This window comes from Nocardiopsis sp. NPDC006832, from assembly GCF_040635885.1.
Taxonomy (GTDB): domain Bacteria; phylum Actinomycetota; class Actinomycetes; order Streptosporangiales; family Streptosporangiaceae; genus Nocardiopsis.
This window is the reverse complement of sequence record NZ_JBEYLC010000002.1, coordinates 1-54,857: the sequence shown is the minus strand read 5'-3', so window position 1 is coordinate 54,857 and position 54,857 is coordinate 1. Positions and strand designations below refer to the sequence as shown.

The following is a 54,857-nucleotide window of genomic DNA, read 5'->3' as shown; positions in this document are numbered from 1 at the left end:
GCCGTCACCCCGCCCGCGGGCTGCCCCATGTCCGGACAGGGCCCCTCCGAACCGGGCGAGGAGGCTCCGCGCACCCTCAGCGCCGTGCTGCCCTCCGGTCCGCTCACCGGTACCGGCGTCCTGGTCCTGGGCGCCGGCTCCATGAGTGCCCTGTCCGCCAACACCGTCGCCCGCCAGGGCGCCCGCACGGTCACCGTCGCCAACCGCACCCACGAGCGCGCCGCCCGCCTCGCCGAGTGCCTCAACGAGGCCTACGACACCGTCGACGCGCGCACCGTTCCGTTCATGGACGCCATCGACGCCCTCGCCGACGTCGACCTCGTCATCTCCTGCACCGGCGCCCAGGGATACGTCCTCACCGCCGACGAGGTGGCCGCCGCCACCAAGGGCCGCACCAGACCGTTGGTCTTCCTCGACCTGGCGCTGCCCCGGGACATCGACCCCGCCGTTCGCGAGCAGGACGGCGTCCGCGTCGTCGACATCGAGGACCTGCGTCAGGCGGCCTCGGCCGACGCGGCGGACGGGGACCCCGGTCGCTCCAGCGCCCTCGAACTCGTGCGCGGAATCGTCGACGAGGAGGTCGACCAGTTCCGGGCCGTGCGCCGCGCCGACCAGGTCGCGCCCACCGTCGTCGCCCTGCGCTCCCAAGCACGCGAGGTCGTCGAGGCCGAGCTCTCCCGCCTGAACGGCCGGCTGCCCGACGACCTCGACGACCGCACCCGCGAGGAGATCGGCCGCGCGATGCGTCGCGTCGCCGACAAACTGCTGCACCGACCCACCGTGAGGGTCAAGGAACTGGCCGCGTCCCCCGACGGGGAGTCCTACGAGACCGCGCTGCGCCGGCTGTTCGACCTCGACGCACGGACCACAGAGAAGCCTCGGGCTCCGCGAAGGACGGTCGCGCCCGGACGGCCCGACACCGCGCGGACCGCACAGGAGAACGCATGAGCGCCACACCCGCCAGGCTCGGCACCCGCCGCAGCACCATGGCGACCAGCCAGTCCCAGATCGTGGCCGACACGATCACCGAGCGAACCGGCCAGGCCATCGAGCTGGAACTCATCACCAGCTTCGGTGACGTCACCAAGGCCCACCTGACCCAGCTCGGCGGCACCGGAGTGTTCGTCAACGCGCTGCGCGACGAACTGACCGCCGGCAACATCGACTTCGCGGTGCACTCCCTCAAGGACCTGCCCACGACCCCCGCGGACGGACTCGTCCTCGCGGCCATCCCCGAACGCGACGACCCACGCGATGCCCTGTGCGCTCGCGACGGGCTCAAGTTCGACGACCTCCCCGCCGGCTCCAAGATCGGTACCGGTTCACCGCGCCGCGTCGCCCAGCTGGCCGCGCTGCGTCCGGACCTGGTCTACGTGCCCATCCGGGGCAACGCCGAGACGCGCCTGGGCAAGGTCACCTCCGGTGAACTCGACGCCGTCATCCTGGCCTACGCCGGGCTGGGCCGAGTGGGCCGTCGCGACGCCGTCACCGACGTGTTCGATCCCGAGCGGATGCTGCCGGCCCCGGGCCAGGGCGCCCTGGCCGTGGAGTGCTCCACCGAACGCGCCGAAGGCGACCTCTCCTACCTGTCCGCCGTCGACCACGCGCCCACCCGGGCCGAGGTCGTCGCCGAACGCGTCGTGCTGGCCGAGCTCGAAGCCGGTTGCGCGGCCCCGGTGGGCGCCTTCGCCGAATACGGCGAGGGCGGCCTGCGGTTGCGCGCGGCCGTGGTCGCCACCAACGGCTCCACCGCCATCCGCGGTGAGCGCACCGTGGAGATCTCCTCCCCGGACGACCTCGACACCGCGATCGCGCTCGGTCGCGACCTGGCCCGACAGATGATCGCCGAGGGCGCCGACCGCATCGTCGCGGAGGCCTTCGCCGAAAGGGACACCCCCTAGCGTCGCTTCGGTCGGGTTTCGCCCGTTACGACGGGGTGGACCTTGACCGACGCGGCACTGGAGACCATTCGGGACAGCGCCGGCCACCGGCGCGGAAGACTGTCGCGGAAGACCCGCGCGGGTCGCCTCATCCGCAACCGTCCCGGAGACCGCGCCCCGGGAGGCGGGCGACCCACATACGAGGAGCGAGTACGTGAACGCCAACGCCAACCCCCTTCCGGAGGAACCGCGTCGCAGCACGCGCGAACCGGGTCACGTGGCCCTGGTCGGCTCCGGCCCGGGAGGAGCCGAGCTACTGACGCTGCGCGGCGCCGAGCTGTTGCGCCGCGCCGACGTGGTCATCCCCCCTCGCGAGCCCGCGGGGGAGGAGCTGGCCGCCTTCCGGCGGGACCTGCTCTCCCACTGCCGCGAGGACGTGTCCGTGGTGGAGGCCGCCGAGTGCGGCGGCGACATCGACACCCTCGTGCTGACCCGCGCCCGTGAGGGGCAGCGGGTCGTGCGCCTGTACTCGGGGGACCCGTTCTTCGGCTGCCGAGGAGCCGAGCTCGTCGCCGCCTGCAAGGAGGCCGACGTCGAGGTCGAGGTCGCGCCCGGCGTCTCCTCGATCACCTCGGTGCCCACCTTCGCCGGCATCTCGCTGATGGGGGAGGGCGCTCCCGAACTGCGCGTCCTGCACGCCCGCCCGCACGGCGGCAAGGAGGTCGACTGGCAGGAGGCCGCGGCCAGTGACGCGCCACTGGTGATCCTCGGCGCGGACGCCCCCGTGGGCGAGGCGCCCGAGCACCAGGGGCCCGGCTTCGACGTACTCTGCAAGACCCTCATCGCCGGTGGCCGTCCGGCCACCACGCCGGTCGCCGTGGTCCGCGCCGGTGGGACCACCAGACAGACCACCGTGATCTCCACGCTGGCCCGGCTGGTCTCCGAACTCAAGTCCACCGACGCCAAGAACCATCACGTCACCGCGCCCGCGCTGATGATCGTCGGTGCCCCGGTCGCCCGCCACGCCGAACAGTCCTGGTACGAGACCCGACCGCTGTTCGGGTGGCGTGTCCTGGTGCCTCGAACCAAGGAACAGGCCGCGTCCCTGTCCGAACAGCTCCACAACCACGGTGCCGTGCCGGAGGAGGTGCCCACCATCTCGGTGGAGCCGCCCCGCACCCCGCAGCAGATGGAGCGGGCCGTGCGCGGCCTGGTCACCGGCCGCTACCAGTGGGTCGCCTTCACGTCCGTCAACGCGGTCAAGGCCATCCGCGAGCGACTGCAGTCCTACGGCCTGGACGCCCGCGCCTTCGCCGGAGTCAAGGTCGCCGTGGTCGGCGACGCCACCGCGCAGGCCGTTCGCGACTTCGGCATCGAGCCCGACCTGGCGCCGCCGGAGGACGTTCAGTCCAGCCGGGGCCTGGTGTCGGTGTGGCCGCCCTACGACGCCGAGATCGACCCCATCGAGCGGGTCCTGCTGCCACGTGCCGACATCGCGACCGAGGTCCTCTCCGCCGGTCTCACCGACCTGGGATGGGAGGTCGACGACGTCACGGCCTACCGCACCGTGCGGGCCGCGCCGCCGCCCCAGCCGATCCGTGAGGCCATCAAGGGCGGTGGTTTCGACGCCGTGCTCTTCACGTCCTCCTCCACGGTCCGTAACCTGGTGGGCATCGCCGGCAAGCCGCACAACACCACCGCCATCGCGGTGATCGGCCGGGAGACCGAGCAGACCGCCATCGAATTCGGCCTGCGTGTCGACGTCGTCGCACCGAAGGCTTCGGTTTCGGCCTTGGTGGAGGCACTTTCGGAGTACGGTGCCGCCAAGCGCCAAGAAGCGATCGACGCCGGAAAGCCCGTCCTCAAGCCGAGCCAGAAGCGTCGCGGTCGCCGCCGCAAGCTTTGAGCGCGCCCAGGACCACCTCACCTCTTCCGTCCCACGACCCGGGAGCTCTCCATGACCTTCGGTGACCACGACGCCTCGTTCCCCGTCGCCCGGCCGCGCCGCCTGCGCCGAGGGCAGGCGCTGCGTCGCCTGGTCTCGGAGACCCGGGTGCTGCCGGAGAACCTCGTCCTGCCCATGTTCGTCAAGGAGGGACTCACCGAACCGGTGCCGATCTCCTCGATGCCCGGGCAGGTGCAGCACACCGGGGACAGCCTGCGCAAGGCCGCGCACGAGGCCGTCGAGGCCGGGGTCGGTGGACTGATGCTGTTCGGCATCCCCGAACACAAGGACTCCGTCGGTTCGCAGGCCGACGACCCGGACGGTGTGGTGCAGGTGGCCCTGCGCGACCTGGCCGCCGAGGTCGGTGACGACATCGTCGTCATGGCCGACCTGTGCCTGTGCGAGTACACCGACCACGGTCACTGCGGCCCGCTGGAGCACGATGGGCACGTGAACAACGACCTCACCCTGGAGCGGTACGCGTCGATCGCCGCCGCCCAAGCGGAGGCGGGCGCCGCCGTGGTCGCGCCCAGCGGCATGATGGACGGCCAGGTCGCGGCGATCCGGGAGGGCCTGGACCGGGCCGGTCACGCTCAGGTGCCGATCCTGGCCTACGCCGCCAAGTACGCGTCGGTGTTCTACGGGCCCTTCCGAGAGGCCGCGGAGGGCGCCCCGCAGTTCGGAGATCGCTCCGGCTACCAGCAGGACCCCGGCAACGTCCGTGAGGCGTTGCGGGAAGTGGCCCTGGACGTGGCCGAGGGCGCCGACATGGTGATGGTCAAACCAGGCCTGGCCTACCTCGACGTGGTGGCCAAAGTGGCCGAGTCCGCTCCGGTACCCGTGTCGGCCTACCAGGTCAGTGGCGAGTACGCCATGATCGAGGCGGCGGCGGAGAAGGGCTGGCTCGACCGGGAGCGGGCGATCCTGGAGACCTTGACCTCCTACCGACGCGCGGGGGCCGAACAGATCCTCACGTACTGGGCCACCGAGGCGGCACGGCTACTGCGCTGACACGCACAAGGCTTTCGCCCCGGTCGCGGCCACCGGGCGCCGAGCCACATCGAACCGGCCGCGCCCGCACCGAAGTCGACCGGGGAGCTCAGATGGCCGATGTGTTGTACCGCCGGAAGCGTCGCCGCACCACGGACAGCATGCTGGAGTCGGCGTTGCGCTACGCCGAACTGGGCTGGCCCGTGGTCCGGGGCGCCGCCCCGGGGCAGGACCGGTCCTGTACCTGTGACCGCATGGGATGTCCCGACCCGGCCGCGCATCCGACCACCGCGGCCTGGGGCGTGGAGGCCAGCACCGACTCCGACAAGATCCGTCGTTGGTGGACCATCGACCCGAACGCGAACGTGGTGCTGCCCACCGGTCGGGTCTTCGACGTGTTGGACGTGCCCAGTGAGGCCGGTGTGATGGCCCTGGCGCGGATGGGACGCCGGGGCGTACCCGCCGGCCCGGTCGCGGCCCTGGACTCGCGCTACCTGTTCTTCGTGGCCACCCGTTCCCCGATGGACGAGGACGAATGGTGGTCGTGTCACCTGGACTGTGTCCCCGAGGCCGTGGAGGAGATGCCGGGCCTGCGCTGGCACTGCCGGGACAGCTTCGTGCTCGGCGCCCCGTCCGTGCTCGCCTCGGGAGGTCGCGTCACCTGGATCCGCGCCCCGCGCGACTCCGAGGACCCCGTGATCCTCCCCGACCCCATCGCGGTGCTGGACATCCTGGCCGACGCCAGCGAGGAGTTCTCCGCGACCTGACCCGGTTCAGCCCTCGCCGCGGCCGACCCGCAGGGCCAGGGCCGTGCGGTCGCGCAGCCCCAGTTTGCGCAGAATGCTGGTGACGTGGTTCTTGGCGGTGCCCTCGGTGATGAACAGCGCGCGGGCGATCTCCCGGTTGGTGCGGCCCTCGCCCACCAGCCGTGCCACCTCCCACTCCCGGTCGGACAGCGCCGCGGGAGCGGCCGGTTCCGGTTCGACCGGGACGGGCACGCTCAACGCGGCGACCAGGCGTTCGGCGGCCGGCCCGCCCAGGATGGTCTGGCCGGCGGCCACCCGGTGGATGGCGGCCACCAGCTCTTCGGGTGGTACGTCCTTGAGCAGGTAACCGCGCGCGCCGGCGCGCAGACAGCCCAACACGAGTTCGTCGTCGTCGAAGGTGGTGAGCACGAGCGCGGGTACCCCGGGGTGTTCCTCGCGCATCCTGGTGATCAGCTCCATGCCGTCCATGCGCGGCATCCTGGCGTCCACCAGGGCCACGTTCGGCGGTGGTGAGGCGGACAGGAGTCCCAAGGCCTCGACACCGTCCGCGGCCTCGCCGACGACCTCGATGCCCTCCTCGATCTCCAACAGCTTGCGCAGCCCCTGCCGCAGCAGGATCTGGTCGTCCACGACCAGTACGGACACCGTGTTCACAGGCCACCCCCGGCGGCCACGGTAGCGGGACGGTCGACTGTTCCGGGTTCGCAGGGCACCTCCACCCGCAGCCGGAAACCACCGCCGGTCCGGCCGCCGGCGGTCACCGAGCCCGCCACCGCCGACACCCGCTCGCGCAACCCCCGTAGGCCGAAGCCGGAACACAGGACGTCATCGCCCGCCCCGACGCCGTTGTCGGTCACCGTCACCGACACACCTTCGGGGGCGGCCTCGACCTTCACCTCGATCCGATCCGCGCCCGAGTGGCGCATCGCGTTGGTCAACCCCTCCTGGAGCGTGCGGTAGCAGACCAGTTCGGCCTCCTCAGGCAGACGCGGCCAGGAACCGGCCTCGGTGAAGTCGATGCGCACCCCGCCCCCGGAGAACGACTCCGTCATCGCGCGCATGGCGGCCGTTCCGGCGCGTCCCTCCAACCGGAGCGGGCGCAGGGCGCGCACCCAACGCCGGGTGTCGGTGAGCGCCTCACGGGCCAGTTCACGGGCCTGCTCGACCTCGGTCCATGCGTCCTCGGGGCGGGCGGTGCGGAAGCGCAGGGCGTTGGACAGCGACATGGTCAGGGCGGTGAGGTAGTGCCCGGTGCTGTCGTGCATCTCCCTGGACATACGCGCCCGTTCCTCGGCCACGGTCAGCTCCCGAACACGGTCGGCGTGGCGGCGCAGCTCCTCGTGGGCGCCGGCCAACTCGCGAAGGAGTTCCCGGGTGCGCTCGGCGCGCTGCGCGGCGACCGACAACGCCACGTAGGCCGCCCCGGACAGCATGGCGAGCATGGTCAGTCCGATGGCCAGGGCCACCCCGACCAGCAGGGGCATCCCGGGGAGGAGGACCGTCGTCATCGAGAACACGATGAGGAGCACCGCGTACCCGAGCAGTCCGGCGATGCCGAAGACGGCCACGGCGTTCATCGCGGCCACGCACACCAGGAGGAACGTGGTGTGGTTGCTGATGAACATCGTGCCCAGGCTGAGCAGGAGGAAGAGCACGGTGGCGGCCCGGCCCGCCCATGAGGTCCGCGGGCTCCAGGGCAGGAACGGCCACAGGGCGCAGGACAGGACCAGGCCCACCGCGCCGGCGACCAGGTAGCCGATGAGCAGGGGGTCCGTCGTCCGGAGCTCCTCCGCGCCGCCGGCGAGGAAGGCGACCCCGAACATGAGCATGGTGGTGAGGACCGCCATCCAAAAGAGCAGGTTCAACACTCGCGGGGGGCGGTTTCCACGCAGAGCCACCCAGGCGGAGAGATCGGGCGGAGCGTCGGACTTCTTCATTTCTTGAGAGTAACCGGGAAATGGTCGGTGGGGACCTCGGGAAGGTCATGGCATCGGCATGTTCGTCACCATGACCTCCGGCATGTTCCGAAGCCGGGAAAGACGTGACCCCGCCATGTCCGTGGGTCGATGTGGGCCCACGCCCTTCCCTTCTACCTTTTCACCTGTAGCCGAATTCAGGGACCAGGAAGGGTCGATGGGAAGATGGAAACAGAAGCCGAGGAAAGGGAGGGAAACCTCTTCCCGAGGGCGGGGGTGACGATTTCCGTACTCCTGTCCCTGCTGATGCTCGGGGTCGGCGCCGCCGTCTGGGCGGACCTTCCCGCGATGGTCCCCAGCGGGAAGGTCGACTTCTCCGGCGAACCCACGATGACCCCTCGCCCGCTCTTCGCGATGGCGATGCCGGCGGTCACCCTCCTCGTCGTGCCGACCGTGGCCTTCCTGCCCGCGCTGGGCGAACGGTTCCAACGGGTGTCGGGACAGGGGACACCGTGGTCGGCGCCCTCACTGCGGCGGTTCCTGAACCTTCTGCTCCCGCTGCTGTCCCTGGCCCTGGCGGCCCTGCACACGGTGCTGCTCCTGTGGGAAGCGGGCCACGCGACCTGGCCGTCCAACGACCACCTCATGGCGGCGGTCCTCGCCTTCTTCCTGGTGGGGCTCGGGCTCATCGTCCCGCTGCTGCGCGCGGCTCGGGGAAGCGACGATCCGGCCGCCCGTTGGTGGGAGCGGGCGCGCCGGCCGGTGAGCGCGGGCATCGTCCTGGTCGGTTCGGTGGCGGGGGCGACCGGGTTCCTCCTGGGGGAACCGGTCATGGCGGCCTACGCGACCGGTCTGATCGGTCCGGTGATCCTCGTGGGCTGTGCCGTTCCGTTCATCGGAGAACGGAACCGGAAGAACGATTCGAGGAGTGACTCATGAGTACTGACGAAATGATCGGGGTCGAGAAACTCACCCGGTCCTATGGGACGAACACGGGGATCTTCGACATCGATTTGTCCGTCCGCGAAGGGCGGGTCTTCGGGGTGGTCGGCCCGAACGGGGCCGGAAAGACCACGTTGCTGTCGATCCTCGCCGGAACCCGCGCTCCGGGGAGCGGAAGGGTGCGTTCCCACGCGGAACGGATCCTGTTCTGCCCGGACGTACCCGACTTCGAACCCTGGCTGACCGCCGCCGAGGTGGTCGAACTCAGCGCCCGAATGGTGGGGGCGCCCGCCGGGCCCGCCGAGGTGGCGAGGGCCCTGGAGCGGGTGGGGCTCACGGAGGCCGCCGACCGTCGCAACGGGAGGTTCTCCCGGGGCATGCGGCAGCGACTGGGTCTGGCCGCCGGCCTGGTCTGCCGACCGGACGTGCTCATCCTCGACGAACCGGCTTCCGGGCTCGACCCCCGGGGCCGGGCCGACATCCTCGACCTCATCACCGAACTGCGTCGGGAGTGCACCGTCATCCTCGCCAGTCATCTACTCGGAGACGTCCAGAGAGTGTGCGACGACGTCGTGGTGATCGTCGGGGGCCGTGTGGTCCACCAGGGCCCCGTCGCCGACATCGCCGACCAGGGGCGCCCCAACGCCTGGTATCTGCGGATCCGCGGGCGGGCCGACCACCTCGCCGCGCTCCTGGCCGCCGAGGACTGGGTCACCCGGGCGGACGCGGTCGAGGAGGACTGCGTGCTCCTGGAAGCCGTCGACGCGACCGCGGGCGAGTCGGGGATCCCCCGAGCCCTCGCCGAGCACGGTGTGCCACTGGTCGGCCTCCACGGATACCAGGAGGACCTGGAGTCGGTCTTCCTCTCCCTCACGAACAGGACGGACCGATGAACGGCACCCTCTACCGGCTCGAAGCCCTCCGACTGCTGCGCACGCACACCCTGCTCCTGCTGGTCCTGGCCTTCACCGCCTCCGGTGCCGTCGGACCCTTGACCGCCTACTTCATGGAGGACCTGCTCCGGCTGGCCGATCCCGAGGGCGAACTGGCGGCGTTGGACCTGGAGGTCCCGACGATGACCGCCGGCGACGCCCTGGCCTCCCACGTCGAACTGGTCGCGCCCCTGGGAGTGCTGCTCGTGGTGCTGGTGGCGGCCATGGCCCTGACGGTGGACGCCGCCCCCGGCCGTTCCGTCTTCTACCGGTCCAGGGTGTCGGGGACGGCGCGACTGATCCTGCCCCGGGTCGTCCTGCCCGCACTCGCCGCCGTCCTCGCGCACCTGGTGGGGGCACTCGTGGCCTGGGCGTTCACCGCGATGTTCTTCGACGGGCCGCCGCTGCCGGCGACCATGCTCGGTGCCCTGCTGGGCGGGGTGTACATGGTCTTCGTGGTCGCGGTGGTGGCACTGGCGTCGTCCCTGGTCCGCAACGCGCTCGCCGTGGTCGGTATCGCCGTCCTGGTGTTGGTGGTCTGCGCCGGGGCGGGGAGCCTGCCGTTCCTGGCCGAGTGGGCGCCCGGCGCCCTGCTCCAGGGGATGGTGCTTCCGGCGGTGGGCGCGCCGCTCGGCGACCTCCTCCCGGCGATCGCGACCACCGTCGTGCTCACCGTCGGGGCCCTCGCCCTCGCGCTGAACCGGAGCGGTGCCCGAGAGATCTGATTCGTGTCGGTAAGTGAACGATGGGGGCCTTCTCCGGCCCCCATCGTTCATGTCTGATTCGTCTCAGATCCGTGTCTCGTTGACGACGATGCCGTCGTGGTCGCTGTAGAGCCACTCGCCGGGGACGAACGTGACGTCGCCGAAGGTCACCGGGACGTCCTGCCGACCGGCCGCGTCCTTCACGGACTTGCGCGGGTTGGAGCCCAAGGCCTTCACGCCCAGCTCCAGACCCCCGAGGGCGACGGTGTCGCGGACCGCGCCGTTGATGACCACCCCGGCCCAGCCGTTGCGCACGGCGGACTCCGCGATCATGTCGCCCATCAGGGCGGTGCGCAGCGAGCCGTTCCCATCCACGACCAGGACGGCGCCCTCGCCGGGGGAGGCGAGGATCTGCTTGACCAGGCCGTTGTCCTCGTGGCAGCGCACGGTGCGGATCGGCCCGGAGAACACGTCGTGGCCGCCGTAGCGGCGGAACTGTGTGGAGCAGCTGCGCAGGGTGTCGCCGTGGTCGTCGATCAGGTCCGCGGTGGTGAAGTTCGTGGCCATGACAGCTCCGGTCGCTGGGAGAGACGGATGGGCCCGTCCAAATTACTCAGCGGTAGTGCCGAGGGCGTTCGTCGGGGTCGCGTGTCTCCTACATCGGACCGGACGTGCGCCTTCGTCGGATTTCGGCGTAGTACGGCCCTGCGGGGTTCCGGTTGATGACAGGATGAAGGCTTCCCGTCATTCGACCGTGGGAGTTCCGTCACCGGAACGTCGCCCAGCCTTTTCCCTGCCGCTTGAGCGACTCTTCTCCCCCGTACGACCCCAATGGAGAGAGATGGTCTCCGAGATCTTCGCCATCAGCGCCGCCTGGTCGCGAGCCGTGATCGATTTCGCCGCCGGACTCGACCCCTGGATGCAGTCCGCGGCAGAGCTGGGCACCGACCTGTTCCTCGGTGTCTTCGCGCTCTTGTTCCTCATGGCCTGGTGGAAGGCCCGATCGGTCGACTCGCGCCGAGTCGGCCTGGCGCTCTTCGCCCCGGTCGCGACCGTCATCGCCTACTTCGTCAGCGTGACGATCAAGTCGTTCTTCCAACAGATGCGGCCCTGTCAGGCCATGACGGACCTCAGCGTCATCGCCACCTGTGATCCCATCGGCGACTGGTCGTTCCCCAGCAACCACTCCGCGATCGCCGGTGCCGCCGCGGCCGCGATCATCATCGCCTGGCGCCGCTTCGCCGTCGTCGCGGCCGTCTTCGCCTTCCTGGAGGCCTTCTCCCGGGTCTTCGTCGGCGCCCACTACCCGCACGACGTCACGGTCGGCCTGCTGGTCGGCGCCATCGTCGCCACCCTGGTCTCCCTCCTGGCCGCCCGCCCGATGACCTTCCTCGTCGACCGGCTCGCGGAGATCGACGCGCTGCGCCCCCTCCTGCGCGCCAAGCCCCCGGTCCCCGGCCCCGGCCACGAGGCCATTCGGCAGGACACGCACGCCAAGGCGTAGACCCCGAACCCGTGTGCCCTGCTCCATTCCCGGAGCAGGGCACATGTTCGTCTCCCCGCGGGTCCGGAGCCCGGCACCGACGTCTACCGGCTCGTACGCGTCATCCTGCGTGATCGAGCGGGTACCCGGAGCCCAGGTGGCACGAAGTGCGGGGTGGGTCACGGTCGCGGTGGAGGGGACAGCTGAGACACTGGTGAGGTGGGTACTCAACAGACTTCCGCAGAGCTCTTCCGGCGGGCGGCCGCCGTCGTCCCCGGCGGCGTGAACTCGCCCGTCCGCGCCTTCGGCGCCGTCGGCGGCACCCCGCCCTTCTTCGTCAAGGGCGAGGGCCCCTACCTCACGGACACCGACGGTCGTCGCTACGTCGACCTCGTCTGCTCCTGGGGGCCGCTCGTCCTCGGCCACGCCGACCCCTCCGTGGTGGAGGCCCTCCACGGTCAGGTGGCGGCCGGTACCTCCTACGGCGCCCCGACGCCCGGTGAGGTCGAACTCGCCGAGCTGATCGTGGAACGCACCTCCGTCGAGAAGGTCCGCCTGGTCAACTCCGGGACCGAGGCCACCATGTCCGCGATCCGCCTCGCCCGCGGATTCACCGGGCGCGGCAAGGTCATCAAGTTCGCCGGCAACTACCACGGCCACGTCGACGCCCTTCTCGCCGCCGCCGGTTCAGGTCTCGCCACCTTCGCGCTGCCCGACTCCCCGGGTGTCACCGGTGCCAGCGCCGCGGACACCATCGTGCTGCCCTACAACGACGTCGAGGCCGTCGAACGGGCCTTCGCCGAGCACGGCGACGAGATCGCCTGCGTGATCGCCGAGGCCTGCCCGGCGAACATGGGCGTGGTCCCGCCCCGCGCCGGATTCAACGCCCGGCTCAAGGAGATCGCGCACGCCAACGGCGCCCTGCTGATCCTCGACGAGGTCCTCACCGGCTTCCGCGTCAGTACCTCCGGTTGGTACGGCCTGGAGGAGGTCGCCGGTGACCTGGTGACGTTCGGCAAGGTCATGGGCGGCGGACTGCCCGCCGCGGCCTTCGGCGGACGCGCCGACATCATGGACCGGCTCGCCCCGAACGGCCCCGTCTACCAGGCGGGCACGCTGTCCGGGAACCCGCTGGCCACGGCGGCGGGCCTCGCCACCCTGCGTGGTGCGACCTCGGCGGTCTACGAACACATCGACCGGGTGTCCACACAGGTTCAGGCCGAGGTCTCCAAGGCGCTCGGCGCCGCCGGGGTCACCCACCGGGTCCAGAACGGCGGCAACCTGTTCACGGTCTTCTTCACCGACCAGGACGTCGTCGACTTCGACACCGCTCGGGCCACCGACACCAAGGTGTTCGCGGCGTTCTTCCACGCCATGCTCGAACAGGGCGTGTACCTGCCGCCCGCCGCGTTCGAGGCCTGGTTCTTCTCGGCCGCGCACGACGAGAACGCCATCGACCAGGTGGTCTCCGCCCTGCCGAAGGCGGCCCGGGCCGCCGCCGAGGCCCAGGGCTGATCACGCCCGAACCCCGCACAGAAGGACTCCTACGATGACCACGACCACCGTCGTCCACCTGCTTCGCCACGGTGAGGTGTACAACCCCGACAAGGTCCTCTACGGACGCTTGCCCGACTACCACCTGAGCGATCGTGGGCAGCGGATGGCGGAGCTGGCCGCCGACTGGTTCGAGGGCCACGACATCGCGGCCCTGTACTCCTCGCCGCTGGATCGCACCCAGGAGACCGCGATCCCGCTGCAGAAGGCGTTCGACCTGCCGGTGACCCTGGACGATCGGCTCATCGAGGCGGCCAACAAGTTCGAGGGAATGACGTTGTCCGCGGCCTCGGCCCGCGACCCACAGGTGCTGAGGAGGCTCTACAACCCGTTCCAGCCCTCGTGGGGCGAGCCCTACCAACAGGTCGTGCAACGGATGGTCGACGTGATCAAGGTGGTCCGTCGGGCGGCCTGGGGGCGCGAGGCCGTGTGCGTCAGCCACCAGTTGCCGATCTGGATGGCACGACGGGCCTCGGAGGGCAAGCGACTGTGGCACCGGCCGGATCGGCGCGAGTGCAACCTGGCCAGCGTCACGTCGTTGACCTTCGCCGACCAGCGTCTGGCCAGCGTCAGCTACGCGGAGCCGGCGGCCGGGCTGTACGTCGATGGGCAGTCCGTTCCGGGTGCCTGACCGATTGTTCGAAGTGTGAGACCGCCTGCGGGGCGGCCGGAACGGGCCGCCCCGAGGCCGTACTTCGCGTGGTTCGTGTCCGTTGAACACGACCTACCGGATAAGCTGGGGCCACGGGTGCGGTAGATATGCGTGCTCAGTGCCGCCCTCCCCGGGGTCCGCCCCGGTCGCACCGGCCGCGCACGCGAAACGCGTGTGAGCCACCGCGAGCCCGGTTACCGCATCCGAGCCGCCAGGTGTTCCGCATCAGCGGTTCGGCATGTCCGTACTCACTCGTCAGCGAGAAGGTGATCCCATGGGTTCCGTCATCAAGAAGCGTCGTAAGCGGATGGCGAAGAAGAAGCACCGCAAGCTGCTCAAGCGCACGCGTGTCGCGCGTCGCAACAAGAAGTAGGACCTCTCAGCGGCGAACGTATCTCCGCGGGCTTGGGCGTGCCCCAGGGCTCGCCTCGGACGCGGAGACACTTCCCCCTTTGCGTGGCATTGCCCACGGCAATGGAATTTTCTGGGTGAAGCGCTGTTGTGCTTCACGGGTCGCGGTCGCCGCTTCACCCCCTGGCGGGTGAACGGTCCGCGGGCCTTTCGCACCACCGTCTCCTTCCAAGGAACGTGTCGCCATGGCTCGTGTCGTACTGGTCACCGGGGTCTCCAGCCCCCTCGCTGCCAGGGTCGCCCAGGCCCTGAGTGAGAGGCCCGGCGTGCGCCGGGTGATCGGAGCGGACTCCTCACCTCCCCCGGGTGAACTGCCGGGGATCGAGTACCGGCACGTCGACCTGCACGACGGAAGCCTGGACCGGATCGTCACCGACTCGGGCGCCGACCTGGTCCTGCACCTGGGTCTGGACACGGTGAAGGGCGCGGACCGGGAGGACGACCTCCTCGGCACCATGCGTGTCCTGGGCGCGGCCCAGCGTTCCGATTCCGTCCGCCGTCTCGTGGTGCGCTCCAGCGCCACGTGGGAGGCCGACGACGCGGCCGTGGTGGAGCGGGACACCCGCGCACTCCAACGCCGGCGCCCGGACCTGTCCGTGGCCGTGCTGAAGTTCGCGAACCTCATCGGTCCCTCCGTGGACACCCCCCTCACCCGTTACATGGACTACCGGGTCGTGCCCACCGTCATGGGCCGAGACCCGCGCGTGCAGTTCCTGCACGAGGACGACGGCGCCGAAGCGCTCACGCTCATGGCGCTGAGCGAACAGACCGGTTTCTTCGACGTCTCGGGGGCGGACACGGTCCCCCTCTCACACTGCCTGCGCCGCATCGGCGGCCAGCGCGTCCCAGTGCCGGCCCGCGGCCTGAAGGCGTTGCGCGGCGTGGCCAAGCGCGGCCGGATCGGTTACGCGAGCGCCAGCGCCGCCCGCACCGTCAACACCGGGCTGCACGCCGCCCGGCTGGACCCGACCTCGCTGTGCACAGCCCTGGACTGGTCGCCCGCCTACAGTTCCATCGAGGCCTTCGAGTCGTACGCGCACAGCCGTGGCGGCGTCGCTCGAAGCGGTGGACGCGGCGCCGGACTGCGCCCGGGGCACGTCATCGCTCTGGCCCGAGCCACCCTGGGCCGCTGACCCCACCCGTTACCCCACCCCCGCACCGACCGGGGAGCGCTCACCGGTCCCGCAGTTCCTCCGCCCATGCCCGCAGGCCCGCCGCGAAACCCGCGCGGTCGCGCTCGGGCAGGCGTTCCATCGCGCGTCGCAAGGGCGCCGCACGCGCCGCGACCAGTGCTTCCACCGACGGCCGGTAACCCGTGGCCAGACTCAGCAGGGTGCGCCGGCGATTGTCCGGATCCTCCTCGGCGACGACCAGTCCCGCCCTCCTGAGGTCACCGGCCAGTTCGCTGGCGGTCGGCATGGAGACGGCCATGCGTTCGGCCAGTTCACCGACGCCGATGGAGCGGACCACCGCCAGCTGTCCGAGGACCCCGCCATGGCGCGCGGTCAGTCCGTGTTCGGCGAAGACCGCGGCGACGTCATCGGGCATGTCCGTGCGGATCCGTCGGAAGTAGACCTCCAACTGCGGTATCACCCCGAGTTCCGCCACCAGTTTCGGATCGGGGCGTTGGAAGGGTTCTGAAGCGCGCTCCTGTGCCATGCCCATGATCATAAAGATTCGGGTGAGCAAACTGTTTGTATATCCGAAGTATTGCCTCTAGGCTGAGATGCCAGACCACGGTGTCCGCCGGAGCCCCGTGCGGCGCCGAGTGAGGAGCGAGTCATGGCAGCCGCCACGCCCGGGCACTCCGGCCCGATGTTCGACCCACCGCACCCGTACGGCTACGTGTACATCGGCGTGAGCGTGTCACCGCCCGAACGCGGGCCCATCGTGCGAGGTGACCGGAGACGGGAGGAGGCCCTGGCGGAGTTCGGCGGGCTTCTCCCCGAGGTGGAGGCCCGGCCCGAGGTCGTCGCCGTCGCTCTCTACGAAGCCGTGTTCATGCCGCCGCTGTCCGGAGCCCCCCGGTACGACGTCCTCCTTCTCATCACGACCGTCTCGCCCGAGGCCGCCGACGACCTCTTGGGCTCGGAGGCCTATCGGGCATTGGACGGAGAGCTCGTGATGGTCGCCCGCAACGTCCGCCGGATCGGCGAGACCGAGGACGGTTCCAGGTCGACCTTCCTGTTCAACCACTTCACCGCGCCCGATCCCGAACGCGCCGTCGTGGCCTGGGAGGACCTGGCCCACTGGTACGTCACCTCGATCGGGGTGGACAACAGCACCCTCCTGCGACCACAGGGAGAAGCCGCCTTCGCCATGGTCAACCAGGTTCGGTTGCCGGGAGGGCCGCTGCGCTTCCTGCTCGCGCAATTCGTTCGGCCGAGTTTCTTCCGAAGGGTGCGCGGCGGGCTGCGCTCGGAGGGGATGAGGGCGCTGCCGGTGTTCTATCGGCGCGTCTGAACATGCTGCGGCGGCCCGGACTCATGGCAGGGGGAAAAGGGGACGGGTTCGAGGGCGAGCGTCGCTCTGCGTTCCGCTCAGCGCTTCTCGGGGAGTTCCTCAGGGGGTGGGGAAGGACTTGCGGTGCCGTACCGCACGCACCGCGACCGCGCCGGCCACCGCACCCGCCACGGCCGCGGGGACGGCCACCTTCAGGGCTCGTCGGTGTCTGCGGAAGTCGTGGACCGGCCACTGGTGGGTCCGGGCGTACCGGCGCAGGTCCCCGTCCGGGTTGACCGCGTGCGGATCGCCCACCAACGACAGCAGCGGCAGGTCGTTCGAGGAGTCGCTGTAGGCCGAGCAGCCCGCCAGGTCCCACCCCTCCTTGCGGGCGAGCTCCCGCACCGCCACGGCCTTGGCCGGACCATGCAGCAGGTCGCCGTTGAGTCGTCCGGTGTAGACCCCGTCGACGCTCTCGGCCTCGGTGCCCAATGCGCCGGTCAGTCCCAGCCGGTGTCGGATGATCTCCGCCAGTTCCACCGGGGTCGCGGTGACCAGCCAGACCGGCCGCCCGGCGTCCAGGTGGCCTTGAACGAGCCGTCGGGCGCCCTCCCAGATGCGATCGGCCATGGTGTCGTCGTAGATCTCCTCGCAGAGGGCGACCAGGTCCCGCACGTCGTGTCCGGCGACGAACGCCAGGGCGGCCTCACGTGCGGCGTTGATGTGCTCGGGTTGTTCGCTGCCGGTCACCCTGAACACCGTCTGCCCCCACGCGAACCGCATGAGGTCGCGAGTGGTGAACAGGTCACGGGAGGCGAGCCCGCGGGCGAAGTGGTAGATCGAAGCGCCGCGCATCAGGGTGTTGTCCACGTCGAAGAAGGCGGCGCCGGGACCGATCGGGTTCGGGAACGTCGCGTCCAATGGCACGGTTCTCTCCTGGATCAGGTGGGGGAGGTCGCCCTCCGGCGGCCGGGGTGAGGCCCCCGCGTACTGTGAGCCTAGGGGCACGAGGCGCCCCGGTGGGGCCGCTGCACCGCCACGAGAATCCTGGTGATGAAGCTCACAGTGTAAAAGGCGGTTCCGGCCCGCACTCTGCGAGATCTCCTCAGGGGCCGACCCCTCAAAAGTGCACGTTGTGCACATCCACTCATCAGCGTGCATCATCATTGTCGAGATGGTCACGGTAGGTCTGACATTCATTAGCGCGTTGGTCGGCTGGAGCGCCACCGCCGCGCTGACCGCTTATGCCCAACGTCGGCCCGGTATCGCCGCGATCGCATGGTTGATCGCCGCGCTGGCCGTCACGGTGGGACTCAGCGCCGCGGTGATCGGGGTGCTGTTCGATTTCGGTGAGCCCACCTTCCGACTCCTGCAACTGGGTGTCAGCCTCCTCGGGCCCGTCTACATGGCGTGGGGGGCCTTCGAATACGCGGTCCGCGCGCCGAACGCCCGGTTCACCTCACGCCTGTTCCTCAGCGTCTTCACCATCGTTCCCCTGGTGGTGCTGGCCGTCGACCGCGCCAGCGGTCGCTTCGACTCCTCCTTCCCCCCGCTGGCCGAACACTACGATCTGATCCCGCGCGCGCTCGTGAACGGTGCGCAGGTCTTCGCCGTCGTCCTCCTCGTCACCGCGCTGGTCTCCGTCGCGCGGCGCGGCCTCCGCGGCCCCGGGAGGACCGATCTGATCGTTCTCGGGCTGCTCGCCCTGGCCACGCTCCTCTCCGCGGTCGTCGGCCGCTTCGGGCTGGACGCCGTGGGCCCGCTGCTGATGCTCGGCGCGGTCTCCGCGCTCTGGGGCGCCGGAGCACTGGCGGCCAAGCCCCGTCGCGACGTCTACGACGATGACGACGACTACTACGACGACGAGTACGACGACGCGGACGACGAACTCGACGAACCGCAGGAGGAGCCCGTGCGCCGTAAGCGCCGCAACGCCGACCACTACGACGACCACTTCGCAGGGGCCCCGGCGCCCACGCCGCCCAGCAGCAAGCTGCGCGGCGTCATCACGATCTACACGCTCGCCGACGGGCAGGGTGACGGCTTCGACCGGCTCGCCAACGCCGTCGTCGGCGAGGTGTCCGCGCGTGAGCCCGACACCCTTTTGTTCGCCTCGCACACGGTGCCCAGCGCGCCGTTGCAGCGCATCGTCTACGCGATCTACCGGGACGAGCTCGCGCAGGAGGAACACGAGCAGCAGTCGCACATGCTGGAGTTCGCCCGCCGACTGCCGGCGCACGTGGTCGCCACCAACGTGATCGAACTCTCGCTCTCCGACGCCTCCGCCAACGACGGCCTCGCCGCCATGCTGATGCCTCGTTGACGCGATCCGCGTGATCCCCGCTGGAACAGCGGTTTCGTCGCCGGCGCCCCTCTCCGTAACGGATGGGGGCGCCTCGCTCGTTCACCCTCCGCCCACGCCTCGAAGGCGCCCCACGCCGCCCCCGGTTCCTCTCGTTCGCGTCTCGATGGCTCGGGACCGCAACCAACCCGGACATCTCCGCGTCATATGCGAAGTGACGTACCCTTCCCTACAGGTTTTTCATGACCGGTGCCCTCCGGGTGCCGGTGGCGTGTGACCACGACCGGCCGGACGACCCAGCCGAGAGGCGCGCCGGATCGAAAGCCGGATCGAAAGAAAGTGTGCTGGGATCTCCGATGCGTAAGTTCCTTCTCGTCTTCCTGATCCTCCTCGCGGCTCTCGTGGTGGTGGCGGACATCGGGGCGCGTTCATTCGCGCAGAACACCCTCGCCGAACGTCTGGCCGATCAGATGGAGATGTCCGAGGATCCGGACGTGTCCATCGAGGGTTGGGCCTTCCTGCCGCAGGTACTGAGCGGTACCTACACCGAGGTCGACATCAACGCCGACAGCGCCACGATGAGCGATGTGACGGTCGAGCAGGTCGAGGCCACCGCCTCGAACGTCGAGGCGCCGCTGAGCGACCTCATGGACCAGCCCACCGTGATCGCGGGCCAGGTCGAGGGCTCCTTCGTGGTGCCCTACTCCTACTTCAACCCCTACCTGCCCGAGGGCATGACCATCAGCACGGAGGGCGACGAGCCCCGCATCAGCGGTGAGCTCGCCCTGCCCGAGCTGGGGCTGAGCACCTCGGTGTCCAGCGCCGGCGAGTTCACGGTCGACGGGGACGTCCTCTCCGTCACCCCTCGGGGCATCGAGGTCGGTGACCTGCCGATCGACGTCGACGAGCAGGTGGCCGGAATGCTCACCTTCAGCGCGCAGGTCCCCGAGTTGCCGCTCGGCCTGACCGTCACCGACGTGGAGGCCACTTCCAGTGGCCTGCTGATCACCGGTACCGGCTCGGACCTTCCGCTGATGGGTTCCGAGGTCGCCTGATGGCCCCCGCGGTGGAGTCGCTCGGCGCCGAGGAGATCGGCGCCGAGCTGGGCGCGAGGGCCACCCTCGTGCAGATCTCCAGTGCCTTCTGCCAGCCCTGCCGAGCCACCCGCCGCGTCCTGACGGAAGTGGCGTCGATGGTGGAGGGTGTGGCCAACGTCGAGGTCGACGCCGAGTCGCACCTGGACCTGGTGCGTCGGCTGGAGGTGCGGGGGACCCCCACCGTCTTCGTCCTGGACGCTTCCGGCCGGATCGTGCGGCGGGCACAAGGCCAGCCCCGCAAACCCGATGTGATCGCCGCGCTCGGACAGGCCGTCTCCTAGACCCGAGCCCGGGTGGTTCTCTTCCATGAATGCTCTCCGAGACGCCGTTCTCATATTCCGGAACACCCTGAAAGCCCGTCCGGCCCGGCGGAGCGGGCAATACGGCTTCCCCTGTGATCCAGGCCACCAGTGACAATCAGTGGTGCTGCCTGTAGCGTCTAAGACGTGACTTCCTTGACGAGCGCGTATCTGACGAAGCGACGGGCGGTTGATTTCTGCCGCGTCGCCGCCGCGCTCTGTCCATGTCCCTAGGGCGAACGGGCCCTCGGCCCCGCCTATTTCGTGCGATCGGCTTCCTCGGATCTCCACGCACACAGGGATGAAGTTTCATGCGAGTCGAGTTCGACGGGCGTCCGTACGCCCCCGGCACAGAGCGACACATCGACGCCCGCACCCTCGTGAGCTCGGAGCGGCAGGCCGCGACCACGTTCGCCCCCACTCCGCGTAGTGCCCTTCCCGCCTTCCACCCGGCCCCTCGCCGGGTGTAGCGGGGTACCCCGAACAGGTCCCCCCGACAGGGGACATCCCCATCAGGGGAAGGCCACGACGACACCCCGACTTCCGGCAGCAGGGCCCGGAAGCACCACGCATCCGACTCACACGCGACATCGCACAGAAACACAGGAGGTTCCCCATGAGCCGCTCCGACGTCCTCGTGGACGCCGACTGGGTGGAGGCTCACCTGGACGACGCCGACGTCGTCCTCGTCGAGGTGGACGAGGACACGTCCGCCTACGACAAGGGCCACATCCGAGGCGCTGTCAAGATCGACTGGAAGACGGACCTTCAGGACCCGGTCCGCCACGACTTCGTGGACAAGACCGGCTTCGAGAACCTGCTGTCGGCCAAGGGCATCGGCAACGACGACCAGGTCATCCTGTACGGCGGTAACAACAACTGGTTCGCCGCCTACGCGTACTGGTACTTCAAGCTCTACGGTCACGAGAACATCCGCCTGTTGGACGGTGGCCGCAAGAAGTGGGAGCTCGACTCCCGCGAGCTGGTCAAGGACGTCCCCGAGCGGGCCGCGACCGAGTACGAGGCCAAGGAACAGGACACCTCGATCCGCGCCTTCCGCGACGAGGTCGTCGAGGCCATCGGCACCAAGGCCCTGGTCGACGTCCGCTCGCCCGACGAGTTCACCGGCAAGCTGCTCGCCCCGGCACACCTCCCGCAGGAGGCGGCCCAGATCGGTGGGCACATCCCCACCGCGCGCAACATCCCGTGGGCCAAGACGGCCAACGAGGATGGCACCTTCAAGACCGCCGAGGAACTGCGCGAGCTCTACACCGAGGCCGGTGTGGACCTGGACAAGGACATCATCGCCTACTGCCGTATCGGCGAGCGCTCCTCGCACAGCTGGTTCGCGCTCCGCGAGATCGTCGGCATCCCGAACGTCAAGAACTACGACGGCTCCTGGAGCGAGTACGGCTCCCTGGTCGGCGTTCCGGTCGAGGTGGGGGAGGCCGAGCCCAAGTGAGCGACAGTTGCGGAGCCCCCGAGGGCGGTGTCGCCCTGGCCGACGTCGACGCGGGAAGCCAGGCGGTCATCCAGGGCACGGTGACACGTGACGGGCAGCCGCTGCGCGGTGCCTACGCCCGTCTGCTGAACTCCTCCGACGACTTCGTCGGAGAGGTCGCCACCGGTGACGAGGGGACCTTCCGGTTCTTCGCCACCGATGGTGCCTGGAAGGTGCGGGTGCTGGCCTCGAAGGGCTTCACCGGCGAATACCCCGTCCAGGCGGAGGTCGGCAAGGTCGTGGACGTACAGGTCCAGGCCTGACCGACGGTCGAACCACCGCAGCGCCGGTGCCGACGGAGAGATCCGTCCGGCACCGGCGCCGCGTCGTTTTCCAGGCTCAGCGCTCCCGGGGCGGTGGCGGCTCCTCATCCGGAACTTCGTACAGCTCGGCGAGCTCCCGGTTGATCGCCAGAGCCAGCCTCGCCTGGTCGAGCATCGCCTGGCGGTAGAAGGGGGAAGTGGCGGCGAAGGAGAAGGCGGCGATCCCGAACCACAGGAAGACGGAGGACCCATCCTGAACCATCGACCTGGCGATCAGGATCACAGAGTTGCCGAGAAGGAACAGGATCATGCCTGAGAAGTACCAAGGGTTCTGCCACCGGCGATTCAGGTCGGCGGCCGCACTGACGGTCAGCTGAGCCGTTTCGGGGTCGGGCGCGGGCGCACCACGGCGCAGGTACGGACGGATCCTGCGCCGTTCCGCGCCGATCGGTGCCTTGTGGGCGAGGGCGCGTTCCCTCCAGTGGGTGCGCCCCCTTCGGTGATTCCAGACATGGCCCCGTGCCACGCAGACCAGGGCGGCGACCATGAGCAGGAGTGAGAACAGAGGCAGGACGAGGGTGGGACCGGAGATGGGGGACTCCCGGGTATCCGAGGGGCGTGACCTTCGCCGGCATTATGTCGCTTCACCGGTTGCGCGGATCGTCCGGGTTCCGGCCGACGAGGGAGTCGGGTGAGCGGCCGCTCGACGCGTGGGTTTTCCACAGGTGGGGGATCGGTACTGGAAAGCGGGGGGCGGCCCTGCTTCACTGATGATCACGGCCACGCCGCTCGAAGGTCCGTGCGCGTTCCGTGTTCGAACGTCGGGCATGGCCGGCCGTGGCAAGCACGAGGGCGCCGGTACGCCGGTGCCCGAGCTTCGACCGCCCAGTGGCCGAAGCCCCCCACATGAACGATTCCCCGGCGGTCCCTCTCTGCCGCCGGCGAGGAGGTGTTCGGACGGTGCCCAAAGCACGGTCGTCGGCGAACGCGGCCCGAGGCGAGACGGGACGCACCTACCTCGGATGGCGGCACAGGATCCTCCTGCCACCACCCGGTCCCGCCCCGCGCCGTCCCGCGCCCTCGGACGCGCAGACGGTCTCCGAGGAGTGGATCGCGGGTCAGCGTGACAGCGAGGCGCAGACCAACCGTCCCCTCTACTTCGCGCTGGTCGGACTCGCCCTACCGGCGCTCCTGTTCCCGGCGCTGTGGCTGATGCGCGTCCTTCCCGGCAGTCTGGCGCTGGGCGGCGTGTTCGCCTGCGTGGCCATCGCGGCGCCCGTCGCCTTCGCGCTCGTCCAGAGCCGCCAGGTCATCTCCGAACGCCTGGAACGGGCGAAGGAACGACTGGCCGCCGAACGTACCGAGCGGGAACGGATCCTGCGCGAACGGCAACGCGAACACGCCACCCGGTACACCGAATGGCAGGCGGCCTCCCGTGCCTACGAGGCGCAACCACGCTGGTACGGCATGACCGTGCCGGCCGGCACCTCCGCGGTGGTCGTGGTGGGCGGGGGCGACACCGGGTGGTCGGCGCTGCTCACCACCGTCGGTGTCTCCCGGTTGAGGGAGGGCGGTGACCTGACGGTCGTCGACCTCACCGGGCACGGGGTCGCCCGCGAACTCGTCCGTCTCGCCCGTCGTTGCGCCGTGGAGCCGCGCAGATGGGTGCTCCCCGCCGACTTACCGCGGATGACCCTGGGAACCGACCTGGACGCCGGTCAGCGTGCCCGCGTCCTCTCCGCCGTCGCCGCGGCCACGGGGAGGGTCCAGGACGTCGACGCCGACGAGACGCTGTTGCTGCGTCTGTTGGAGGTGCTCGGCCGGAACGTGGACATCGCCCGCCTCATCGGTGGTCTGCGCGCCCTGCTGACCCCCGCCGACGACGACGCCGAGGACGACCCCGCCCTGGCCCTGCTCACCGTGGACGAACGCACCAGGGTGCGGGAACGCTGCGCGGACGACCCCGAGGTCCGTGAACGGGCCTGGGCCCTGGAAGAGCGACTCAGCCCGTTCGAAGCGGTCGGTACCCGCGCCGACGACGCCGCCTACGCCCAGGTCAAGATCATCTCCACCGACCGGGCCTCCGGGGCGGCGGCCGCGCGGGTGTACGGAACCTACGCGGTGGCGGCGCTCAGCGAGCTCCTGGAGACACGTGAACCGGGCCCGGCGGTCCCCGGGGGTAGAGCCCCACGGGTACGACCGGATCGAACCCGTACCGTGGTCGTCTGCGGCGCGGAGACACTTCCGGAGGAGGAGGTGGAGCAGGTCCTGAACGCGGCCGAGGACGGCGGTGTCGAGGTGGTCCTGATGTTCCGCGAGGCGGTGCCCGCCGCGGTCCGCCACCTGTCCGATCCGTCCTGCCTGCCCGTGGTGATGCGGCGGCCCGATCGGGACGGGAGGGTCGCGCGAGTGGTCGCCGAGGTGGTCGACGGATCCGGGAGCGACCGGGAGGACCTGGAGATCCACCGGCTCACCGAGGTGATCGGCGAGGCCGTCGGCGCTTCGGTCACCGAACTCGACGGTGACGACGAGAACGCTTCCGACGAGGAACCCCTCTTCCCCTCTCCGCACACCGAGTCCGGTGCGCTCATCCGCAACGCGGCCGCCGCGATCTCCCCGCTGGATCTGGTCAGGCATGTGAGATCCGCCACGGCCTGGGGGCGGGCCACCGCGCAGGCGGCGGAGATCGACACCCCCATCGCGTCGACGGGGGAAGAGGAGACCACGGTGCGGATCAGCGCTCTGGACGCGGAGTCGCTCCGGGAGCTGCCACCCACCGCGGCCCTCGTCCTGACCTCGGCCGGCCCGGTCCTGACCGACACCAATCCGGGTATTCTCACCCTGTCCACAGCCACCCTCGCCACCGCCGAGGACCACCGGAACCCCGGTATCGGTAGGGGCGTCGGCCGGGTCGAGGGCCCAGATGGTCCGGGTCCGAAGGCCGAGGAACCACGGCGTTCCCCGGCCGGCGGCACGAGGATCGAACCACCGGGTGACAGCGCGCGGGGCCCCGGACCCGGAAACGCATCCATGGTCGGGAACGTCCCGGAAACGCCCGAATCGGTGACCGGCGACGGTTCCGATCCGACACGGGTCCCGCCCAACCTCGGGCCGCCACCCGAGCGGTTGGACTGGCGGGTCTGAACAGCGGTGGACAATAGGCTTGGCCCGACACATCGCCCGCCGCCACAGCGCGTTCGCGCGGGTGATCTAGCGATCGTGGAGATTTGATGAGCGAGCTTTCCTTGCGCGCCCAACTGGCTTCGGTACTGGGCAGGAGCGCGGCAGGCCTGTCCAGGGCCACTGGACGCGGAGACGGCTCCGTTATCGGCGGCCGCGTCGCCCTGAAGGTCGAACCCGACCTGCTCGCCAAGCTCGCCCAGGGTCGCCGTCTCGCCCTGGTCAGCGCCACCAACGGCAAGACCACCACGACCCGTCTCATCTCGCAGGCCCTGCGTGAGTTCGGTGACGTGGCCACCAACGAACACGGCGCGAACATGCCCACCGGGCACATCACCGCGCTGGCCGCCAACAAGGCCGCCGTCAACGGCGTGCTGGAGGTCGACGAGAAGTACCTCCCGCAGGTCATCAAGGCGACCAACCCCGCCTTCGTCGTACTGATGAACCTCAGCCGTGACCAGATGGACCGCGCCTCGGAGATCAACCTCCTCGCGAAGAAGTGGCGCACCACCCTGGCGCAGAGCAACACCCACGTGATCGCCAACGCCGACGACCCCCTCGTGGCGTGGGCCGGTCTGGGCGCTCCCAACGCCACCTGGGTCTCCGCCGGCCAGCGCTGGAAGGAGGACTCCTGGTGTTGCCCCGAGTGCGGCGCCCACCTCAAGCGCGAGGTCGATCCACACTGGGAGTGCCCCGAGTGCGGCCTGGCCCGGCCTCGGACCACCTGGGCGGTGGACAACGACTCCGACACCCTCATCACCCCCGAGGGGCAGCAGATCAAGCTCCGCCTCAACCTGCCGGGTGACGCCAACCGCTCCAACGCGGCGATCGCCGCGGCCACCGCCGCCGCCTATGGCATCCACCCCGAGCGCACCGTCGAACGCCTCCGCGACATCACCTCGGTGGCGGGCCGCTACACCTCCGTGGTGACCATGGGCGTGGAGGTTCGCCTCCTGCTCGCCAAGAACCCGGCCGGATGGCTCGAATCCTTCGCCGTCCTCGACCCGCCGCGGGTTCCGGTCATCCTGGCGGTCAACGCCCAGGTCTCCGACGGTAAGGACACCTCCTGGCTGTGGGACGTGGACTACAGGGTCCTGCGCGACCGTCGGGTCTTCATCATGGGTGAGCGTCGTACCGACCTCGCCCTGCGGCTGGAGACCGACGAGGTTCCCTTCGAGGTCGCCGAGCGGGTGGACGAGGTTCTGGCCAAGCTCAAGGCAGACCGTCCCGACATCACCAAGGTCGACGTCATCGCCAACTACACCGCCTTCCAGCAGATCCGCACCGCGTACGGCCGCATCCAGTAGGAGACCCAGCCATGTCGAACAACAGCAGCGCCCTGCGGATCGTGTGGATCTACCCCGACCTGCTCAGCACCTACGGGGACCAGGGCAACGTCCTCATCCTCAAGCGTCGCGCCGAACTGCGCGGCATCCCGACCGAGGTCGTACAGGTCAACTCCAGCGACTCCGTGCCCGAGCAGGGTGACGTCTACCTGCTCGGCGGTGGCGAGGACCGGCCGCAGATCCTGGCCGCCGAGCGTCTTCGCGCCGACGGTGGTCTGGCCCGGGCCGCCGCGCGCGGCGCCTGCGTCTTCGCGGTCTGCGCCGGTTACCAGATCATCGGTGAGAGCTACGGCGACAACGACGACAATCCGCTCCCCGGCGTGGGCATCCTCGACATCCGCAGCGGCCGTGGTCAGAGCCGCGCCGTGGGCGAGATCGTCGCCGACGTCGACCCCGCCTTGGGCGTGGGTCGGATCACCGGGTTCGAGAACCACCAGGGCCGGACCGCCATCGGTCCGCAGGCCCGACCGCTGTCCACCACGGTGAAGGGCATCGGCAACGACGACCGCACCGAGGGCGCCTACCAGGGCCAGGTGCTCGGTACCTACCTGCACGGGCCGGCCTTGCCGCGCAACCCGCAACTGGCCGACCTGCTGTTGCGTTGGCGTGTGGGGCAGTTGAACCCGCTGCCCCCGGCCTGGGGCGAGCGTCTGCACGACGAACGCCTGACGGCGGCTCTTCGCTAGAGACTCGATCGGCCCGGTGGGAGTCCTTCCCATCGGGCCTTCGTGTGTCCGGAGCCGGTGGGCACCCTCGCCGGTCACCAGCGGTGGCGTTGGAACAGGGGGGAGACACGGCCCATCCCCAGCACATGGGCGAATTCGTGGTGGGTGAGACCGTTCTCCCGGTGGGAGACGGGGGCGCGCCAGTGGGGTTCCGGCCGTGTGGGCGCGCGGTCGTCGGGGCTCTCTCGGTCAGGGCCGACGAATCGTCTCAGTCTGACCCAAAGGTCCACCGGTCGGTCGATTCCGCTCATCCACGTCCCCCGATTCGTTCGTGCCGCGCAGGCCTTCAGGGGAAGATAACGAGTGGGTCGGGCTCCGCGGGTGGTAACCGATGAAGAACCACCGATAACCCTCCGTGGCGAGGGTCGGATTTCGGTCGAGGGTGGGCAAACGGGGCACAATTTCGGAATGTCCGTGCTGTGGTATGTGTCACACGGGTATGAGTGCCACCGATCCGCCCCCAGGTTCCGTCGGCCGCTTCGGACGGTCCGCACGTGTCCTCGCGATCCCCGTCGCCGTGCTCGTGGCGGCCGGTGGGTGCACGGCGGCGTTGGCCGCCATGGGCGGGCTGCCGACCCCCGATGTGCGGATCGTGGTGGGAGAGGAGGATCGCGACCCGGCGGGAAGCGGGTCGGAACAGGGCGCGCGGTCCGATCCGGAGACCTCGCCCGCGCCCTCCGCGGAACCGACCGAGGAACCGAGACAGCCGGAGGCGTCCGGTCCCGGGCAGCAGGCGGACCCTTCCGAATCCGTGCCGCTGTCCTCCTTCAACGGATCCTCGACGTCGGTCGGTCCGTTCCGGGTGGAGGTCGAGGTGGCCTACACCGACAGCACCATCACCGACGGGATGGGCACGAACGCCACCGCCCCCTCGGGCATGACGTACTACATCTACCGGCTCAACGTCACCAACGAGGGTTCCTCACCGGCGATCTTCGACAGCAACGGCACCCGGGGCCACACCACGGACGGGGAGACCTTCGCCAACGATCCCGATGCCGAGTGGACCGTGGCCCATGACTACTTCTGGGACGAGATCAACCCCGGCACCACGGTCACCACGCACCTGATGTTCCTGGCGCCCGAGGGCACCGATTTCGACCACGTTCTGGTCTCCGGGCAGAGCGACCTACGACCTTCCTGAAGCCCTACCGAGGTCGGCGACGCAGATCGATCTGGGCGTTGGCCCCGGTGTCCGGGTCCACGATGACCTCCTGGCCGGCGGCGATACCGTCCACCGCCAGAACGGCGTCGATCGGCGCCGTCCGCTTGACCAGCCCCAGCGCGATCGGCCCCAACTCGTGGTGGCGGGCGGAACTGCCCACGCGGCCGATCCGACGCCCCTCCAACTCGATGTCGGCGCCCACCACGGGGAGCCGCTCCCTGGTGCCGTCCAGGTGCAGCAGCACCAGGCGGCGCGGGGGACGACCCAGGTTGTGCACCCGGGCCACCGTCTCCTGCCCGGGGTAGCAGCCCTTCTCCAGATGCACGGCGGAACCGATCCAGTCCATCTCGTGCGGAATGGCGCGCTCGTCGGAGTCCAGACCGGCCCGAGCCCGGTGCGAGGCGATCCTGTGCGCCTCATAGGCCCACATGCCGGCCGGTCGGGTTCCCGCCTCCGTCAGCTTCCTCGCGGTGGTCACGAGCTCCTCGGAGGGCACGAACAGGTCGATCTCGTGCTCGGTGGCCCGGGTGACCGGACCCTCCACCACGGCCAGTGCCTTGTCCCGGTCCGGGCCGAGCAACGTCAACACCGAGAGCGAGTCCGAGAGGTCCTCGACCTCCACCCGCAGCATGAACACCATCGAGTCCAGGAACCGGGCCGTCTCGGCGGCGTCACCCGGCTCGGTGTGCATCCAGGTGGACTCACCGTCGTCCACCATCGACAGGTGGTGCTTCAGCCGGCCACGCGCGTCCATGATCAGCGCCTCGGTGCCGACACCCGGGGCCAGGTCCCGGGTCAGCTGGCTGGTGAGGTCGTTGAGCCAGCCAAGACGGTCGGGTCCGCTCACCCGCACCACACCCCGGTTGCTCCGGTCGACCCAGGCGCTGGAACGTTCGATCGCGCGGCCCTCGTGCGAGGGGTCGCCGTAGTGCGCGGCGACGTCGGTGTCGGGGGTCTCGGCGCTCACGGCACCGGGTGTGGTCAGCAACGGCGAAGTCATACCGCCGAGGGTATCCGCCCCGTCCAAGAGGACACAGGGGCGCGATCGACCTGGGGATACAGATCACAGAAAATCACTTGCCCGCCACCGTCCACGAGACGTAGTTTGGCGGCACGCAGGAAAGGAGGTGGTCCAGAACATGATTGACCCTAGGACCGGCGAGGTGGCCGTCCGCTAGGACGACGCCGAGCATTCGCTCGACGTACGTCGTAGGCGAATCCCAGACGGACACCCGAACCCCGGGCTGTCGGACCTAGTCCGATCCGACCCTCTCGTAGGAGCCGGCCCGGGGTTCGTCCATGTCCAGACCCCGAACGGGCCTACTTGCCGTCGTTCGGCTCGATCTCGGCCACGCGCTTGAGTTGGGCGGACATGTACGACTGAAGCCCCAGGTCGCGGGCGGCCAGATCCCACGCGTAACCCAGGGTCTGGCTTCCGTCGTTGAACAGCCCGTACAGGCGGTGCGACCCCTGTACCTCCAGACCGGTGATGGTGCGCACGATCCCGGCGCTTCGCATCTCCACCCGGTTGGCGAACACGTTGCCCTCGTAGGACTCCAGGTAGCCCTCGTTGTGGGCGATCATCACCTCGAGGTGGACGATGTTGTTCTCGTCCTGCGCCGCGTACTGGGCGGTGTCCCCCTTGGAGAGCGCACGCCAGTACCCGGATTCCTCGGTGACCAGCTCGCCGGTGGTCCCGTCCGAGTTCATCCGCCAGACCTTGGCGCTGTAGGCCATGTAGGGCAGCCCCGCGCGCGGGGTGAACTCGACCTCCTGGCCGAACTGGAACTTCTCCTCTTCCACATATCCGGCGACGCCGACGCCCTCCCAACGTCCGAACAGGAAGGACAGTTTCGCCAGATCAGGGTGTACCGCAGCGTCCATAACCCCCGAGAGTAGCGCGCGGCGGAGGTGCCGGTGACCGCTCGCGCGAAGGCATCCGTCACCGCCACCCTCGGGTCCCGGACCGGACATGCCCAATTGGCCCGGCTTTCTCGGAGAACTGGTAAAGATGGTTGACGGACGCGGTGGGTCCTCGGGGCTCGGATCCGCACCGCGGTCCCCCGACCTCCGACACGATTTCCGAACACGATTCCAAAGGGGCTGCCTGTGTTGCTGGTGATCGGTTCGGCGTTGCTCGTCGTCGCGGTGGTCCTCCTGCCACTCGCCTTCGTCGCCCTGCGTCGCTGGCGGCGTCAGCGTGGTCTCGCGCTGCTCCTTCCCGCCGCGGTCGCCGAGCACGAAGGCAAGCGCGTGACCCTCACCGGCGTGGCCGCGCCGGGCCCCGCCGGTGCCATCGAATCCGGGCTGGCGGGTGTCGAGTGCGTCTGGCACGGTCACGAGGTCCTGCGGCACTACCGGCCGTTGGCCCGCGGTCAAGTCGACGGGCAGGTCGGCGAGCGCGCCTGCGACTCCATCGCCGACTACGGCTCCGACGACCTCTTCGGTCTGGTGGGGGAGGGGCGCCCGGGGGACGCGCAGCGCATCTTCGTCGACCCGGCGGACACCGAACCGCAGGAGGCCGAACTCTGCCTCAAACGCCAGGTCGGCCGCCCCCAGCCCGGTGTGGCCGCCACCGCGGACGACCTCCTGCCCAGGGTTCGAGGTCGCATCTCCGGTGTCTTCCGGGGCGAGACCATCGAGTTCGAGTACCGCGAGTGGATCATCCGTACGGGTGCTTCGGTACGCGTCACCGGACGCGTCCACACGCGTGATGGCCGCGTCGTATTGGCCGGCTCGGACGAGGACCCGCTCACCATCGAACACGGTGTGGTCGAACGGGCAACGCGGGTCTCTCCGCGTCGGACCGAGGCCCTGGGCCTGTCCGTCGGGTTCCTGTTCTCCGCCATCGTGGGAACCGTGCTCCTCCTGATCGGCCTCTCGGTAGGCTGACGGACATGTCTCGTTCTTTGGTGATCAAGGTCACGGCCGGCGCGGATGCTCCGGAACGGTGCAATCAGGCGTTCACGGTCGCGACCGCGGCGGTGACCGCCGGCGTCGAGGTCTCCCTCTGGCTGACCGGGGAGTCCGCGTGGTTCGCGGTCCCCGGACGCGCCGAGACCTTCGAACTCGAACACGCCGCTCCGTTGCGGGACCTGCTGGCCGCGGTGCTGGCGGCCGGCCGGGTGACTGTGTGCACCCAGTGCGCGGCCCGACGCGACCTCACCCAGGACGACCTGATCGACGGCGTGCGCATCGCGGGCGCGCAGAGCTTCGTCGAGGAGACCCTCCAGGACGGGGTCCAGGCGCTGGTCTACTGATCCGCCCCGGAAAAACGAAGGTGCCCGTACCACCGTTGGAGGTACGGGCACCGATGTCGTCGTGGGGCGTTACTTCTTGCCCTGGTTGGCGACGGCCTCGATGGCGGCCTTGGCGGCCTCCGGGTCGAGGTAGGTGCCGCCCGGGTTCGTGGGCTTGAAGTTCTCGTCCAGCTCGTAGACGAGCGGGATGCCGGTGGGGATGTTCAGCCCCGCGATGTCGGCGTCGCCGACCCCGTCCAGGTGCTTGACCAGCGCGCGCAGCGAGTTGCCGTGCGCGGCGACCAGGACGGTCTTGCCCGCGGCCAGCTCCGGGACGATGTTGTCGTACCAGTACGGCAGGGCGCGGTCGAGTACGTCCTTGAGGCACTCGGTACGCGGCAGCAGCTCCGGCGGCAGGAGTTCGTAGCGGACGTCGTCGGACTGCGAGTAGGGGTCGTCGTCGGCGATGGGCGGTGGGGGAGTGTCGTAGGAACGACGCCAGATCATGAACTGCTCTTCGCCGTACTCCTCACGGGTCTGAGCCTTGTCCTTGCCCTGAAGCGCGCCGTAGTGACGCTCGTTGAGGCGCCAGGAGCGCTCGACCGGCAGCCAGTGCAGGTCGGCGGTCTCCAGCGCGAGGTCGGCGGTGCGGATGGCGCGCTTGAGCAGCGAGGTGTGCAGCACGTCCGGGGTCACCCCGGCGGACTTGAGCAGCTCGCCGCCACGGCGGGCCTCGTCCTCGCCCTTTGCGGACAGGTCCACGTCCACCCAGCCGGTGAACAGGCCCTTCGCGTTCCAGACACTTTCACCGTGTCGCAGCAGTACCAGAGTTCCCATGGGGGCAAGCCTAGTCACTCGAAGTCCCGGCCGGTTCGGCCAGGTGGGCGAAGGCGCGCAGATTCCGGGTGTCGTGGCCGCGTTCGAGGCGCCACTTCCACTCCTTGCGGATCGCCGAGGCGAATCCCAGCTCCAGCGCCGTGTTGAAGTTCTCGTCCGAGTAGGTGAGCACGCACCCCAACAGCCGGTCGACCTCGTCGACGGTGACGCCGCCCAGGGGGAGCCGGCCACGGATGTACACGTCGCCGACCTCGTCCGAGGTGAACGCCATCCCGTACATGTCGGAGCCGCGCCGGGTCAGCCACTGGTAGAACCCGGCGTGGTTCTCGTCCGGTCGCCGACAGAAGAACGAGGTCAGGGTGAGGCTGTGCGGGCCGGCCTCCAACCACACCAGGGTCTTGAGCTTGGCCGTGCCCGGGATGGTGACCAGGAACGAACCCTCACGTGGGCGTTCGACCTCCAGCTCGGCCTCGCGCACCGCCTGTTCGATCGCCTTGATCGCGTTCTCGCGCGCCGTCGTCTCCGCCACGTGCCTTCCCTTCTCCTCCACGGCCGTCCCCGTCATCGGCATGCCGCCTCGGCCAGCGGGAGCGCGCGCGGGGTCAGGGCCGACCGGTACGCGTCCAACAGGTCGTCCACGGTCCGCGACCAGCTCAGGGTGGCCGCGTGTTCCGGTGCGGCCTCCGCCAGCTTGGCATGCCAGGCCGGTTCGCGAATCAACCGGTGCAGCTCGGTGGCGTAGTGGCGCGGGTCGTGCCCGTCCACCAGGACGCCCGACACCCGGTCGGAGACGGCCGTGGTCAGGCCACCGACGCGGGCCGCCACGACCGGGGTGCCACAGGCCTGTGACTCCACGGCCACCAACCCGAAGGACTCCGAGTAGGAGGGCACCACCGTCACGGTCGCGGCCCGGTAGAAGTCGGCCAGGCGTCGACGGTCCTGGGGCGGTTCCAATCGCACCACGTCGGCCACTCCGAGTGACCGGGCCAGGTCGGTGAGCATGCGGGGCTCGTGCATCCCCCCGCCGGACAGGCCGCCGACCACGCCCACCACGAGGCGATCGCGCAGGGAGGGGTCCTGTTCCAGGAGTTCGGCGGCGGCGCGGATGAGTACGTCCGGGGCCTTCAGCCGTTGCACCCGGCCGACGAAGAGCAGCAGGTGGGCGTCCCGGGGCAGGCCGATCCGTTCCAGGGCCTCGGCGCGAGGTCCGGGCGAGAAGGTGTCCAGATCCACACCGGGCGGGATCGTATGGAGCTGTTCGGGTCGGGCGCCGTAGAAGTCCGAGAGCTGGAGGGCCTCGTCTGCGGTGTTGGCGATGAGCCGGTCGGCCTGGCGGACCAACTGGTCCTCGCCGCGTACCCGGTCCTCCGGTTCGGGGGAGTCGCCTTCGGCGAGGGCGGCGTTCTTCACCCGGGCCATGGTGTGCATCGACTGCACCATCGGCACGCCCCAACGGCGCGCGGCCACGACCCCGGCCTTGCCGGACAGCCAGTAGTGGCCGTGCACGAGGTCGTAGTGGCCCGGTTCGGCCTGTGCCTCGGCCCGCATCATTCCGAAGATGAACGGACACAGGTGTTCGGCGAGGGTGTTCTTGTCCAGGCGCCCGTAGGGGCCAGCGTGCACGTGCCGCACGTTCACCCCGGGAGCGAGTTCGACCACGGGCGGCAGCGACGGCCTGGTGGCCCTGGTGAACACGTCCACCTCCACGCCGCGCTCCGCCATCCGGCGTGCCACCTCGACCACGTAGACGTTGAGCCCTCCGGCGTCACCGGTACCGGGCTGGTCGAGCGGGGAGGTGTGCAGGCTCACCGTCGCGATCCTCAAGGGGACCGCCGCCTGATCACCCAACGGAACGAGTCCGGACACCGGTGGTCCCTCCAGGTCGCGTGTGCGGGCAGTAGTCGTCAACAGCGACGAAGGTACACACTGTTCCCGACCGGCCTGTCCCAGGGGGCGGGGGTTGACCCGGGTGGGGGTCAGGGGGTAGAGGCCCAGCCGGCGACGAGGAAGTCCGCGACATCGGGGAACGTGCGTTTCCAGGTGCGCAGATCGTGGCCGCCGCGGGGACGCAGGGTGGTGACCGTCATACCGTGCTCGGTGAGCAGATCGGAGAAGCGTTCGGCCTCTCCCTGGATCCGCCCCTCCTGGAGAGGAGTGTGGTCCTCACGCCCCTCGACCAGCATGAAGCGCAGGTCGCGCACCTCCTCGGGTTCGAGGAGACGATCAGGGGAGTGCGGATCGGTGTCCGTACCGAGGACGCCGTGCGGGTCGTCGACCCGGAAGTACCCGGCCCAGCTCACCACCTGTGAGTACAGGGCGGGGTTGCGCAGGGCGAGGGCGGCCGCGCCGTAACCGCCCATGGAGAAGCCGCCGATAGCCCTCAAGGAGCGTGGACGAGGATGCTCCCCCTCCACCGCGGTCACGGTCGGGCCGGTGACGAAGCTCTCCAAGGCGAAGCTCCCGTCGTGGGCGTCGGCCCATTCGGTGGTGGACCCGTCCTCGACCTGACCGTGCGGGGCGGCGATCACGAACTCGACCCCGCTGCGGCACATCTGGCGGTCCATCAGTTCGCCAACGCCCGCGTCCATCAGGGTCCGGTGACCGGATGAGGATCCGTGGAGAAGGTAGAGCACGGGAAGGTCGGCGCTGTCCGGTCCGGGGGGTCTGCGGATCCACACGGAACGGCCTTCGTCACCGGTGGCGGCTGTGTCGGGGAGGGTGACCACCTCGTCGCGCCCGGGCTCGTCGCAGACCGCGACGTCGCCCGGACGGGGCAGCGCCGCCGGGGTGGAGTCGGCGTCGGGCGGGACACGCATCTGACCGGTGGCGAGTTCGGGTTCGGTCTCGGACAGGTGGTGTCCGATCCGCTCGACCAGCCGTTCCGGCGGGGCGGTGGCCAGGGACGCGGCGACCACGGCCACGGCACAGGAGGCGAGGAGCACGGTGGCGCGTCGGGAGAAGGAGACGAACACGTCGCAACCTCAAGGGTCGGGGGCAACCGGTGACCGCACGCGAAGCGGTCAGGGAATGTCACCCATTGTAGTCTTCTTGAAGCTCTCCGTGTGCGCGGGTCTTCGGGTGTCGCCGTGGAGGTCCGCGGCCCCGGACGCCGATCGGCTTTCGTCGACGCCTCAGACGGACACGGGGTGCCGCAGCCGAAGCGACTCCGGGTACGGGCGAAGGTAGGTCTGTTCGCTCGCCCACGTGACGTCCTCCGCCGTGCAGTGGTGTCGCAGCAGGGCCACGGGCAGGCTCAGTGGAGCGTTGCCCCGCCGATAGTCCTCGATCCCGGCCAACAGATCGTGCCTGCGCGTGTCGTCCAGCAACGGACTGATCATCCCGAAGACGTGCTGGAGGGCGTTGGCGTGCTTGCCACGACTCGTCCTGACGGCCAACGCCCGATGGAACGCCTCGGCGTAGGTCGCCGCCGTCTGCTCGCGGTCGTGCGCGCCGGCCTTCGCCACGACCCGCCCGGTCTCGCGGTACCCGTCCGGGGAGTGCGCCATCAACTGGAGTTTGTGCCGCGTATGGAACGCCACCAGGTCGCGTACGGCCCACTCGCCCTCGATGAGGGCGCGCAGCCGCGCGTGCGCGAACACCCGTTCCACGAAGTGCTCACGAAGGACGGCGTCGGACAGGCGCCCCTGCTCCTCCACCGGCAGTGCCGGCAGCAGCGTGGTGAGCCGCTCGGCGAAGGCGCCGCGGCCGGTGCCGCGCAGCCGGTTCCCGGCACCGTCGAAGACCGGTAGGGAGAACAGGCCACAACTCGGCGACTTGTTCTTGAGGACGTAGCCGTCGAGTCGGGCCAGTCGATCGAGGTGTCGATTCGCGACGTTCGAGAGATCGTCGGAATGGTCGGTTCCGGTCGCACTGGAGATCACTCGCGCCGATCCCTCTGAGTCCTGTAGGCGCAGGGTCGGGCGAGGGACCCCCAACCCGATCTCCGCTTCCGGGCAGACCGGGAGCCAATCCACGTGCCGGCTCAGTTCGTCGGTGAGGAAACGGTTTCGCGAGTGGCCGCCGTTATAACGCACAGAGGCGCCGAGCAGGCAGCTGGACACTCCGACGACGGGGCGAACGAACGTATCCATTCCGGGGCCCTACCCGGTGGAGCCTGCCGTAACCACCGACGATCTCTTTGAGTAGTGTGTCGAACACCTTAAGTGAAGGAGGTCTCTTGGTCGCTCCCGTGCTCGTGCTCTTCACCCAGGATCTTCGCCTGAACGACCACCCCGCGCTGACCACGGCCCTGGGAACCGGCGGAGCGGTGGTCCCGCTCTTCGTTCTCGACCACGCCCTACTGCGACGCGCGGCCCGCAACCGGCTCGCCCACCTCGCCGAGGCCCTCGCCGACCTGCGTTCGGGACTGCGCGCCGTGGGCGCGGACCTCGTGGTCCGCCGAGGCGACACGGTCACGGAGACACTCGCCCTCGCCCGGGAGACCGGCGCCGGGACCGTCCATCTGAGCGCGGGCGTGAGCCGCGTGGCGGACCGGCGGCTCACCCGGCTCCGCGAGTCCGGGTTGGTCGCGCGTACCCACGCCGGGCTCACAGTGGTGCCACCGGGAGACATCACCCCGACCGCGGGTGACCACTACAAGGTGTTCACCCCCTACTGGAGGGTCTGGGAGGGCACCCGATGGCGGGAGACCCTGCCCGCCCCCGAACGGGTCCCCCCGCTCGAAGGACTCGACCCCGGACGCCTGCTCGCGCCCGACGACCTTTCACGCGAAGGTGTGGGAGCCCTCTCCCCTGAACGGCAGGCGGGCGGATGGACCCGGGCGCGTGAACGACTCCGTGCCTGGCTCGACTCGGGTCTCGCCGACTACGGTGACCGGAACGACGACCTTGCCGGTGCGGCGACCTCTCATCTGTCCGCCGACCTGCGCTTCGGTTGCCTGTCCCCGCTGGAGGTCGCCCGCGCCGCACGCGATCTTCCAGGGGGTTCCGAGTACGTTCGCCAACTCGCCTGGCGCGACTTCCACCACCAGGTCACCGCGGCCTTCCCCGACATCACGATTCGGGACTACCGGCCTCGTGGTCGCGAGTGGCGAGAGGACCCCGACGCCCTCGCCGCCTGGAAGGAGGGGCTTACCGGGGTGCCGATCGTGGACGCCGGGATGCGCCAACTGCTTCGCGAGGGTTTCATGCACAATCGCACCCGAATGATCACCGCGTCCTTCCTCACCAGGACCCTGCGCGTTCACTGGCGGGAGGGGGCCGCGCACTTCGACGCCCACCTGACCGATGGTGACGTGGCCGACGACTACGGCAACTGGCAGTGGGTGGCCGGAACCGGCAACGACACCCGACCCGGTCGGGCCTTCAACCCCTCCCGGCAGGCCAAGAGGTTCGACCCCGAGGGTGTCTACGTGCGTAGGTACGTGCCCGAACTCGCCGACCTGTCCGGTGCCCGCGCCCACAGCCCGTGGTCGGAGGGATCCGGCGAAGGTGTCGAGGGGTATCCGCCTCCGATCGCCGACCCCGGCCGACTGTGAGGCGAGACCGGGGTCGGCGCGCGACTAGGAGTTGTAGTGGCCGCAATTGGGGCAGGTGCGCACCCCGGGGTTGAGGTACTCACCGCATCTTTCGCACAGGCCCACGATGGGCTTGTCGTGTTTGGGGGACATGTGCGGTGCCCCCTGGTGAACGGGCCTCAAGGGTCATCCTTCCGTTTCGGCCAGCCCGTCGATGATGTCGTCCAAGACCAGTGACCGGTCAGAACCCGACATCAAACGCAGTTCCCGGAGCGCGGGAACGGTGTCGACACCTTCGGGCCCCGTCACCGTGCACACGCGCATGCAGTGCTGGGTGGGGGCCCACCAGAAGTCCCGTTCATCGATGGGGGCGATGCGGTACACCGTCGCGGGGTACTGGGACGGTCTGCTGGGTGAGTGCCATTGCTGGACACGGGCGAGTACGAATCCGGTGATCAGGGAATCGAAGACGCCGTCCGACACCAGGTCGGTCAACGCGTTCTTGTCGCCCTCGGCGCGGCAGGCGTCACACCCGGCGAGTTCCGCGCGCAGGAGCCAACGGGCACGCGCGTGACCCACCTCTGGGTTCTTGAGCTTGCTCGGATGCCGGTGTCCCATACACGGGAGCGTACGACGCCCGGGGAAGCCGCGATAGCCGGGCCCCGTGGGGATCTCGGTGCCCGCGCGGAGCACCGGCCGCAAGCACCCTTCGGACCCTGTCATCGAGGACTCAATACCCTTGCTCACAAGCCATCTTGAATTAACGTGGGGGTGCCACAGGCAGTACTACCACCCGTCGTAGACTCATGACTATGAATCGGCTTGGCGAACTTGAACGCGCGGTGATGGATGTACTGTGGGCACGCAACGAACCAATGACGGTTCGTGAGGTCGGCAAAGCGCTCGCAGAGCGGGACCTGGCGCACACGACCGTCATGACCGTGCTCGACAGACTCGCCAAGAAGAAGGTCGTCACCCGGGCACGTGAGGGCCGTGCGTGGCGGTACCGTCCGGCTGCCAGCCGTGAGAACTACGTGTCCGAGTTGATGTTCGACGCACTCGGTCAGACGGTCGACCGTGACGCGGCCCTGGCCGCCTTCGTCCAATCCATGGACGGTCAGGAGGCTGAAGCGCTCAGGCGCGCACTCGCGGAAACCGAGCAGCCAAGGAACTAGTCCGAATGGTCAGTGCCGCACTCCTCACTCTCGTCGCGGTCAGCTGCCTCATCGCCATGGAAGCTCTCCACCGGGCGAAGTGGCCCTCCCGCGGCCCCTACACGGCGGTCATCGCCTGGCAGGCCCTCGGCCTGGCATGGGGTGTGTCCACCATCGGCGCGCTGTTGGCCTACGGGCTTTCCTCGTACCGACTCGGTGCCGCCGGCGGCAGCATGGCCATGCTCGCCGACCTGGTCAGCGGAGAGTTCCTGCTCGCCGAGTTCTCCCAGGGGCTGGAAGGCATCAGCCACCTGGCCGCCGTCACACTGGCCGTGATCCTCACCCTGGTCCTGTTCTGCGGACTGGTGGCCTCCTTCGTCCAGGTTCTGCGCGTTCGTAGACGCCACCACGACCTCCTCGAACTCGTCGCCAGCGATCACCCCGACGTTCCCGGCGCCCGAGTGGTCGACCACCCCGCCGCCGCCGCGTACTGTCTGCCGGGCGTCCTGCGATCCCAGGTGGTCATCAGCGCGGGCGCCCTGGAAGTACTCGACAACCGCGAGCTCGCCGCGGTCCTCGCCCACGAGCACGCCCACCTGCGTCAGCGTCACGACCTCGTGCTGCTGCCCTTCTCCTCCCTCAAGCGGGCCTTCCCCCGTGTCCACCTCGTACGCACCTACTACGAGAGCGTCGCGCTGCTCATCGAGATGTGCGCCGACGACCAGGCCGTGCGCAAGAGCTCCTCGCGGGAACTGGCCATGGCGCTGCTGCGTTTCGGTGCCGCCGGGGCCGCGCCCGTCCCGGCCGGCGCGATGGCGGCCGTACGTCCCGCCGAACCCTCGGTGATGCGCCGGGTCAACCGCCTCCTGCGTCCCGACGACGAACTCCCGTACCACGCGGGCGCGGTCATCATGGGCTCCTCCGCCTTCCTCCTGGCGACGGTCACCTGCCTCTGGAACATTCCGGTCTGACCCTCCGGGCACGATTATCGACGCCGATCCGTTTACCGTGGAGAGCGGGCGGACCCCCGTTCGATCACGCGTAGCTCTGGAGTGAGTCTTGTTTTACTGGATCTGGCAGCTCGTCTACCTGGTGACCTTCGTGGCCAGCCTCTACGCGTTGATCGAGGCGCTGCGGACACCGGCGCAGGCCTTCGAGATCATGGACAAACAGACCAAGAAGCTCTGGGTCATCCTGACCGGTGTGGCGTCGGGACTGTCCCTTCTCGCGGTCCTGAGCGGCACGGGCATGTTCGTCATCCTGGGTCTGGTGGCCACGCTCATCTTCCTGCTGGACGTGCGTCCCGCGGTCAAGGGCATGGGCGGAAACCAGAACAACGGTCCCTACGGGCCCTGGTAGGGGTCCGAACCCCCGCTCTGCGATGGTCGTTCCGCGGGCATGACCTGCCACATGGCCTCCGCGTAGGCGGGATCACCGGTGTAGTCGGAGTGGCCGAGGATCTCCGGACGGCGGGCCTCCCCGGGGAGGGCGTCGTAGGAGCGTGGGTCCGGCAGTGGTTCGACCGTCGGCACGACCAGCTCCTCCCCGGCGGGGCCGGAGCGACGTACAGGTCCCGCGATGGCGTCGGTGACCCGCCACAGGTTGCGCCAGGACGACACCCTCCCCTTCAGGTCGGTGAAGGCCACCGGCCCGAAGTAGGCGGGGAAGTAGCGGGAGTACAAGCGGTCCAACGGGGACCCGTGGGTGATCAGCGAGACCCGGTCGGCGCACTCCTGCGGCAACTGCCACACCGTGGCCGCCGCCAACACCGAACCCTGCGAGTGCCCGGACAACACCACCCCGGTGTCCTCGTCGGCCATCCTGCGCACCCTCGCCACGAGCTGGGGGACGGCGCGTTCGGCGTAGGACGGGGGCGCCAGCGGGTGGGCCGCCCGTGGCCAAAAGGTGCCCACGTCCCACACCGCTCCCACGGCCTGACGGGTCGGCCGGTCCCGGTAGGCGCTGCGGCCGATCCACACCAACGCCACGAGGGCGGCCCCGCCCAGCAGTGAACCCACGGCCACCAGCGCGTCCAGGGCGTCTTGGGCCACGCCCTGCAATCCGCCGGTGACCGCCATGGGGGCGTCCAACGGTCCGGCCTCCAGGTTTCCGGTGGCGATCGAGTACAGGGCCAGCCCCACCAACGGCACGACCGGCAGCAGCAGGGCGCCCAGGATCTTCGGTAGCGCTTCGGTCATCCGGCCCACGGCGCGGGCACGCGCGATGTCCCACGTCCGCCGGTCCCGGACACTGCGCGAGTACAGCGCGGTGACCTTCGGCAACTGGGCTCGTACCGCCCCGCGCAGCCACAGGGCCAGGACCACCACCACGATCAGCACGATGATCGCCTGGAAGGCGAAGGCCAACTGCAGCCAGGAGTAGGCGGTGGGCGGGGACAGCGCCAGACAATCGGCCTCGGGGGCGTCCATCGAGCCGCAGCCGCTCAACCACCGTGACCCCTGGTAGACCAGGGCCGCGGAGAAGGCGCCGCCGAGCAGGGTGCCCAGCGCCGCGGTGGACGGACCGGCCAACCCCCGCATCGCGGTGTGCCGATGTGGTCGGTCCACGGAGAACAGCACCAGCGCCGCCACCAGCAGGATCACCACCAAGGTGCCCTGCACGGCGAAGAGGGTGTTGAGCATGGTCCCGCTGCCCGGGAGCCGCCCCTCGGTCACCCAACCCGGCCGTGGCCAGACGGTGTACACCGCGACGGCCGCGGTCAGCCCCAGGGTGGTGTCGCGCAGCACGCGACACAGTCGATCGGCGCGCGCGTTCCACCGAGCGTCCTTGCCCGGGACCAACACGCTCAACGTGCTCAGCAGCGCCACGAGCGCCAACAGGCCGGCCAGACCCGCACCGACCGTCCACAGACCCGGCACGTCCGGAATCGGTGCTCCGCGCCCGCCCAGGTCGTGCAGTAGCGGCGGCAGGAGCAGCAGCGCCGCCACGGTGCCCACCGCGATCGCGATGTGCGCCGACCGCAGCCGCGCCATGATCTCGCTGTTGCGCCAGAAGTCGGGGTGGCTGAGCGGGGCGTCCTCGGAGTACCGGGGCGGAACCGGTCCGGTCACCACCTCGTAGTCGGCCGCGGTACGTCGGGACAACCGCCACAACACCACCACGACCACCGTCGGCAGTACCGCGCCCACCAGCAAAGACCTGCCCGGCGCGGACAGCGGGGAGGACGCGGAGGCGAGGAAGGCCAACCACGGCCGCGCGCGCACGCACTCCTCGCCCTGGCCGACGCACTGCCAGGCGACCAGGTCCATCCCCACCCCGGCGGCGGCCAGGACGATGAGCATGGTCAGCGAGAGCGCCAGCAGTCGTACCCCGGCCCCGTAGGCGATGTTGGCCACTCGGCGGGTTCCGGTCTGACCGTCGTCCATCCGCCCCGGCCGCATCCAGTAGGCCACGTTGAGCATCATGAACGGCGTCAACAGGAGCCAGAAGGCGCGCGAGGAGGCGCCCGAGGTGAGGTTGCCCCAGGCGAAGATCTCCCGACGCACCCCGGGCAGGGTCTCGGTGTCCGGCTTTCGTCGCCACCGGAAGAACCCGGCCAGCCGGTCGCCGCCCACACGCATGGCGGGCTCCACGTCCAAGAGCTCCTCCGCGTGCCCGCCACTCACCCCATGGACACGCAACTCCACGCGGTCTCGGGCGCCCGAGGGAGCACCATCGGAGCGGGCGGGGGTGCGAGGGGCGGATGCGCGGGTGGGGTTCTCGTGGAGGGGTTCGGCTGTGTCCGGCATGTCAGCATCCTGCCACGCAGAGTCGCCGTGAAACAGCGTGTTCCGCCGGCCTGTGGACAACTCGCGGGGCCGGAACCGGCCCGCCGGGATTCGTGGCGGCCCGCGGGACGGTTCACTGCACCCGCGACTCGTCCTCCACGTCCCAGGTGTTGCACGCCCCCGGTGACTGCTCCTCCCACCCGGAGCGGGTCCACCCGACACTGTTCTCCGGGGAGCCGTGCGTACGCTTCTCGTCCGGCTCGCCCTCCCGGTCCGCGGTCGCGGAAGCGTCGTCCAGCAGCACGTCGAGGTCGTCGTCGGCCAACGGGTAACTCACCCGCACCGAACCCAGGAACGCCCCCGCCAGACAGTTGGCCTGAAGCTCGCTACGGCGCGTCCAGGTGTTGCGGCCGGCGTCGTCCTCCTCCAACTGGCGCTGTTCGTGGTAGTACTCCAGCAGCCCGGACTCGCCCTGCACGTGGTGGGCGTACTCGTGGGCCAACAGCGACGCGTACACCACGCTCTCCTCGGCCCCGTTCCACTTCTCGACCACGTCCTCGGTACCGATGTAGATGGCACCTCCGGCACGGCAGTAGAAGGCGCCGGCCGCCGAGGGATAGGCGCGGCACGGGCTCACCCCGGGCTCGGTCCAGAACACCCGGTCCGGTGGGCTGAAGGCGATCCCGGCCCGTTCGAACTGGGTCTGCCAGACATCGTCCAGACAGTCGGCGACCTGGTTCAGGAACACCTCCATCGAGGCCGGTTCGTCCACGTCCACGTCCGGTACCGGGCACGGCAGGGGGCTCAGCCTCCCCGTCTCGTACAGCGGATTGGCGAGCAACGCCACCTCCCCGCTGGGCCGGTCCGGCACCGATCGGCCCGGCAACCCCAATTGCCCGGTGGGGGAGTCCGAGAGCGAACCACCCTGCCCGGGCTTGTCCTCACCGCTCTCGGCGCGCTCCAGCACGGTGTCGACCCCGGTCCCCGTGTCCTTTTGAACGGTGGACCACGACAGCAGCGACAACGCCAGTACGGCCACCAGAAGGCCACAGACCACGCTGAACACCCGACGGTTGTTCCGGTGCATACGGCGCGCACGCGCCAGCCGGGAGGACTCGTCCGGTCCGCCGTGGTCCCAGGCCGCGCTCACCGCACCAACTCCTCGCGGGCCTCCCACGTGTTGCAGGCGGCCGGATCCATGCGATCCCACCCGTGCGCGGTCCACAGTCTGCCGTTCTCCGCGGAACCGTGCGTACCGGTGCCCTCGTGGTCGGAACGGCGGACGACGTCGTCGAGGATGTTCTCCCGCTCACTCTCCTGGTAACCCAGCGACCCCTCGGCGGAGCCGACGAACACCCCGCCCAGACAGTTGGCCTGGAGCTCGTTGCGCCGGGTCAGCTCGTCGGCGGTCTCGTCGTCGGAGTTGGCCCGCAGGGCGTGGAACTCGGCGAGCATCCGCGACTGCCCCTGCACGTGGTGGCCGTACTCGTGGCTGAGCAGGAACGTGTACGCCTCGGGTTCCTCACTGCCGCCCGAAGCCGCCACGATGTCCTTGACCCCCAGGTACAGGCCCTGGTTGGCCTGGCAGTAGAACGCCGCGGTGCCCTCGCTCGGGAAGGGGCCGCAGGGACTGTGTCCCTCGTCGTACCAGTAGATCCGGTTGGGTGAGTCGAACGGCAGCCCGGCCTCGTCGAAGTAGTCCGCCCAGGCCGTGTCCAGACAGTCGGCGATCGCGTGCACGAACACCTCGACCGAACGAGGGTCCCGCTGGTCCAACGACGGAGGGGAGCACGTCACCTCGCCCAGCTCACCCGCCGCGTACAGCGGGTTCTGCCCGAGTGGGTCGTCGATCGGCGCGTCCGAGTGGTCGGCCGGCCATCCCTCCGAGTCCGCGGACATCAACTCCGTGGGATCGGTACCGACCGGGTCACCCCAAGCCGGTTCGGCGCCGGGAAGCATCGCGGAGATCGCGAGGAACCCGGTGAATCCGACCGCGGCCAGTCCCGTACCGAGGGACAGGGACACACCCAGCCCCATCCGCTGTAGGAACCCACGACGCTCCGCCCAGGGATCGAGGTCCGGGTCCGGTCGCGGTCGCCTCACCACACGCCCACGTCCATCCGTCTCAGGGCCGTTCGGAAACACCGGACCACGACGTCGCGGAGGGTGCCCCGTGGGCACGGTCCGAGGGAAGACCGGATAGGCTCTCGCGTCATGTGGTGGGTCGGCTCCCTGCGCGGGGCCGTCGCTTGGGCGACGGCCCTGCTCGTGTTCTCCTCGCTGGTCACAGCGGTCACCGTGGCGTGGCCGAGAGAGGAGGCGCACGCGGCGGCGGCCGCACCGATCACCACAGTACCGGGGCACGCTTCGGCGAAAACCTTGCCCCATGCCGCCAACGAGGGTTCCATCACCAACCAGATCACCCTCGAACTGGACCGACACGGCGTACTCGGCGGCGAGGAGGACATTCGTTTCGAGGGGGAACCCCCCGAGACCTTCACCCGCGCGCTGACCTCCACGATGATCTACGACACCGATCACGACCGTCGGTTCGAGGTCGACGACGTCACCGCGGTCGACGCCGACGGCGCCACCCTCGACATCGAGACCGAGGAGACCGGTGGCGCCCTGCTGGTGCGGATCCCCACCGCGGACACACGAGGCGTGCGCCTGTCCTATCGGGTGGGCGGCACCATCAGCGAGGTCGCCCAGGGCGTCCAGTTGGAGTGGAGGGCGGTGGGCGCCTACAGCCACCCGGTTCGCACCACCGACGTCACCGTCAACGCCCCCCTGCCGCCGGAGGCCCTGTCCTGCCTGGCGGGCGAACCCCGCAGCTCCATGTACTGCACCGCCTCCGACATGGGCGGCGAAGCGGTCGTCGCGCACTTCCTCCAGGCCGACATGGGCCCGGACGACCGGCTCGACATCGTCGTGAACTACCCGCCCGGCACCGCGGAGGGCGAACCCATCCTCACCCGACGCTGGTCCCTGGCATCGGCCTTCGCGGTCACCCCGGCGACCGGAAGCGTCTTCGGTCTGTTGTTGCTGGTCCTGGTGGGCGGCCTGATCGCCCTGATCCGCATCCGAGGCCGTGACGAGCGCGCGTTGCGCCAAGAGGCCTCCCAGGGCGACCACGCCCCGATCGAGCCCGGCGAGCACGGTCGTCTGCGCTTCCACGCCCCCGACGGTGTCCACCCCGGCCAGATCGGCACGCTGGTGGACGAACGCGTGGACATCGCCGACCTCACCGCCGGTGTCCTGGACCTGGCCGTGCGCGGATACATCCGGGTCGAGGAACTTCCGCACGAGCACTTCACCTCGGTGGACTGGCGGCTGGTCCGCCTGGACGGCCCCACCGGGGAGAACCTGCTGGCCTCCGAGTGGCTGCTACTGGACGCCCTCTTCGGGGAGAAGCGCACCGTGCGCATGTCCCAACTCGCCTCGCCTCGGCACTCCCCGGACTTCCCCACCAGGATCGACCGGGTCCGGGACGAGCTGTACCAGGACATGGTGCGACTGAAGTGGTTCTCCCGCTCACCCAGCCGGGTCCGCGGCGTCTGGACGACGGTCGGGATGCTCACCACCGCGGTCGGCGTCCTGTCGACGATCCTTCTCGCGGTGTTCACCCACGCCGCCTTCACCGGGCTGGCCGTCGTCATCGCCGGCGCGGCCATCACCGCCGGCGCCCAGTACATGCCCGCGAAGACCAGACTGGGCAGCTCCGTGTACGCGCACACCATGGGTTTTCGCGACTACCTGCTGAGCTCGCGCGCCCAGACCGTGCCGTCAGGGCAACGAGTGGAGCTGTACTCGCGCTACCTGCCCTACGCGGTGATCTTCGACGACGTGGAACGTTGGGCCAACATCCTGGCCGGCGCCGCCATCGCCGACCTCGAACCGGAGGAACTCGACGGCGACGGCCTGCACTGGTACACGGGCCCGCGGGAGTGGCGGATCGAGGACTTCACGGACTCCATCACCACGTTCGTGTTCACCCTCACCGGTGTCATCACCAACACCCGTCGCACCGGGCTGCTCAACCAGCTGCAACGATCGAGGTAGGAACGTCCCGGCCAGGGGCCACGAGAGTCGACGAGAACAAGAGGGGGAGCCCATGCGCGCGGTCGTGCAGCGGGTGTCGCACGCTTCGGTGACGGTGGACGACGAGGTCGTCGGGGAGATCACGCGGCCCGGGCTCATGGCGCTCGTGGGCGTCACCCACACCGACACCGAGGCCGAGGCCGCCAAGATCGCCCGCAAGCTCTGGACCCTGCGGATCCTGGCGGACGAGCAGTCCTGCTCGGACATCCAGGCCCCGTTGCTGGTGGTCAGCCAGTTCACCCTCTACGGAGACGCCCGCAAGGGCCGCCGGCCCACGTGGCAGGCGGCGGCCCCGGGGCCGGTCGCCGAACCCCTCGTGGACGCCGTCGTCAAGGAACTGCGCGAACAGGGAGCCGAGGTCGCCACCGGGGTGTTCGGTGCGCGGATGTCCGTGGACCTGACCAACGAGGGGCCGTTCACCGTCGTCCTGGAGGTGTGACCCGGGCGATGACGTGAGCCGGGGCGGGCAGGTCGTGGCGCAGGTCCGGGGTGGTGACCGGCGGGTCGAACACCGTGCGCATCGGCAGCACACCCGCCCAGACCGGGGTGTCATGGTCCTCCGGATCGTCGGACGGCGGCCCCGTACGCACCTTCACCGACGCCTCCTCCAGCGACAACGCCAGCACCCGGGTCGCCGCCGACTCCTTGACACTCGGCCGACGCACCACGTCCCACCGGCCCGGTGCCGCCTGCTCGGTGGTGGCCCGTAGCGCCGCCTCGTGTTCGTTCGGGTCGGTGACCACCCGAGGCGTCCCGAAGACCATCGCCGACCGGTGGTTCATCGAGTGGTGGAAGGCCGACCGCGCCATCACGATCCCGTCCAACAAGGTGACCGTCACGCACACCTCACCGATTTCGCGGAGGAAGCGGGCGCCGGTGGATCCGTGAAGGTAAAGGGTGTCGCCGATCCGTGCGTAGCCGGTCGGCAGTACACGGGGAGCGCCGTCCACCACCACGCCCACGTGGCAGACCAGCCCCTCGTCGAGGAGGTCGTAGAGCTCGGAACGGTCGCTACGGGCCTTGTGTTTCCCCCGCTTGATCCGGGTGCGTTCGGTGGGGGAGAGCGTGCGTTCGGATTCGGGAGCGGATTCGGATTCGGATTCGGTGGAGAGCATGCGTTCACCGTAGAAAGAAAGTGGATACCCCGACCATGGCCACTTTCCGCCTATAACGAAGGACCACTTTGCCTCGTCGCCTCGCCGACCCCCCGATCCACCTGGACCGTTCCCACTCCACCCCGCTCACCACTCAGCTGGCGTCGGAACTGCGTACGGCCATGACCACCGGGGTGCTCCGTCCCTCCGAACGGCTCCCCTCCAGTCGCTCCCTGGCCGCTCAACTCGGGGTGAGCCGCACCGTCGTCACCGACGCCTACCAACAGCTCTACGCCGAGGGATGGTTGGAGGGCAGGCACGGCTCGGGCACGTTCGTCGCCGAGCACGAACCCCTCGCTCCGCGCACGACGCCGGCCCCCCGCGGCGGCCTGCCGTCGCCCGAGGGCCGCCCCGCTCGAGAACAGGTACGCGGGGAGGGCCGTGTCGACCTGCGACCCGGAACGCCTTGGGTGCACGACCACGACCGGGCCGCCCTGCGCCGCGCGTGGCGGCACGCCGCCGGGCACGCACCCGACAGCGTCCCCGACCCGCGTGGACGGCCCCGGCTCCGCGCGCTCCTCGCCGAACACCTGCGCCGCGCCCGCGGCATCCGTGTCGGCTCGGAGAACCTCATCGTCACTCGCGGGACCGGCAACGGGCTCGACCTGGTCGCGGCCCTGCTCGGACCCGGCACCCGCGCCGGCGTGGAGGACCCCGGCTACGGGAGGGCCCGGTCCATCCTGGCCGCCCGCGGCGCCCACATCGTGCCCTGCCCCGTCGACCGCGACGGACTCCGCACCGACGACCTGCCCGACGACCTCGGCCTCGTCTACACCACCCCCGCCCACCAGTACCCGCTCGGCGGACGACTCCCCGTACCCCGCCGCGAACGGCTCCTGACCTGGGCGGCGCGTACCGGCGCCCTGGTGGTGGAGGACGACTACGACGCCGAGTTCCGCTACGACGTGGCGCCCCTGCCCGCCCTGTACGGACTGGACCCGGCACGGGTGGTCCTGCTCGGCACGCTCTCTAAGACCCTCGACCCCGACCTGGGCATCGGCTGGATCGTCGCCGACCCCGACCTCGCCGACCGCCTGGCCGCTGTGCGAGCCGACCTGTCCGACCGCACCAGCGGACCCGTCCAGGCGGTGACCGAGTTGCTACTGGAACGCGGCGACCTCGACCGACACCTGCGTCGGATGCGCCGCGAGTACGCCCGCCGCCGCGCACTGCTCGTGGAACATCTGGGGGCCCACCTGACCGGGGACACCGCCGGACTGCACGTCCTGCTCCCCCTACCGGAGAAGGCGGTGGCACCGGTGATCGAGGCCGCCGCGGCCGAAGGGATCCTGGTCGAGGACACCAGCCGGACCAGCCACGCGGAACCTCGTGTCCACGGACTCGTCATCGGCTACGGAGCCGCCACGAGGCCGGACCTGCGGCACGCCTGCGAGGTCCTCGCCCGCGCAGTGCGAAGGCACACCGAAAGTCCCGGGCGGTGACGAAGCAGCCGCCCGGGACACGGGAGGTCGAAGCTCGGTGGAGTACCGGCGCGGGGAATCCGAAGGGGGACCACCCGTGCCCGGAGCTACTCCACCTCGACGGTCACCGGCTCGAACTTGTAGCCGAGCCCGCGCACGGTGACGATGTACCGGGGGCTGCTCGGGTCCTCCTCGATCTTGGCCCGCAGCCGCTTCACGTGCACGTCCAAGGTCTTGGTGTCACCGACGTAGTCGGCGCCCCACACCCGGTCGATGAGCTGCATCCGCGTGAGCACGCGCCCGGCGTTGAGCAGGAGCACCTCCAGCAGCTCGAATTCCTTCAGGGGCAGCTGCACGTTGTCGCCGAGAACCGTCACCACGTGCCGCTCCACGTCCATACGGACGGGGCCGGCCTCCAGGATGACGCTGGTCGGTGCCTTGACCTCGCCCCGGCGGCGCAGCACCGCGCGGATCCGCGCCACGAGCTCGCGGGAGGAGAACGGCTTGGTCACGTAGTCGTCGGCGCCCAGCTCCAGACCGACGACCTTGTCGATCTCGGAGTCCTTGGCGGTGAGCATGATGACGGGGACGTTGGACTTCTGGCGAAGGGTGCGGCAGACCTCGGTGCCGGACAGTCCCGGCAGCATGAGGTCGAGCAGTACCAGGTCGGCCCCGGTCCGGTCGAAGGTCTCCAACGCCACGGTGCCGGTGGGGGCCACCGCGACCTCGAAACCCTCCTTACGCAGCATGTACGACAGGGCGTCGCTGTAGGACTCCTCGTCCTCTACTACGAGTACACGCGTCACTGTGCCGTCTCCTGGTGATTGTCGTTCCGGGACGTGTCGAACTCCCGGCTCTCCGGTCTGGGCAGACGCAGAGTGAACGTCGACCCCGACCCCTCCTTGCTCCACACGGTCACTTCTCCACGGTGGTGGGTCATGATGTGCTTGACGATCGCCAGGCCGAGACCGGTACCACCGGTGGCCCGGCTTCGAGCGGCGTCCACACGGTAGAACCGCTCGAAGATTCTCTCCAGATCCTGTTGTGGGATCCCGATCCCCTGGTCGGCGACGCTGATGTCCACGCTCGACCGGGCGACCCCCACTGAGACCGCCACCCGGGTGTTCTTCGGGCTGTAGGCGACGGCGTTCGTTATCAGGTTACGCAGGGCGGTGCCGAGCATGGCCTCGTCACCCAGCACGGTCAGCCCCTCGGCACCGCTGCCGACCAGCTCGATCCCCTTGGCGTCGGCGGGCATGCGCGCCGCGTCGATCGACTCCTCCACGATGGACTCCACGTTCACCGGAACCGGTTCGGCGATCGGTTCGGCGCCCTGGATACGGGAAAGGGTGATGAGGTCCTGGATGACGGCGGTCAGACGGGAGGCCTCGATCTGCATGCGCTCGGTGAACCGACGGACGGCCTCCGGGTCGTCACTCGCGTCCTGTACGGTCTCCGCCAATAGGGACAGGGCACCCACCGGGGTCTTCAACTCATGCGAGATGTTGGCCACGAAGTCACGACGGACCGCCTCCAAACGACGGTGTTCGGTCTGGTCCTCGGCCAGGACGAGCACCAGACCGGTGCCGCCCAGCGGTGCCACCCGCACGGCGAAGGACGTGGCGTCGGGGCCGAACTTGCGGACGGCGACCTCGATCGAGGTCTCACGGATGACCCCGTCCCGACGAACCTTGCGGGCCAGCGAGAGGAGTTCGCCTATGACCAGTTCCTCGCCACGGACGATCCCGAAGGCCCGGGCGGCGGAGGAAGCACGCAGGACTCTGTCCGCGGAGTCCAGGACCACGGCGGAAGAGGGGAGGGCGGAGAGTACCTCCGCGATCCCCGGGGGGAGGCCGTTGCCCTCCTGGCGCGGACGCGGTTCCAGTTGTTCCGCGCGCGACCGGAAAAAGCGACCGGCGACGATGACGCCCATGACGACGCCCAGCACGAGTCCGATGATGCCGGTTACGGCGGCGAGAAGTTCACCTTGCACGATTCGATCGTAAACGTGCCGACCAGGGCTTTACTCGGCAAGGGCACGCGACACAACCGAGGTTCTTCAATCGTTCACCGACTCTTGGCCGATCCTTCAAACTCACACTGGGAGCATTGACCTTATGCGCGATACGTACCACGAGGACCTTGACAGCCTGAGCGAACGCCTCGTCGAGATGACCAGGCTCGCCAGGCACGCCGTCGCGCGTGCCACCACCGCGTTGTTGGACAGTGACCTCACCGCCGCCCAGGAGGTGATCTCCGGGGACGAGGCGATCAACCGACTGGACCAGGAGATCGAGGACACCGCCTTCAGTCTGATGGCGCGGCAACAGCCGGTGGCCTCCGACCTGCGGACCATCATCACCGCCCTGTACATGCGTGGTGACCTGGAGCGGATGGGCGACCACGCCGTCCACCTGGCCAAGATCGCCCGCCGTCGACACCCGGACTCGGCCATCCCCAAGCCGGTTCGCTCGATCGTCCTGGAGATGGGTCACGAAGCCGAGCTGCTGGTCACCAAGGCCGGAGAGGTGATCCTGGAGAGGGACCCCGACACCGCTCTGGAACTGGACAAGGACGACGACAAGATGGACCGGCTGCGGCGCAAGCTGCTGCAGCGCATCCTCGCCCCGGGCTGGGAGTACGGGGTCGAGGCGACCATGGACGTGACCCTGGTCGGGCGGTTCTACGAACGTTACGGTGACCACGCGGTGCACGTCGCCGACAACCTGATCTACATGGTGACCGGAGAGAAGCGCGAGGATTACGAACCCGAGGAGTAACACCCTCGTAGGTCGTCATCCGACGTCATCGGGCCCTGGGGCTTTCGTGTTCCGGGGCCCTACGCGTGCGCGGGGGAGAACGGGGGAGAACCAGGGGATGGCACGGGGGGATGTGGGGGGAGGGCTTGACGCGGGCTTGACTCCGGGGGCGGTCTGGATCCGGACGAGTCAACGTTGGATCAGCCCCGTCCGAAATCGTGATCTAAATCGCTACGAGCGCTCGCGGGGCGTGTTCGTGCGAGGGCGAACCCTACCCCAAGAAGGTAGCCCTGATGTCACGCTTCGGCTGGCCAGCGGGGGTTCCAGCCCTCTTTGAGATGTTCCGATCAGGCATCCGAGGCTGCTCGGGTACACTTTGTCAAGCCCTAAAAAGTGTGGCTTGACCTGCGTGTTCGCAAAGCTAATAGGTACGTTAAGTCACAGATTCATGGTATCCTTGGTGTAGCGGAAGGGGTACCTGTCACATGGCTTTCAAGGTCGGCGACACTGTTGTCTACCCCCATCATGGGGCTGCTCGTATTGAAGCGATCGAGACTCGCACTATTAAGGGCGAGGACAGAACCTACCTCGTTCTGAGGGTTGACAAGGGCGATCTGACGGTGCGAGTGCCGGCTGCGAACGCCGAGGATGTCGGCGTTCGTGACGTGGTGGGGCAGGAAGGCCTGGACAAGGTCTTCGAGGTGCTGCGGGCACCGCACACCGAAGAGCCCACCAACTGGTCGAGGCGCTACAAGGCGAACCTGGAGAAGCTGGCGTCCGGCGACGTCAACAAGGTCGCCGAGGTCGTGCGTGACCTGTGGCGCCGGGACAAGGAACGTGGTCTGTCCGCCGGTGAGAAGCGGATGCTCGCCAAGGCGCGGCAGATTCTCGTCAGTGAACTCGCGCTCGCGGAAAAGACCAACGAGGACAAGGCCGAGGCCATCCTCGACGACGTTCTTACAGGCTGATAGTCGCGGAATCACATAATTCATGACGAAAATGCCTCGGGTGGGCGTCGGAACCGACGTCCACCCGTTTTCTCCTGGAAGAACACTTTATCTCGCCGGTTTGGAATGGCCCGGTGAAGATGGTGTGAGTGGCCATTCCGATGGTGATGTCGCCGCTCATGCCGCATGCGACGCGTTGTTGTCCGCCTGCGGACTCGGTGATCTCGGATCCAACTTCGGAACCTCCGATCCTCGGTGGAAGGGTGCCTCGGGCGTGGCTCTGCTCACAGAGACCGTCACACGCGTGCACGCCGCCGGTTTCGAGATCGGCAACGTGGCCGTCCAGATCATCAGCAACCGCCCCAAGTTCGCGCCCCGGCGTGACGAGGCGGAGAAGACGTTCTCCGAGGTCGTGGGCGCGCCCGTGAGCATCTCGGCGACCACCACCGACGGCTTGGGCCTCACCGGCCGTGGTGAGGGCATCGCGGCCGTCGCGACCGCCCTCTGCGCACCCAGGGACTGAACCGAACGCACACCACCTGTGGCCTCCGCACCCGATCGGGTGCGGAGGCCACACGTGTTCGCCCAGGGAGGGGCCGGTGGAGGCGAGGGAGTGGTCCGAGCGGTGAGCGAGGCGGCCGGTGGAGTTCCGGTGGGGTCGGGGGTGGGGCGGCAGGGGAGCAGGAACAGGGGCAGGGCAGGGACAGGGGCCAGTGGGCCTGTATCCGGCCCATGACTCCAGCCGCGTCCCTAGGCCCGAAACCCTCCTGAACTGGTGCGAGTGCGGACTACTTCTCCCGGCGGGAAGCCGCGCGCCAGGATTCATCAGGACTCGCGGGGCCCATGGGGATTCGCCGGGACTCGTAGGGACTTGCAGGGGGCACACAAGGCCCACAGAGACTTGCGGGGGCTTACAAGGGCTTACAGGGGCTTGCAGAGGCATACAGGGAGTTGTCCACAGGCTCGTTCCCTCGGCCTGGTGGTGGGGCATAGGGGCGTGATCCTATTGATCTTGGGGGAGCCTCTGGTTTCGCCGGTTTCGTGCTGCCCGGGGGTTGTTTTGGTAGGGCGCCTCAGGCCGTGATCCCGCGGGTGGTTGGGCGTTGCTCGGGAATGTGGGTGGGACGCCTGCGGGCGGGAGCCCACCTGTTCACGGGGCGGGTGTGGGGTGTGTTGGGGGCGCCCCAGCTAGATAGCCCTTGGGTGGTTGGGCGTTGCTCGGGTGTGTTCTCCCTCCTTCCCCGCCGCGTGATTGTTGCCGCCCGCACCGCACGCGTCAAGGCGATGGTGAGTGCTCTGACAGCGGTGTTGGTGGCCTTGACCCGTGCGGTGCGGGCGGCGGTTTGGCGGCTATCGGGGAAGGGGGGAGAGTGGTTGAGGTCCCAACAGCCCTGCGGGCCTGCGGCCCACTCCGGCCGCAGGCGGCCGGATCCCTTCCCCTCCCTCTGGTGTCCTCGTGGGCCGCGTCGCCACTACGTGACGGGTCCGGTCACGAAGGCCCCGCTACAGGTGGGACGGGTGGCGGGGCGCGTCCCCGCGGTAGCC

58 protein-coding genes (1 of these 58 running past the window's edge) are annotated in these 54,857 nt (G+C 69.5%); 37 read left to right on the top strand and 21 right to left on the bottom strand.

Annotated elements, in window-relative coordinates:
• The 5 genes from ABZ717_RS01255 to ABZ717_RS01235 form a co-directional block, all read left to right on the top strand.
• A protein-coding gene (locus ABZ717_RS01255; RefSeq protein ID WP_358503667.1) for a glutamyl-tRNA reductase crosses the window boundary here: on the top strand, nt 1–948 show its 3' portion. The gene continues 564 nt to the left of window position 1, outside the view; the window shows 948 of its 1,512 coding nt (coding positions 565–1,512); its start codon lies off the left edge, out of view; the stop codon is at nt 946–948.
• A complete protein-coding gene (gene hemC / locus ABZ717_RS01250; RefSeq protein ID WP_358503664.1) occupies nt 945–1,901 on the top strand; it encodes a hydroxymethylbilane synthase in 957 nt (318 codons plus the stop codon). The genes ABZ717_RS01255 and hemC overlap by 4 nt, the downstream gene beginning before the upstream one ends.
• A 193-nt stretch (nt 1,902–2,094) precedes the next feature.
• Nucleotides 2,095–3,786, top strand: a complete 1,692-nt coding sequence (locus ABZ717_RS01245) for a uroporphyrinogen-III synthase (protein WP_358503661.1) — start codon at nt 2,095–2,097, stop codon at nt 3,784–3,786.
• A gap of 51 nt (nt 3,787–3,837) precedes the next feature.
• On the top strand, nt 3,838–4,836 hold the full coding sequence (gene hemB, locus ABZ717_RS01240) for a porphobilinogen synthase (protein WP_358503658.1): 999 nt from the start codon (nt 3,838–3,840) through the stop codon (nt 4,834–4,836).
• A gap of 92 nt (nt 4,837–4,928) precedes the next feature.
• On the top strand, nt 4,929–5,582 hold the full coding sequence (locus ABZ717_RS01235) for a bifunctional DNA primase/polymerase (RefSeq protein WP_358503655.1): 654 nt from the start codon (nt 4,929–4,931) through the stop codon (nt 5,580–5,582).
• Nucleotides 5,583–5,588: 6 nt separating this feature from the next.
• On the opposite strand, the gene ABZ717_RS01230 is transcribed toward ABZ717_RS01235, so the two are convergent.
• Together ABZ717_RS01230 and ABZ717_RS01225 are read right to left on the bottom strand one after the other, a co-directional pair.
• Nucleotides 5,589–6,236 (bottom strand): response regulator transcription factor, encoded by a 648-nt coding sequence (locus tag ABZ717_RS01230; protein WP_358503652.1) that lies wholly within the window; start codon nt 6,234–6,236, stop codon nt 5,589–5,591.
• Nucleotides 6,233–7,519 carry a sensor histidine kinase gene (locus ABZ717_RS01225; RefSeq protein ID WP_358503649.1) on the bottom strand — a complete coding sequence of 429 codons (1,287 nt, stop codon included), beginning with the start codon at nt 7,517–7,519 and terminating at the stop codon, nt 6,233–6,235. The genes ABZ717_RS01230 and ABZ717_RS01225 overlap by 4 nt, the downstream gene beginning before the upstream one ends.
• Nucleotides 7,520–7,774: 255 nt before the next feature.
• On the opposite strand from ABZ717_RS01225, the gene ABZ717_RS01220 reads away from it, so the two are divergent.
• Genes ABZ717_RS01220 through ABZ717_RS01210 form a run of 3 tightly spaced genes read left to right on the top strand, consistent with a single transcriptional unit; the run spans nt 7,775 to nt 10,097 of the window.
• A complete protein-coding gene (locus tag ABZ717_RS01220; protein ID WP_358503646.1) occupies nt 7,775–8,437 on the top strand; it encodes a hypothetical protein in 663 nt (220 codons plus the stop codon).
• Nucleotides 8,434–9,333, top strand: coding sequence for an ABC transporter ATP-binding protein (locus tag ABZ717_RS01215; RefSeq protein WP_358503643.1), 900 nt, complete (start codon nt 8,434–8,436; stop codon nt 9,331–9,333). The genes ABZ717_RS01220 and ABZ717_RS01215 overlap by 4 nt, the downstream gene beginning before the upstream one ends.
• Complete coding sequence (locus ABZ717_RS01210) at nt 9,330–10,097, top strand: ABC transporter (RefSeq protein ID WP_358503640.1); 768 nt, start codon at nt 9,330–9,332, stop codon at nt 10,095–10,097. Before ABZ717_RS01215 ends, ABZ717_RS01210 begins: the two co-directional genes overlap by 4 nt.
• Before the next feature lie 63 nt (nt 10,098–10,160).
• On the opposite strand, the gene rraA is transcribed toward ABZ717_RS01210, so the two are convergent.
• Entirely contained in the window at nt 10,161–10,643 is a 483-nt protein-coding gene (gene rraA, locus ABZ717_RS01205) for a ribonuclease E activity regulator RraA (protein WP_358503637.1), read from the bottom strand.
• A gap of 274 nt (nt 10,644–10,917) precedes the next feature.
• On the opposite strand from rraA, the gene ABZ717_RS01200 reads away from it, so the two are divergent.
• The 5 genes from ABZ717_RS01200 to ABZ717_RS01180 all read left to right on the top strand — a co-directional run bounded on the left by ABZ717_RS01200 (nt 10,918) and on the right by ABZ717_RS01180 (nt 15,309).
• Nucleotides 10,918–11,580, top strand: a complete 663-nt coding sequence (locus tag ABZ717_RS01200) for a phosphatase PAP2 family protein (protein WP_358503634.1) — start codon at nt 10,918–10,920, stop codon at nt 11,578–11,580.
• A 198-nt stretch (nt 11,581–11,778) separates the two neighbouring features.
• Nucleotides 11,779–13,074 carry a glutamate-1-semialdehyde 2,1-aminomutase gene (gene hemL, locus ABZ717_RS01195; RefSeq protein ID WP_358503631.1) on the top strand — a complete coding sequence of 432 codons (1,296 nt, stop codon included), beginning with the start codon at nt 11,779–11,781 and terminating at the stop codon, nt 13,072–13,074.
• Nucleotides 13,075–13,108: 34 nt separating this feature from the next.
• Nucleotides 13,109–13,744 (top strand): histidine phosphatase family protein, encoded by a 636-nt coding sequence (locus ABZ717_RS01190; protein ID WP_358503628.1) that lies wholly within the window; start codon nt 13,109–13,111, stop codon nt 13,742–13,744.
• A gap of 295 nt (nt 13,745–14,039) precedes the next feature.
• The gene (locus tag ABZ717_RS01185; RefSeq protein ID WP_013155353.1) at nt 14,040–14,138 is read left to right on the top strand and encodes an AURKAIP1/COX24 domain-containing protein; all 99 of its coding nucleotides are present in this window, start codon (nt 14,040–14,042) and stop codon (nt 14,136–14,138) included.
• A 223-nt stretch (nt 14,139–14,361) separates the two neighbouring features.
• The gene (locus tag ABZ717_RS01180; RefSeq protein WP_358503625.1) at nt 14,362–15,309 is read left to right on the top strand and encodes an NAD-dependent epimerase/dehydratase family protein; all 948 of its coding nucleotides are present in this window, start codon (nt 14,362–14,364) and stop codon (nt 15,307–15,309) included.
• Between the two features lie 40 nt (nt 15,310–15,349).
• On the opposite strand, the gene ABZ717_RS01175 is transcribed toward ABZ717_RS01180, so the two are convergent.
• Nucleotides 15,350–15,835, bottom strand: a complete 486-nt coding sequence (locus ABZ717_RS01175; RefSeq protein ID WP_358503622.1) for a MarR family transcriptional regulator — start codon at nt 15,833–15,835, stop codon at nt 15,350–15,352.
• Between the two features lie 123 nt (nt 15,836–15,958).
• On the opposite strand from ABZ717_RS01175, the gene ABZ717_RS01170 reads away from it, so the two are divergent.
• Complete coding sequence (locus ABZ717_RS01170) at nt 15,959–16,639, top strand: hypothetical protein (protein ID WP_358503619.1); 681 nt, start codon at nt 15,959–15,961, stop codon at nt 16,637–16,639.
• Between the two features lie 99 nt (nt 16,640–16,738).
• Here ABZ717_RS01170 and ABZ717_RS01165 read toward each other — a convergent pair whose 3' ends face one another.
• The gene (locus ABZ717_RS01165; RefSeq protein ID WP_358504065.1) at nt 16,739–17,539 is read right to left on the bottom strand and encodes an HAD-IB family hydrolase; all 801 of its coding nucleotides are present in this window, start codon (nt 17,537–17,539) and stop codon (nt 16,739–16,741) included.
• 253 nt (nt 17,540–17,792) lie between these two features.
• On the opposite strand from ABZ717_RS01165, the gene ABZ717_RS01160 reads away from it, so the two are divergent.
• From ABZ717_RS01160 to ABZ717_RS01130, 7 genes are all read left to right on the top strand, one after another.
• On the top strand, nt 17,793–18,941 hold the full coding sequence (locus ABZ717_RS01160) for a hypothetical protein (protein ID WP_358503616.1): 1,149 nt from the start codon (nt 17,793–17,795) through the stop codon (nt 18,939–18,941).
• A gap of 335 nt (nt 18,942–19,276) precedes the next feature.
• Nucleotides 19,277–19,975, top strand: coding sequence for a DUF2993 domain-containing protein (locus ABZ717_RS01155; protein WP_358503613.1), 699 nt, complete (start codon nt 19,277–19,279; stop codon nt 19,973–19,975).
• A complete protein-coding gene (locus tag ABZ717_RS01150) occupies nt 19,975–20,298 on the top strand; it encodes a thioredoxin family protein (RefSeq protein ID WP_358503610.1) in 324 nt (107 codons plus the stop codon). The genes ABZ717_RS01155 and ABZ717_RS01150 overlap by 1 nt, the downstream gene beginning before the upstream one ends.
• 165 nt (nt 20,299–20,463) lie before the next feature.
• The gene (locus tag ABZ717_RS01145; protein WP_355267795.1) at nt 20,464–20,550 is read left to right on the top strand and encodes a putative leader peptide; all 87 of its coding nucleotides are present in this window, start codon (nt 20,464–20,466) and stop codon (nt 20,548–20,550) included.
• A gap of 77 nt (nt 20,551–20,627) precedes the next feature.
• The gene (locus ABZ717_RS01140) at nt 20,628–20,786 is read left to right on the top strand and encodes a hypothetical protein (protein ID WP_358503607.1); all 159 of its coding nucleotides are present in this window, start codon (nt 20,628–20,630) and stop codon (nt 20,784–20,786) included.
• 146 nt (nt 20,787–20,932) lie between these two features.
• Nucleotides 20,933–21,778: a sulfurtransferase gene (locus ABZ717_RS01135; protein WP_358503604.1), complete on the top strand. Its 846-nt coding sequence runs from the start codon at nt 20,933–20,935 to the stop codon at nt 21,776–21,778.
• Nucleotides 21,775–22,080: a DUF1416 domain-containing protein gene (locus ABZ717_RS01130; RefSeq protein WP_067600299.1), complete on the top strand. Its 306-nt coding sequence runs from the start codon at nt 21,775–21,777 to the stop codon at nt 22,078–22,080. The genes ABZ717_RS01135 and ABZ717_RS01130 overlap by 4 nt, the downstream gene beginning before the upstream one ends.
• A gap of 76 nt (nt 22,081–22,156) precedes the next feature.
• Here the strand turns inward: ABZ717_RS01130 and ABZ717_RS01125 are convergent, their stop codons facing one another.
• Nucleotides 22,157–22,627 carry a hypothetical protein gene (locus ABZ717_RS01125; RefSeq protein WP_358503600.1) on the bottom strand — a complete coding sequence of 157 codons (471 nt, stop codon included), beginning with the start codon at nt 22,625–22,627 and terminating at the stop codon, nt 22,157–22,159.
• Between the two features lie 488 nt (nt 22,628–23,115).
• On the opposite strand from ABZ717_RS01125, the gene ABZ717_RS01120 reads away from it, so the two are divergent.
• The 4 genes from ABZ717_RS01120 (at nt 23,116) to ABZ717_RS01105 (ending at nt 28,475) form a co-directional block, all read left to right on the top strand.
• Entirely contained in the window at nt 23,116–25,224 is a 2,109-nt protein-coding gene (locus tag ABZ717_RS01120) for a hypothetical protein (RefSeq protein ID WP_358504062.1), read from the top strand.
• 86 nt (nt 25,225–25,310) lie between these two features.
• Nucleotides 25,311–26,567 (top strand): MurT ligase domain-containing protein, encoded by a 1,257-nt coding sequence (locus tag ABZ717_RS01115; protein WP_358503597.1) that lies wholly within the window; start codon nt 25,311–25,313, stop codon nt 26,565–26,567.
• An 11-nt stretch (nt 26,568–26,578) separates the two neighbouring features.
• Nucleotides 26,579–27,292, top strand: coding sequence for a glutamine amidotransferase (locus ABZ717_RS01110; RefSeq protein ID WP_358503595.1), 714 nt, complete (start codon nt 26,579–26,581; stop codon nt 27,290–27,292).
• Nucleotides 27,293–27,770: 478 nt separating this feature from the next.
• The gene (locus ABZ717_RS01105) at nt 27,771–28,475 is read left to right on the top strand and encodes a DUF4352 domain-containing protein (protein WP_358503593.1); all 705 of its coding nucleotides are present in this window, start codon (nt 27,771–27,773) and stop codon (nt 28,473–28,475) included.
• Nucleotides 28,476–28,479: 4 nt separating this feature from the next.
• Here ABZ717_RS01105 and ABZ717_RS01100 read toward each other — a convergent pair whose 3' ends face one another.
• Together ABZ717_RS01100 and ABZ717_RS01095 are read right to left on the bottom strand one after the other, a co-directional pair.
• Entirely contained in the window at nt 28,480–29,496 is a 1,017-nt protein-coding gene (locus ABZ717_RS01100; RefSeq protein WP_358503590.1) for a folate-binding protein, read from the bottom strand.
• 320 nt (nt 29,497–29,816) lie between these two features.
• Complete coding sequence (locus tag ABZ717_RS01095) at nt 29,817–30,380, bottom strand: FABP family protein (RefSeq protein WP_358503586.1); 564 nt, start codon at nt 30,378–30,380, stop codon at nt 29,817–29,819.
• A 225-nt stretch (nt 30,381–30,605) separates the two neighbouring features.
• On the opposite strand from ABZ717_RS01095, the gene ABZ717_RS01090 reads away from it, so the two are divergent.
• Nucleotides 30,606–31,388, top strand: a complete 783-nt coding sequence (locus tag ABZ717_RS01090) for a hypothetical protein (RefSeq protein ID WP_358503583.1) — start codon at nt 30,606–30,608, stop codon at nt 31,386–31,388.
• Nucleotides 31,389–31,393: 5 nt separating this feature from the next.
• Nucleotides 31,394–31,756: a DsrE family protein gene (locus tag ABZ717_RS01085; protein WP_358503580.1), complete on the top strand. Its 363-nt coding sequence runs from the start codon at nt 31,394–31,396 to the stop codon at nt 31,754–31,756.
• 69 nt (nt 31,757–31,825) lie between these two features.
• Here the strand turns inward: ABZ717_RS01085 and ABZ717_RS01080 are convergent, their stop codons facing one another.
• From ABZ717_RS01080 to ABZ717_RS01060, 5 genes are all read right to left on the bottom strand, one after another.
• Nucleotides 31,826–32,572 carry a phosphoglyceromutase gene (locus ABZ717_RS01080; RefSeq protein WP_358503577.1) on the bottom strand — a complete coding sequence of 249 codons (747 nt, stop codon included), beginning with the start codon at nt 32,570–32,572 and terminating at the stop codon, nt 31,826–31,828.
• A 10-nt stretch (nt 32,573–32,582) separates the two neighbouring features.
• Nucleotides 32,583–33,101, bottom strand: coding sequence for a YbjN domain-containing protein (locus ABZ717_RS01075; protein ID WP_358503574.1), 519 nt, complete (start codon nt 33,099–33,101; stop codon nt 32,583–32,585).
• Nucleotides 33,102–33,133: 32 nt separating this feature from the next.
• Entirely contained in the window at nt 33,134–34,438 is a 1,305-nt protein-coding gene (gene mshA / locus ABZ717_RS01070) for a D-inositol-3-phosphate glycosyltransferase (RefSeq protein WP_358504060.1), read from the bottom strand.
• Between the two features lie 110 nt (nt 34,439–34,548).
• Complete coding sequence (locus tag ABZ717_RS01065) at nt 34,549–35,544, bottom strand: alpha/beta hydrolase-fold protein (protein WP_358503571.1); 996 nt, start codon at nt 35,542–35,544, stop codon at nt 34,549–34,551.
• A gap of 159 nt (nt 35,545–35,703) precedes the next feature.
• Complete coding sequence (locus tag ABZ717_RS01060; RefSeq protein WP_358503568.1) at nt 35,704–36,663, bottom strand: DUF523 and DUF1722 domain-containing protein; 960 nt, start codon at nt 36,661–36,663, stop codon at nt 35,704–35,706.
• An 86-nt stretch (nt 36,664–36,749) separates the two neighbouring features.
• On the opposite strand from ABZ717_RS01060, the gene ABZ717_RS01055 reads away from it, so the two are divergent.
• Complete coding sequence (locus ABZ717_RS01055) at nt 36,750–38,069, top strand: deoxyribodipyrimidine photo-lyase (protein ID WP_358503565.1); 1,320 nt, start codon at nt 36,750–36,752, stop codon at nt 38,067–38,069.
• Nucleotides 38,070–38,093: 24 nt separating this feature from the next.
• Here the strand turns inward: ABZ717_RS01055 and ABZ717_RS01050 are convergent, their stop codons facing one another.
• On the bottom strand, nt 38,094–38,201 hold the full coding sequence (locus ABZ717_RS01050; protein WP_358503562.1) for a zinc-ribbon domain-containing protein: 108 nt from the start codon (nt 38,199–38,201) through the stop codon (nt 38,094–38,096).
• A gap of 33 nt (nt 38,202–38,234) precedes the next feature.
• Nucleotides 38,235–38,666 carry a hypothetical protein gene (locus tag ABZ717_RS01045; RefSeq protein ID WP_358503559.1) on the bottom strand — a complete coding sequence of 144 codons (432 nt, stop codon included), beginning with the start codon at nt 38,664–38,666 and terminating at the stop codon, nt 38,235–38,237.
• Nucleotides 38,667–38,860: 194 nt separating this feature from the next.
• Between ABZ717_RS01045 and ABZ717_RS01040 the strand changes: the two genes are divergently transcribed.
• The 3 genes from ABZ717_RS01040 to ABZ717_RS01030 all read left to right on the top strand — a co-directional run bounded on the left by ABZ717_RS01040 (nt 38,861) and on the right by ABZ717_RS01030 (nt 40,561).
• Nucleotides 38,861–39,223, top strand: a complete 363-nt coding sequence (locus ABZ717_RS01040) for a BlaI/MecI/CopY family transcriptional regulator (protein WP_084392335.1) — start codon at nt 38,861–38,863, stop codon at nt 39,221–39,223.
• A gap of 5 nt (nt 39,224–39,228) precedes the next feature.
• A complete protein-coding gene (locus tag ABZ717_RS01035; RefSeq protein WP_358503555.1) occupies nt 39,229–40,173 on the top strand; it encodes a M56 family metallopeptidase in 945 nt (314 codons plus the stop codon).
• Nucleotides 40,174–40,261: 88 nt separating this feature from the next.
• Nucleotides 40,262–40,561 carry a DUF2516 family protein gene (locus ABZ717_RS01030; RefSeq protein ID WP_358503552.1) on the top strand — a complete coding sequence of 100 codons (300 nt, stop codon included), beginning with the start codon at nt 40,262–40,264 and terminating at the stop codon, nt 40,559–40,561.
• Here the strand turns inward: ABZ717_RS01030 and ABZ717_RS01025 are convergent.
• From ABZ717_RS01025 to ABZ717_RS01015, 3 genes are all read right to left on the bottom strand, one after another.
• Nucleotides 40,546–42,951: a hypothetical protein gene (locus ABZ717_RS01025; protein ID WP_358503549.1), complete on the bottom strand. Its 2,406-nt coding sequence runs from the start codon at nt 42,949–42,951 to the stop codon at nt 40,546–40,548. The two genes, ABZ717_RS01030 and ABZ717_RS01025, sit on opposite strands and share 16 nt — an antisense overlap.
• A 112-nt stretch (nt 42,952–43,063) precedes the next feature.
• On the bottom strand, nt 43,064–44,017 hold the full coding sequence (locus ABZ717_RS01020; protein WP_358504057.1) for a neutral zinc metallopeptidase: 954 nt from the start codon (nt 44,015–44,017) through the stop codon (nt 43,064–43,066).
• Nucleotides 44,018–44,076: 59 nt separating this feature from the next.
• Nucleotides 44,077–45,036: a neutral zinc metallopeptidase gene (locus ABZ717_RS01015; protein ID WP_358503547.1), complete on the bottom strand. Its 960-nt coding sequence runs from the start codon at nt 45,034–45,036 to the stop codon at nt 44,077–44,079.
• A 108-nt stretch (nt 45,037–45,144) separates the two neighbouring features.
• Here ABZ717_RS01015 and ABZ717_RS01010 point away from each other — a divergent pair, with 108 nt between their 5' ends.
• Nucleotides 45,145–46,992: a DUF2207 domain-containing protein gene (locus ABZ717_RS01010; RefSeq protein WP_358503544.1), complete on the top strand. Its 1,848-nt coding sequence runs from the start codon at nt 45,145–45,147 to the stop codon at nt 46,990–46,992.
• Nucleotides 46,993–47,044: 52 nt separating this feature from the next.
• Entirely contained in the window at nt 47,045–47,470 is a 426-nt protein-coding gene (gene dtd, locus ABZ717_RS01005) for a D-aminoacyl-tRNA deacylase (RefSeq protein WP_358503541.1), read from the top strand.
• Here dtd and ABZ717_RS01000 read toward each other — a convergent pair.
• Nucleotides 47,448–48,146 (bottom strand): pyridoxamine 5'-phosphate oxidase family protein, encoded by a 699-nt coding sequence (locus ABZ717_RS01000; RefSeq protein ID WP_358503538.1) that lies wholly within the window; start codon nt 48,144–48,146, stop codon nt 47,448–47,450. The two genes, dtd and ABZ717_RS01000, sit on opposite strands and share 23 nt — an antisense overlap.
• Before the next feature lie 68 nt (nt 48,147–48,214).
• Here ABZ717_RS01000 and ABZ717_RS00995 point away from each other — a divergent pair, with 68 nt between their 5' ends.
• Nucleotides 48,215–49,627, top strand: a complete 1,413-nt coding sequence (locus ABZ717_RS00995; protein ID WP_358503535.1) for a PLP-dependent aminotransferase family protein — start codon at nt 48,215–48,217, stop codon at nt 49,625–49,627.
• Nucleotides 49,628–49,713: 86 nt separating this feature from the next.
• On the opposite strand, the gene ABZ717_RS00990 is transcribed toward ABZ717_RS00995, so the two are convergent.
• Together ABZ717_RS00990 and ABZ717_RS00985 are read right to left on the bottom strand one after the other, a co-directional pair.
• Nucleotides 49,714–50,412, bottom strand: a complete 699-nt coding sequence (locus ABZ717_RS00990) for a response regulator transcription factor (protein ID WP_067600365.1) — start codon at nt 50,410–50,412, stop codon at nt 49,714–49,716.
• Complete coding sequence (locus ABZ717_RS00985; RefSeq protein ID WP_358503532.1) at nt 50,409–51,599, bottom strand: ATP-binding protein; 1,191 nt, start codon at nt 51,597–51,599, stop codon at nt 50,409–50,411. The genes ABZ717_RS00990 and ABZ717_RS00985 overlap by 4 nt, the downstream gene beginning before the upstream one ends.
• A 124-nt stretch (nt 51,600–51,723) precedes the next feature.
• Here ABZ717_RS00985 and phoU point away from each other — a divergent pair, with 124 nt between their 5' ends.
• The 3 genes from phoU (at nt 51,724) to ispF (ending at nt 53,835) form a co-directional block, all read left to right on the top strand.
• A complete protein-coding gene (phoU, locus tag ABZ717_RS00980; protein ID WP_358503529.1) occupies nt 51,724–52,386 on the top strand; it encodes a phosphate signaling complex protein PhoU in 663 nt (220 codons plus the stop codon).
• A 464-nt stretch (nt 52,387–52,850) separates the two neighbouring features.
• Nucleotides 52,851–53,333, top strand: coding sequence for a CarD family transcriptional regulator (locus tag ABZ717_RS00975; RefSeq protein ID WP_067600369.1), 483 nt, complete (start codon nt 52,851–52,853; stop codon nt 53,331–53,333).
• Nucleotides 53,334–53,364: 31 nt separating this feature from the next.
• Nucleotides 53,365–53,835: a 2-C-methyl-D-erythritol 2,4-cyclodiphosphate synthase gene (gene ispF, locus ABZ717_RS00970; RefSeq protein ID WP_358504054.1), complete on the top strand. Its 471-nt coding sequence runs from the start codon at nt 53,365–53,367 to the stop codon at nt 53,833–53,835.
• Nucleotides 53,836–54,857: the final 1,022 nt, after the last annotated feature.

Excerpts from the sequence above, each read along its gene's own strand:
- ABZ717_RS01140 (WP_358503607.1), top strand. The coding sequence starts at position 20,628 with ATGCGAGTCGAGTTCGACGGGCGTCCGTACGCCCCCGGCACAGAGCGA.
- ispF (WP_358504054.1), top strand. The coding sequence starts at position 53,365 with ATGCCTCGGGTGGGCGTCGGAACCGACGTCCACCCGTTTTCTCCTGGA.
- rraA (WP_358503637.1), bottom strand. The coding sequence starts at position 10,643 with ATGGCCACGAACTTCACCACCGCGGACCTGATCGACGACCACGGCGAC.
- ABZ717_RS01160 (WP_358503616.1), top strand. The coding sequence starts at position 17,793 with ATGGTCACGGTAGGTCTGACATTCATTAGCGCGTTGGTCGGCTGGAGC.
- ABZ717_RS01045 (WP_358503559.1), bottom strand. The coding sequence starts at position 38,666 with ATGGGACACCGGCATCCGAGCAAGCTCAAGAACCCAGAGGTGGGTCAC.
- ABZ717_RS01155 (WP_358503613.1), top strand. The coding sequence starts at position 19,277 with ATGCGTAAGTTCCTTCTCGTCTTCCTGATCCTCCTCGCGGCTCTCGTG.
- hemB (WP_358503658.1), top strand. The coding sequence starts at position 3,838 with ATGACCTTCGGTGACCACGACGCCTCGTTCCCCGTCGCCCGGCCGCGC.
- ABZ717_RS01125 (WP_358503600.1), bottom strand. The coding sequence starts at position 22,627 with ATGGTCGCCGCCCTGGTCTGCGTGGCACGGGGCCATGTCTGGAATCAC.
- ABZ717_RS01180 (WP_358503625.1), top strand. The coding sequence starts at position 14,362 with ATGGCTCGTGTCGTACTGGTCACCGGGGTCTCCAGCCCCCTCGCTGCC.
- ABZ717_RS01175 (WP_358503622.1), bottom strand. The coding sequence starts at position 15,835 with ATGGCACAGGAGCGCGCTTCAGAACCCTTCCAACGCCCCGATCCGAAA.
- ABZ717_RS01215 (WP_358503643.1), top strand. The coding sequence starts at position 8,434 with ATGAGTACTGACGAAATGATCGGGGTCGAGAAACTCACCCGGTCCTAT.
- ABZ717_RS01095 (WP_358503586.1), bottom strand. The coding sequence starts at position 30,380 with ATGGACGCTGCGGTACACCCTGATCTGGCGAAACTGTCCTTCCTGTTC.
- ABZ717_RS01185 (WP_013155353.1), top strand. The coding sequence starts at position 14,040 with ATGGGTTCCGTCATCAAGAAGCGTCGTAAGCGGATGGCGAAGAAGAAG.
- ABZ717_RS01200 (WP_358503634.1), top strand. The coding sequence starts at position 10,918 with ATGGTCTCCGAGATCTTCGCCATCAGCGCCGCCTGGTCGCGAGCCGTG.
- hemC (WP_358503664.1), top strand. The coding sequence starts at position 945 with ATGAGCGCCACACCCGCCAGGCTCGGCACCCGCCGCAGCACCATGGCG.
- ABZ717_RS01000 (WP_358503538.1), bottom strand. The coding sequence starts at position 48,146 with ATGCTCTCCACCGAATCCGAATCCGAATCCGCTCCCGAATCCGAACGC.
- dtd (WP_358503541.1), top strand. The coding sequence starts at position 47,045 with ATGCGCGCGGTCGTGCAGCGGGTGTCGCACGCTTCGGTGACGGTGGAC.
- ABZ717_RS01035 (WP_358503555.1), top strand. The coding sequence starts at position 39,229 with ATGGTCAGTGCCGCACTCCTCACTCTCGTCGCGGTCAGCTGCCTCATC.
- ABZ717_RS01080 (WP_358503577.1), bottom strand. The coding sequence starts at position 32,572 with ATGGGAACTCTGGTACTGCTGCGACACGGTGAAAGTGTCTGGAACGCG.
- ABZ717_RS01060 (WP_358503568.1), bottom strand. The coding sequence starts at position 36,663 with ATGGATACGTTCGTTCGCCCCGTCGTCGGAGTGTCCAGCTGCCTGCTC.
- ABZ717_RS01170 (WP_358503619.1), top strand. The coding sequence starts at position 15,959 with ATGGCAGCCGCCACGCCCGGGCACTCCGGCCCGATGTTCGACCCACCG.
- ABZ717_RS00975 (WP_067600369.1), top strand. The coding sequence starts at position 52,851 with ATGGCTTTCAAGGTCGGCGACACTGTTGTCTACCCCCATCATGGGGCT.
- ABZ717_RS01110 (WP_358503595.1), top strand. The coding sequence starts at position 26,579 with ATGTCGAACAACAGCAGCGCCCTGCGGATCGTGTGGATCTACCCCGAC.
- ABZ717_RS01115 (WP_358503597.1), top strand. The coding sequence starts at position 25,311 with ATGAGCGAGCTTTCCTTGCGCGCCCAACTGGCTTCGGTACTGGGCAGG.
- ABZ717_RS01235 (WP_358503655.1), top strand. The coding sequence starts at position 4,929 with ATGGCCGATGTGTTGTACCGCCGGAAGCGTCGCCGCACCACGGACAGC.
- ABZ717_RS01190 (WP_358503628.1), top strand. The coding sequence starts at position 13,109 with ATGACCACGACCACCGTCGTCCACCTGCTTCGCCACGGTGAGGTGTAC.
- ABZ717_RS01150 (WP_358503610.1), top strand. The coding sequence starts at position 19,975 with ATGGCCCCCGCGGTGGAGTCGCTCGGCGCCGAGGAGATCGGCGCCGAG.
- ABZ717_RS01040 (WP_084392335.1), top strand. The coding sequence starts at position 38,861 with ATGAATCGGCTTGGCGAACTTGAACGCGCGGTGATGGATGTACTGTGG.
- ABZ717_RS01100 (WP_358503590.1), bottom strand. The coding sequence starts at position 29,496 with ATGACTTCGCCGTTGCTGACCACACCCGGTGCCGTGAGCGCCGAGACC.
- ABZ717_RS01085 (WP_358503580.1), top strand. The coding sequence starts at position 31,394 with ATGTCTCGTTCTTTGGTGATCAAGGTCACGGCCGGCGCGGATGCTCCG.
- ABZ717_RS01020 (WP_358504057.1), bottom strand. The coding sequence starts at position 44,017 with ATGCACCGGAACAACCGTCGGGTGTTCAGCGTGGTCTGTGGCCTTCTG.
- ABZ717_RS01105 (WP_358503593.1), top strand. The coding sequence starts at position 27,771 with ATGAGTGCCACCGATCCGCCCCCAGGTTCCGTCGGCCGCTTCGGACGG.
- ABZ717_RS01025 (WP_358503549.1), bottom strand. The coding sequence starts at position 42,951 with ATGCCGGACACAGCCGAACCCCTCCACGAGAACCCCACCCGCGCATCC.
- ABZ717_RS01050 (WP_358503562.1), bottom strand. The coding sequence starts at position 38,201 with ATGTCCCCCAAACACGACAAGCCCATCGTGGGCCTGTGCGAAAGATGC.
- phoU (WP_358503529.1), top strand. The coding sequence starts at position 51,724 with ATGCGCGATACGTACCACGAGGACCTTGACAGCCTGAGCGAACGCCTC.
- ABZ717_RS01225 (WP_358503649.1), bottom strand. The coding sequence starts at position 7,519 with ATGAAGAAGTCCGACGCTCCGCCCGATCTCTCCGCCTGGGTGGCTCTG.
- ABZ717_RS01010 (WP_358503544.1), top strand. The coding sequence starts at position 45,145 with ATGTGGTGGGTCGGCTCCCTGCGCGGGGCCGTCGCTTGGGCGACGGCC.
- ABZ717_RS01135 (WP_358503604.1), top strand. The coding sequence starts at position 20,933 with ATGAGCCGCTCCGACGTCCTCGTGGACGCCGACTGGGTGGAGGCTCAC.
- ABZ717_RS01210 (WP_358503640.1), top strand. The coding sequence starts at position 9,330 with ATGAACGGCACCCTCTACCGGCTCGAAGCCCTCCGACTGCTGCGCACG.